A 57,671-nucleotide genomic window follows, 5' to 3' on the forward strand; every position below is an offset into this window, starting at 1 on the left:
GCCGCGCCCGCGGATCCGAGCCCGCCGTCGGCGACCCGGCGCCCGCCCGGCAGGGTGACGGCGTCGCCGCCGAGGCGGTCGGCGAGCCGCAGCGCCTCGGCGATGCGGTCGCGCTCGGCCTCGCTCAGGGCCGCCGCCCGCGCGCCCTCGATGGAAAGCGCCGTCCAGGGAGCGTGCAGGCGGTCGGCCAGGCGCTTGGCGTGGCGCACGAGGCCGGCGGAGCGGGGATCCTCGTTCACGCAGACCAGCACGCGTTCGCCCGCCGCCCAGGGACCGGCGATCGCGTTGGCCCGCATGTGGCCGAGCAGCTCGTCGTCGACCCGGTCGGCGGTGCGCCGGAGCGCCAGCTCGCGGAGCGCCGTCAGGTTGCCGCGGGAGAAGTAGTGCTTGAGCGCGCGCTCGGCGTGGGTCGGGACGTAGACCTTGCCGTCCTTCAGGCGCTGGATCAGGTCGTCGGGGTTGAGGTCCACCACCTCGATGTCGTCCGCCCGGTCGAGGACGCCGTCCGGCACCGTCTCGCGCACCCGGATGCGGGTAATCGACGCCACCACGTCGTTGAGGCTCTCGACGTGCTGGATGTTGAGCGTCGTCAGGACGTCGATGCCGGCGTCGAGCAGTTCCTCGACATCCTGGTAGCGCTTCGGGTGGCGCGAGCCCGGAGCGTTGGTGTGGGCGAGCTCGTCGACCAGCGCCAGCGCCGGCCGGCGGGCCAGCAGGGCGTCGAGATCCATCTCCTGCAGGACGGTGCCGTGATACGGCACCGACCGGCGTGGGATCGTCTCGAAGCCGTCGAGCAGGGCCTCGGTCTCGGCCCGGCCGTGGGTCTCGACGACGCCGACCACGACGTCGAGGCCCGCCTTCAGCCGCGCCCGCCCGACGGTCAGCATCTCGTAGGTCTTGCCGACCCCGGGGGCGGCGCCGAGGAACACCTTGAGCCGGCCGCGCGTCCGCTCCTCCCGGCGCGCCGCTTCGAGCAGGGCGTCGGGGGAGGGGCGGGTCGGGTCGCGGCCGGGCTCGGGCATGATCGCCATCTTAGCAAAACGCCGCGGACATCGCGGATTCGTCGCGTCATCGCGAGCGGAGCGAAGCAACCCAGGGCAGCGGGACGCCGGTGAGCGCGGCGCGGCTGGATCGCATCGCTCCGCTCGCGATGACGATGCGGGATCCGCAGCGCAGCTTCGGGGTCCGCCCCAGCTGTCGAACCCCCCGGCGTCGTGTCCGTCAGGCCGAACGACAGCGGCCCGGCCTGACGATGTGTCATCCCGTGCCGCTGTCGGGCGCGCCTCAGCGACGGGCGAGATCGTCGACCGCGAGGTTCAGCGCCAGCACGTTGACGCGCGGCTCGCCCAGGAGGCCGAGGGTGCGCGCCTCGATGCGGGACGACACCAGCGCGCGCAGCTTGTCCGCCGGGATGTTGCGGGCCTTGGCGACGCGGGCAACCTGGAAGTAGGCGGCCTCGGGCGAGATGTCCGGGTCGAGGCCCGAGCCGCTGGTCGTGACGAGGTCGACCGGGACGGGCGCATCCGGGTTCTCGGCCCTGAGCGCGTCGAGATCGCCCTTCACCCGCTCGGCGAGGGCGGCGCTGGTCGGGCCGAGATTCGAGCCCGAGGAGTTCGCCGCGTTGTAGGGCGCCGGCACCGTCTTCGAGGCGTCGGACGGGTCCGGCGCCGTCGTCGCCGAGGGCCGGCCGTGGAAGTAGCCGGCACCCGTGAAGTTCTGGCCGATCAGGCTGGAGCCGACGACCGTGCCGTCGCGCTCGATCAGGCTGCCGGCGGCCTTCGCGGGGAAGATGGCGCCGGCGAGGCCCGTCATCGCGAGGGGGTAGGCGAGGCCGGTGATCGCCGTCAGGGCGGTGAGCAGGACGAAGGCGGGGCGAAGCTGGGTGAGCATGTCAGGTCTCCGGGGACCGGTTCAGGCGAGGTGGAGGGCGCTGACGGCGAGGTCGATGGCCTTGATGCCGACGAAGGGCACGAGGACGCCGCCGAGGCCGTAGATCAGGAGGTTCCGGCGCAGCAGCGCGGCCGCGCCGACGGCCCGGTAGGTGACGCCGCGCAGGGCCAGCGGGATCAGCGCCACGATGATGAGCGCGTTGAAGATGATCGCCGACAGGATCGCGCTCTGCGGCGAGGCCAGATGCATGACGTTCAGCGCCTGGAGCTGCGGGTAGAGCGTGAGGAACATCGCCGGGATGATGGCGAAGTACTTGGCCACGTCGTTCGCGATCGAGAAGGTCGTCAGCGCGCCGCGGGTCATCAGCAGCTGCTTGCCGATGCCGACGATCTCGATGAGCTTCGTCGGGTCGCTGTCGAGGTCGACCATGTTGCCGGCCTCGCGGGCCGCGACGGTGCCGGTGTTCATGGCGACGCCGACATCGGCCTGGGCGAGGGCGGGAGCGTCGTTGGTGCCGTCACCGCACATGGCGACGAGCTTGCCGTCCGCCTGCTCCTTGCGGATCAGCGCGAGCTTGTCCTCCGGGGTGGCCTGGGCGAGGAAGTCGTCGACGCCGGCCTCGGCGGCGATCGCCGCCGCGGTCATCGGGTTGTCGCCGGTGATCATCACCGTGCGGATGCCCATCTGGCGCAGCTCGGCGAAGCGCTCGCGGATGCCGCCCTTCACGATGTCCTTGAGGTAGACCACGCCCAGCAGGCGGCCGTCCTTGGCCACGGCGAGCGGCGTGCCGCCGGCCTTGGCGATCTCCTCCGCGATGGCGCGGATCTCGGTCACGACGCCGGCCTCGGCCTCGGGGCGGACGGCCAGGGCGACGTTGGAACCGCGCGCGGCGATGGGCTGGCCCGACACCGAGCTGATGACGGCGTCGACCGCGCCCTTGCGGATCGACGTGCCCTGAAGGTCCACGCCCGACATCCGCGACTGCGCGGTGAACGGCACGAAGGTGGCGTTGAGGCCGCCCATGTCCCGCGCGCGGATGCCGTACTTCTCCTTGGCCAGCACCACGATCGAGCGGCCCTCCGGCGTCTCGTCGGCGAGCGAGGCGAGCTGCGCCGCGTCGGCGAGATCCGGCGCGGTGACGCCGCGGACGGGGCGGAACTCGGTCGCCTGACGGTTGCCGAGGGTGATCGTGCCGGTCTTGTCGAGGAGCAGCGTGTCGACGTCGCCCGCCGCCTCCACGGCGCGGCCCGACATGGCGAGCACGTTGAAGCGGACCAGCCGGTCCATGCCGGCGATGCCGATCGCCGAGAGCAGCGCGCCGATCGTCGTCGGGATCAGCGTGACGAACAGGGCGACCAGCACGATGACGGGGATCGACCCGCCCGCGTAGCTCGCGAAGCTGGGGATCGAGGCCACCGCGAAGACGAACACGATGGTCAGCCCCGCGAGCAGGATGTTCAGGGCGATCTCGTTCGGCGTCTTCTGGCGCGAGGCGCCCTCCACGAGGGCGATCATCCGGTCGACGAAGGTCGACCCGGCCGCGGCCGTGATGCGGACCTTGATCTCGTCCGAGAGGACCTGCGTGCCGCCGGTCACCGCCGAGCGGTCGCCGCCGGATTCGCGGATCACCGGGGCGGATTCGCCCGTGATGGCCGCCTCGTTCACGGAGGCGACGCCCTCGATCACCTCGCCGTCGGACGGGATCAGGTCTCCGGCCTCGACCAGGACGATGTCGCCAACCTTGAGCGAGGTGCCCGGCACGGTCTCGAAGGCCCGGCCCTGGCCGGTCAGGCGCTTGGCGGTCATCTCGGTGCGGGTGCGCCGCAGGCTGTCGGCCTGGGCCTTGCCGCGACCCTCCGCGAGGGCCTCGGCGAAGTTGGCGAAGATCAGGGTGAACCACAGCCAGAGGATGATCTGGCCCGAGAAGAGCAGGTCGCTGCCGCCGGTGACGAGGTCGCGGACGAACAGCACGGTGGTGAGGAGGGCCACGACCTCGACCACGAACATGACCGGGTTTCGGATCATGGCCCGCGGATCGAGTTTTCGTACCGAGCCGAGGAGGGCCGGCCCGATCAGGGCGGCGCTGAACAGGGATGATGTCTGACGCGACATGGGAGATGTCCGGAGGAGAGATTGAAGTGAGGCTGCCGTCCTTGCGAGCGGAGCGAAGCGACCCAGGGTCGCTCCGCTGTGCTCGCGAGGACGACGGAGGGGCTCAGCCCCCGGCGCCGAGGGTCAGCGCGTAGGCGGCCAGCAGGGCGAAGCCGCCGAGCATCACGACGCCGAGGAGCGCCAGGATGAGGTCGGAGGTCCGCGGGGGCTGAGCGCCGCCGCGGTCGTGCCGCAGAGGAGGGCGGTGCAGCGCGAGGTGGTGGCGCGGGACGCGCCGGGCGGGGAAGGCGCGCGGCATCTCAGCCCCCCGTCGCGAAGGTCTGGCCGGCGGCGCCCGCGAAGTGCTCCACGATGGGGCCGAGCGCGAGCGACGGGAAGAAGGTCAGGCCGCCCATGATGAGCACGACGCCGACCAGCAGCCCGACGAACAGGCCACCGTGGGTCGGGAACGTGCCCGCGGAGGCCGGGACCGTCTTCTTGGCCGCGAGCGAGCCCGCGATGGCGAGCACCGGGATCTTCACGAAGAACCGGCCGACCAACATGCCGACGGCGAGCGTGCTGTTGTAGAACAGCGTGTTGGCCGTGAGCCCGCCGAAGGCCGAGCCGTTGTTGGCCGCCGCCGACGTGTAGGCGTAGAGGATCTCCGAGAAGCCGTGCGGGCCGGCATTGGCCGGGCCGGCGAGGCCCGCCGGCACCACCGTCGCCAGGGCGGTGAAGCCCAGCATCATCAGCGGCAGGCAGAGGATGCCGAGCATGGCCATCTTCACCTCCTTCGCCTCGATCTTCTTGCCGAGGTATTCTGGGGTGCGGCCGACCATCAGGCCCGCCACGAAGATCGCCACGATGACGAAGATCAGCATGCCGTAGAGGCCGGCGCCGACGCCGCCGATGATGACCTCGCCGAGCTGCATGTTGAGCAGCGGAATCAGGCCGCCGAGCGCCGTGAACGAGTCGTGCATCGCGTTCACCGCGCCGCAGGAGGCCGCGGTGGTGATCACCGCGAACAGCGCCGAGGCGCTGATCCCGAAGCGGACCTCCTTGCCCTCCATGTTGCCGCCGGTGAGCCCGAGCTGGGACAGGACGCCGGTCGCGTTGGCTTCCGCCCAGTAGGTCACGGCGACGCCGGCCACGAAGAGCAGACCCATGGCCGCGAGGATCGCCCAGCCCTGGCGCTCGTCACCGACCATGCGGCCGAAGACGTTGGTCAGCGCGGCGCCGAACGCGAAGATCGAGACCATCTGGACGAAGTTCGAGAGGGCGGTGGGGTTCTCGAAGGGGTGCGCGGCGTTGGCGTTGAAGAAGCCGCCGCCGTTGGTGCCGAGCATCTTGATCGCCACCTGGCTCGCGACCGGGCCTAGCGCGATGGTCTGCTTGGCACCCTCCAGCGTCGTGGCGTCCGCGTAGGCGCTGAGGGTCTGCGGCATGCCCTGCCAGACCAGGAACAGCGTGTAGGGGACGCAGATCGGCAACAGCACGTAGAGGGTCGCGCGGGTCACATCGACCCAGAACGAGCCGATCGTGCCGCTGGAGGCGCGGGCGAACCCGCGGATCAGCGCCACCGCGACCGCGATGCCGGTCGCCGCCGACAGGAAGTTCTGGTGGGTCAGGCCCAGCATCTGGGACAGGTACGACAGCGTGGTCTCGCCGCCGTAGGACTGCCAGTTGGTGTTGGTGATGAAGCTGGTCGACGTGTTGAACGCGAGATCCGGCGCCACCGCGCTCTGATCGGCCGGGTTCAGCGGCAGAACCGCCTGCAGCCGCAGGATCGCGTAGAGCACCGCGAACCCCAGCACGTGGAACAGGATGACCGCGCCCGTATAGGCCAGCCAGTGCTGCTCCTGGCGGTCATCAATGCCGGACACTCGGTAGAGCCCGCGCTCGATCGGTCCGAGCACGGGCGAGAGGAGGGTGCGCTCACCGGTGAAGACGCGGGTCATGTACGACCCGAGGGGCTTCACGAGCGCCAGAACGACCGCGCAGTACAGCGCGATCTGGATCCAGCCGTTGAGGGTCATGGGGGGAGATCCGTCAGGGCCGCTCAGAACCGCTCGGGGCGGACGAGGGCGTAGGTGAGGTAGACGAGGAGGCCGGCGGTCACGCAGGCGCCGAGGGCGAGGTCGAGGGTCATGGCGGCCTCTCTCAGAGCCGGTCGCAGGCGGCCGCGTAGCCGGCCGCCGCGGCGAAGAAGGCGAGCCCCGCCGCGAGGAAGACGATGTCGAGCATGGTGGTCGGGTCCGGTTCGGCGGACCGGCCGCGGAGGCTCCGCGGCCGGCCTTGGCCGACCAGCAGTGTCGCCGGGAACCGCGTTAGGGTTCGAGCGAGGACCGGGCGGGAGTTTATAAGGGCCGCATTAGGATCCGGCGCCCTCGCCGAAGCTGGCCCGGAGACCCGCGCAGGCGGCCGGCACGGTCAGCCACGCCGCGCCCGGGCAGAGACGGCGCCACCTTGCGCGGTCGAGCCGGATCACCCCCGCCTCGCGGCCGAGGATGCCGCCGTAGGCGAGGCCGCAGACGCGGCAGCGGCCCGCCAGCGGCTGGATGAATAGCGCCGGGGGGGTCGCGCCGGACGGTGGCGCGGCGTCGCCGCGACAGGGTGGCGCGGCTCCGGCGCTCACTGGACACGCAGGGGTTCGAAGACGTTCAGCGCGAGCAGCGCGAGGGACACGGCAGACCACCCGCCGAGCGCGACGACCATCAGCGCGAAGACGCGGTCGGCCCTGCACTCGGCGAGGATGTAACGGACGGTCGGCATGCGGAGGCTCCATCCGGGCTGATGCCCGATGGCGCGACCACGTCCGCATCGGCCGTGAGGGACCAAGACGCGTGCGGGGCGTCCGGCATAGGGATGTCATCAGGATGGGGGCCGGCGCGTCCGTCAGCGCCAGAAAGCGCGGATCGCGCGTGCGGGACGCAGGGCCGTGAATCGCAGGCGCCGGATTCCGGGTCGGCGCGGCCCGTCGAGGCGGGACGGGCTCGGGCGCACGGAGGGGATCCGGTGGCACGACGCAGCCCCTCAGGGAGAGTCCGGTCCGAGGCCGGGCGACGCCCTAGACCGTCGCGACCTCGGGCTGCTCGGTCGAGTTGAACACGACCTCGCCGGTCCGCTCGCAGACCACGGTGACCGAGGTCGCCCCGTTCTCGCGCTGCTGCAGGGGGAGTTGCGCGAGCGCGTAGGCCGTCGCCGCCTCGAGGTCGCACGGCCACAGCTTGGTGAAGCTCTCGCGTTTTCCGCGGCGAAAAGTGATCTTGTAAGCCATCGTTTCCTCCGTTTTCACGGAAGATACACCTTCTCGGCGTGCCGCCACGCCGCGCCGAGACATGGCACCGATGCGTTCCGGACGGGATTGGACGCGCGAACCCGGCGGACGGGCGACGAACCGGGCAACGAACGGCGAGCCCGTGACTGGGGCGGGACAGCGATTCCCGTACAGCTTGATCCGCAAAATAGACCATGCGACGGTGCCGAATAATGAATTGCGCGCCCTCGGGCATCGCGCAGATCAGGCTTGGCAGGGCAAGGCGTCACCCCTGGCGCGTCGGTGTCGGAGTGGTTCGAGGTATGTCCCACGCGCCGGCCGGATCACCCAGCGAGACAGGTCGGGCCGCCGACGCCGGCCCTAGCCGGAGCGCCGGGCCTCTCGACGAGGCCGGGGTCGCCAAGCAGAAGCTCGTCGAGGCGATCGAGAGCAGCTCGGAGGGCTTCGCGCTGTTCGACCCGGACGATCGCCTCGTCCTGTGCAACGGGCACTTCCAGGATTTCCATCCCGGCCTGTCGGCCATCATCGTGCCCGGCGTGACCTTCGAGGCCATCGCCAACGCCGTCGCGGAGACCTGCGTCGTACGGCCGGACGGGATGAGCGTCGAGGCCTGGGTCGCCGAGCGGGTCGCCCATTACCGCGCGCCGCGCGGTCCGCTTCTCCAGCAGCGCGTCGACGGCCGCTGGGTCCAGGTCAACGAGCGCAAGACCAACGACGGCGGCGTCGTCGCGGTCTACACGGACGTGACCGAGATCAAGCGCGCCGAGCAGGTGCTCCAGGCGACGCAGGGGCGGCTGACCTACCTGCTCACCGCGTCCCCGTCGATGATCTGCAGCTTCGAGGTGGGGGGCCGCAACGCGCCGACCTTCATCAGCGAGAACGTGCGCGACCTCCTCGGCTACGAGCCCGGCGATTACCTGGCGGGCCCGGAATTCTGGCTGGAGCGGCTTCACCCCGACGACCGGGACCGGGTGCTCGCCGAGTTCCCGCACCTGCTCGCGGACGGGCACAACGTCATCGAGTACCGGTTCCTGCACGCGAACGGCACCTATCGCTGGGTCCGGGACGAGCAGCGCCTCCTGCGGGACGCGACGGGCCAGCCCGTCGAGGTGGTCGAGTCCTGGAGCGACATCACCGAGCGCAAGGAGGCCGAGCTGGCGCTGCAGAAGCAGACCGCCTTCGTCGAGCTCCTCCAGGCCGCCGCCGCGGCCGCCAACGAGGCCCCGACGGTCGAGGACGCCCTGCGCTTCTGCCTCGAGCGCGTCGCGCAGCACGCCGGCTGGCCCGTCGGTCACGCCCATATCCTGGCCCGGGACGGGACGCGGACGCTGCTCCCGACCGGCATCTGGCACTGCGACCCCGGCGCGGAGGTCGCGCGATTCCAGGCCGCCACGGCCGCCACGTCGCTGGCCGCCGGATCGGGCCTGGCCGGCCGCGTTCTCGTCTCGGGCGCGCCAGAATGGAGCGTCGGGGACCCGACGCTGGCCGCGGACCCGCGCGCGCCGGCGGCGGTCGAGCACGGCATCCGGGCCGGGTTCGGCTTTCCGGTGACGGTCGGGCGCGACGTCGTCGCGGTGCTGGAGTTCTTCGCCCGCGAGGCGTCCCCGCCGGACGCCTCGCTGCTCCGGGTCATGAGCAACATCGGCGCGCAACTCGGCCGCGTGATCGAGCGCAAGCAGGCCGAGGAGAGCCTGCGTCAGGCGAAGGAGGCGGCCGAGGAGGCGAGCCGCGCCAAGAGCAGCTTCCTCGCCAACATGAGCCACGAGCTGCGGACCCCGCTCAACGCGATCATCGGCTTCACCCGGCTGGTGATGCGGCGGGCGAAGGATGTCCTGCCGGTCAAGCAGTTCGAGAATCTCGAGAAGATCCTGGCGAGTTCCGAGCACCTGCTCTCGCTGATCAACAGCATCCTCGACCTCGCCAAGGTCGAGGCTGGGCGCATGGAGGTGAAGCCCTCGGACTTCGCCCTGGAGCCGGTCCTCGACCTGTGCCTCCGCACCGTCGAGCCCCTCGTCAAGAACGAGGGCGTGCGCCTCGTCCGGGACGTCCGGGACCCGCCCCCGATGCTGCGCACGGACGAGGAGAAGCTGCGGCAGATCCTGATCAACCTGCTCAGCAACGCCATCAAGTTCACCGAGGCCGGATCGGTCACGCTCCGCGTCCGCTCGGTCGATGAGGGCATCGAGTTCGCCGTGATGGATACCGGCATCGGCATCCCGGCGGGCGCCCTGAGCGCGATCTTCGAGGAGTTCCACCAGGTCGACAACAGCGCGACCCGGTCCCACAGCGGCACCGGGCTGGGGCTCGCGATCAGCCACCGGCTCGCGCGCCTGCTCGGCGGCCGGATCGGCGTCGAGAGCCGCGAGGGCGAGGGCTCGACCTTCACGCTCACCATCCCGCCGCGGATCGCCGGCGGCGCCGAGGTGCCGCCGCCCCCGAAGCCGGCGCCCGCCGCCGTCACCGCGCCGCGCTCGGGCGCCAAGGTCGTGCTCGCGATCGACGACGATCCCAACGTCGTCTACCTGCTGAAGGAGAACCTCGCCGATGCCGGCTACACGGTCGTCGGCGCGGCGAGCGGCCAGGAAGGGCTGATGAAGGCCCGGGAGCTGCAGCCGCGGGCCATCACGCTCGACATCATGATGCCCGGCACCGACGGCTGGCAGGTGCTGCACGCGCTGAAGACCGATTCCCTGACCCGGGACATCCCGGTCGTGCTGATCTCCATCGTCGACCAGAAGGAACTCGGCTTCCGGCTCGGCGCGACCGACTACATCGTGAAGCCGTTCGAGCGGGAGGCCCTGATCGGTGCTCTCGCGCGGATCGCCCCCGACAACGAGCGCGTCCTCGTGATCGACGACGATCCGAACGTGCCCGACCTCGTGCGCCAGCTGCTCGACTCGGAGCACTGCACCGTCGACTGGGTGGCCGACGGGGCGGCCGGCCTGGAGCGCATCGCGCAGGCCCGCCCGAGCGTCATCCTCCTCGACCTGCTCATGCCGCGGATGGACGGCCTCGCCTTCCTGGACGCCCTGCAGGCGGATCCCGCCGCCCGGTCGATCCCCGTCGTGGTCCTGACTGCCGCGTCCCTGGATCCCGCCGAGCGCGGCATGCTCCGGGAGCGGGTGCTCGGACTGATCGACAAGGGCGGGCTCGATCGCGCCGCCCTGGTCCGGGAGGTCCGCCGCGTGCTGCCGGTCCTGGAGACCGAGACCGCCGACGGTGACCGATGAGGTCGGCAACGGCCCGCCCGTGGCGGCCCGCAACGCCCGGGACCGGCCCATGAAGCGGATTCTCATCGTCGAGGACGTCGCGCTCAACCGCGATCTGCTGACCCAGTTGCTCGAGGACGAGTACGAGATCCTGATCGCCGTCGACGGGGCCGCCGGCGTGGACATGGCGATCGCGCACCGGCCGGATCTCATCCTCATGGACCTGTCGCTGCCGCTCGTCGACGGCTGGGAGGCGACGCGCCGCATCAAGGCCGACGCGACCACCGCCGCGATCCCCGTGATGGCGATCACCGCCAACGCGATGACCGGCGACGAGGACCGCGCCCGGGCCGCCGGCTGCGACGACTTCATGACCAAGCCCGTCGACGAGGACCTGCTCTTCGCCAAGCTGCAGCACTGGCTCGGCTGAGCGCGGCCGTCTCACGCCAGGAAGGGAGGACCCGTGGAGCCAGCCCGCATCCTCATCGTCGACGATGAGCCCTTCAACCTCGACTTGCTGGAGCAGGAGCTGGAGCTCCTCGGCCACGCCAGCGTGCGGGCGGCGAACGGGCGGGCGGCCCTCGATCGGCTGAGCGAGGAGCCCTTCGACCTCGTGCTCCTCGACGTGATGATGCCGGCGCTCGACGGCTACGCCGTGCTCGAGCGGATGAAGGCCCACGAGGCGTGGCGCCACACACCCGTCGTGATGATCTCCGCCCTCATGGAGATCGGCAGCATCGTCCGGTGCATCGAGCTCGGCGCCTTCGACTACCTGCCGAAGCCCTTCGAGCCCGTGATCCTGGAGGCGCGCGTCCGGTCCTGCCTGGAGCGGAAGCGGGCGCACGACCGCGAGGTGGCGCATCTGCGGACCATCGAGCGCGAGCGCAAGCGCGCCGACGAGCTCCTGCACGCCATCCTGCCGGTCTCGGCGGTGGCGGAGCTGATGGAGACCGGGCAGGTCAAGCCGCGGCTGTTCGGCGACGTCGCGGTCCTGTTCATCGACCTCGTCGGCTTCACCACGTGGTGCCACGACCAGAGCCCGGACGTCGTCGTCGCGGAGATCCAGCGCCTCGCGGAAGCCTTCGAGGTGGTCGCTCAGGCGCGCGGCCTGGAGAACATCAAGACGATCGGCGACGCCTTCATGGCCACGGCCAACCTGCTGCGGCCCCACGAGGATCCGGTCTCCGCCGCCATCCGCTGCGCCGCCGACATGATGGCGATCGCGGCCGAAGGCGAGCCGGGCTGGCGGATCCGCGGCGGCATCCACATCGGGCCGGTCGTCGGCGGCATCGTCGGCCGGACGAAGTTCACCTTCGACCTGTGGGGCGACACCGTGAACGTCGCCGCCCGGCTCGCGGGCCTCGGCGACGGGTGCGCGCTGCACCTGTCGCGCGAGGCCTTCGCGCGCCTGCCGGACCCGCGCGAGGTCCGGCCTATCGGCGCGGTGACGCTGAAGGGCAAGGGCGCGGTCGAGGTGTACTGCCACGCCCTAACGGCCGGCGACGCGACTCCGGCCTGAGACGCCCGCGGCGGCCGCGGAGCGTTCCGGATTGCGCAGCAAGAAGCGGGATGCGGCCGGCCGGGGCGGAGCTTAGGGCCCGTCCCGGAGGTGCACCATGAGCCGTTATCGCTGCGTTCCGATCCCGACGGAGACCGCCCTCCGCTTCCGCGCCACCGGCCTGGACGACCGGGGCAACCCGGTCCGTCGGGTCGTCGCGACGGCGGATGGCGGCTTTCCCTGCCGACACTGCCTGCAGCTCGGCCGGCCCGGCGAGACCATGCTGCTCGGATCCTACGATCTGCCCGAGCCGCGCGGGATCTACTGGACACCCAGTCCGATCTTCCTGCACGCGGACGCGTGTCCGCGCGCCGAGACGGTCGACGGCCTCGCGCCGATCGTCCGCGCGAACACGCTGGTCTCGGTCCGTGCCTACGACGCGGACCATCTCTGCCTCTACGATCTCGGACAGGTCTGTCCCGGGGGCGAGGTCGAGATTCCGCTCCGCCGCGCCCTCGACGATCCGCGCACCCGCTTCGTCAACATCCACACGGCGCGGCCCGGGTGCCTCCTGTCCCGCGTGGAGCGCGTCGCCGACTGAGCGCGAGCCGCCGAGCCGCCCAACGGGCCGTTGCGCGGCCCGCTCAGGCCGCGACGTGGATATGCTCCTGCGCGTTGATGAAGGCCGCCACGTCAGCGGCCGGGATCGGCCTGCTCAGCAGGTAGCCCTGGACCTCCGAGAACCCGCTCGCCCGCAGCCGGGCCAGCTGCTCCGGGGTCTCGACACCCTCGGCCGTCGTCGTGATCTTCAGGCTGCGGCCGAGTTCGGCGACGACGTGGACGATCGCCGCCGCCTCGTCCTTCTCCAGGAGGTTCCGGACGAAGGACTGGTCCAGCTTGATCTTGTCGAATCGGAAGGTGTTCAGGGAGGAGAGGGACGAGTAGCCGGTCCCGAAATCGTCCATCGAGAACCGCACGCCTAAGGAGCGCAGGCGGCTCAGCATCTCGAAGCTCGCCTGATCCTGGCTCAGAATGACCGACTCGGTGATCTCCAGCTCGAGACGGTGGCTCGGCAGCGCGGTCTTCAGCAGGACCTCCTCGACGAACCGGTCGAGATTGCCTTCGCGGAACTGGATCGGCGAGATGTTGACGGCGACCCGCAGGGAGCCAGGCCACGTCATGGCATCGGCGCAGGCCCGTTCGAGCACGTAGGCGCCGAGGGCGTCGATCAGCCCCGTCGCCTCGGCGACCGGGATGAATTCGCCGGGCGAGATCATCCCGCGTTCCGGGTGGTGCCACCGCGCGAGGGCCTCGAAGCTCGTCACCGCGTTCGTCGTCAGGTCGAACAGCGGCTGATAGTGCAGCTCGATCTGCGCGGTGCCGATCGCCAGCCGCAACTCGCGTTCCAGCCAGCGCCGCTGGTTCTGGCGCTCCTCCATCTCCTGCTCGAAGACGCGGACGCGCCGACCGCCGTCGGCCTTCGCGGCGTAGAGGGCGACGTCGGCGCGGCGCAGGAGATCGTCGCCGTCGGCATCCTCCGTGCCGGAGACGGCGATACCGAGACTCCCGTCGACGGACACGAACTGGCCGGCCAGGAAGAACGGCCGCCTGAGCTGGATCAGGATCTGCTCCGCCAGGGCGAGGACGCCGTCCGGCAGGTCTGCCTCGAAGAGTACCATCGCGAACTCGTCGCCGCCGAGGCGCGCCACCGTGCCGCCGGCCGGGCACAGTCCGGTGAGGCGGCGGCCGACCTGCCGGAGGAGCTCGTCGCCGGCCGGATGTCCGAGCGTGTCGTTGATGCCCTTGAAGTCGTCGAGGTCGAGACAGATGACGGTCACCGCCCGGCCGCCGACCGCATGGTCCGCGAAGGCGGCGGCCAGACGGTCGGCGAGGAGCGCCCGGTTCGAGAGGCCGGTCAGCGCGTCGTGGGTCGCGAGATGCGCGATCCGCGCCTGCGCGGTGACGCTCGCGGTTACGTCCTCGTGGGTCTCCACCCAGCCGCCGTCGGCCATCGGCTCGACCGCGATCTCGACGCAGCGGCCGTCGGCGAGCGTCCGGGTGAAGGTCCGGCGGATCGGCCCGGTCTCCGCGGCCGACCAGTCCGCGAGACCGGCGAGCCGGCGAACCTCGTCCTGTGTCGGTTCGAGATCCAGCGCGCCCGGCGCGACTCCGTAGATCCGGCAGAACTGGGAATTGTAGACCTTGAGCCGGCCGTGGACGCCGAACATGCACAGGCCCTGGGACATGTTGTTCAGGGCGGCGTCGAAGCGCTCGTTCTGCTCCTGCAACTGCCGCTCGCGCTCCGTCAGGACCGTGTTCTGCCGGAACACGTCGTCGCGCAGCTGATCGCGCTCCGAGAGGGAATGCTCGAGCACGACGACGGCCCGCGCGATATCACCGACCTCGTCGGCGCGGTCGATATCGGGCACGCTGACGTGCCAGTTGCCGCGCGCGACCTCGGAGACCGTCTGGGTGATGCGCACCAGGGGACGGGTGATCCGGCTCGACAGGAAGAGCATGACGACGGCGACGAGGCACAGGGTGAGGCCGGCGACGACGCTGAGCGTCCGCAGCAGCGCGCGCGAGCTCTCCTCGCCGATGCCCACGACCTTGCCGGTGAGTTGCTGCAGCTCCCGCAGCGGCGCCGCGACGCAGAGGCGGATGTCGGGCGGCTGCGGGATGCAGCGCGCGACCTTCTCGGCGCCGAGCACGGCGTGCAGCTCAGCGCCCGACGCGGGTCCGAGCTGGGCGTTGGAGACCTCCGAGCCCGCCGAGGAGAGGAGGGTCTGGTCGGCGAGGATCAGGACGTCGCGGTTGCTGAGGGACGCGAAGGCCGTCAGGGTCGGCTCGTGCGCGCGCAGGACCCGGTACCCGACGAGGCCGCCGATCACCTCGCCGAAATCGTCGAACAGCGGCTCGCCGAAGACGTCGGCGACCGTGCCGCTCTCGGTGGCGGCGAGCGCCCGCGCGAGCGCGTCGTCCCAGCGCAGCGACAGCACGAACCCTTCCGCGTGCTCCCGATCGTTGCGGGCGAGCACGGCCCGCAGGGACGCCGCGACGGGCGACGTCCGGAACGCCGCGTTGGCGGAGAGGAGGTCCGCCTCGACGCGGTCGGCGGTCAGGGCGCGGAGATTGAGGTCGAAGGCGATGGCGCCGTCGAGATCGGCGAGGGCGAGAGCCGGCCGCAGAAGCTCCGAGGCCGCCACCGTGTTTCCGGAGAAGACCGCCTTCGCGACGTCCCAGCGCTTGGACATGGTGGCGAAGCGCCGTTCGACGTCCTCGCGCCGCATCTGCAGCCGCGCCGCGGCAAGCTTGGCGTCGCTGAGCAGGCGGTCGGAGAGCTGGGCCTCGGACCAGGTCGAGACCTCCTGCGCCTGCTCGCGGAGCGTCTGGCCGGAGCGCAGAACCACCAGGAAAACCAACGCCGCCAGCGCGATCGCGGCCGTCGAGAGCGTGGCGCCGACGAGGCGCGCGCGCAGGGAACGCGAGAAGACGGTGCCCGTCACGGCCTGAGCGGGGCGCCGCCCCGCTCCGCCATGACCTGTCCCGCGCGGTCGGAGGTCGCGAAAGCGAGGAACGCCGACGCCGCGGCGTCGCGCGTGGCGGCCTTGTAGATCAGCGCGAGGGTCACGGCGCTCGGATAGGCCGGATCGCGCGGGGCCCGGCCGTCGATCGTCAGGACCGCGAGATCGCCCGCGAGCGCCGGCGAGTACGGACCGAAGCCGATCGCGCCGGGCGTCTCCCGCACCGTGGCGATCGCGTCCTGGGTCGTGGTCGCGGTCTTCGAGCGGCTGGTCAGGGCGAGGTCGCGCCAGCCCGGCATGGTGGCCCGCAGGACCGTGAGCGTGCTGTCCGTCTCCTCGCGCCGGACGACGCGGATCTTGAGATCGGGGCCGCCGAGGGCGCTCCAATTGTCGACCGTGCCGGCGAAGATCGCGGCGGTCTGCGCGCTGGTCAGGTTCGTGACGCCGACGCCCTGATGGACGAAGATCGCCGAGGGGATGCGGGCGAGCGGCACCTCCACGAGTCCCTGAGCCTTCTCGGCCTCGGTGAGCGGGCGCGCGACCCGCCCGAGCCTCTGGCGCTCGCCGCCCACGGCCGCGACGGCGCCGCCGGAACCGATGCTCGGCGGCACCGACACGCGCGCGTCGCCGCTCTCGGCGTTGTAGGCGGCCGCCACGGCCTGGAGCATCTCGATCCCGTCGCCCGTGCCGACGACCGCGAGGTCGTCCCCGCTCGCGGCGGCCGGCACGGCAAGGAGGATGATTCCACCCGCGATGATGCGCCGGAGAGACGTGAATAACAGTGCCATAACACGAGAATGCGCCTCGAGTGCTTAACCCGAGGTCACCGGATACCGTACACCGAAGGTGTGGTTGACGATCTGCTAGGCGACAGGCTCCGTTTTAGCGGTCCGATGACCAGCGACGCGCTGGAGGAAGCGCTGCAGGAAATTCGCATCGGGCGGCGGCCTCCCGTCGGCGCCGCGCGCGGCCGCGTAGAAGGGATCGGCGTAGCAGGTCGCCCCGGTCGTCGCGGCGAGGAACTGGACAGCCGCGACCATCTCGGGGGCGCCGGCCGCGAGGACGGTGTCGTCGCGCGTGAGCATCGGCATGTGGAGCGTCGGCCGCCCGGGCCGGGCATCCGGAGGCGGGTTGCCGCCGCTGCAGGTCAGGACCGTCGTCGCCCCCCGCGCGCGCAGCCAGTCCAGCGCCGGGCGCATGTAGAGGTTCTGCGGGTGCCGCGCGCCGGCCACGACGAGCATGTCGCGCTCCGGCTCGCGCATCCGGCTCGCGCGGGCGACCGCCCAGGCGGGCGCCCAGCCGACGCCCGATGAGACGATCACGAGACGGCCGCGCCCGAGCCGGTGGAAGGCGGTCCCGAACGGGCCCTCGACCTTCACCGCGGTTCCCGGGCCGATCCTGCCGCCAAGCAGCGGCGAGACCGCGCCGTCGGGCTGGCGGCGGATCTGGAAGATCAGTTCGTTCAGTTCGCCAGATCCGTCCGCGCGCAGGGTCGGGCTGTAGTCCCGCGCGGGCAACCCGGCGAAGGAGACCCGGACATACTGGCCCGGCAGGTAAGTCAGCCGCTTGCGCAGCGCGACCGTCACCTCGACGATCTCGGCGGTGAGATCGACGACGCGGTCCACGGTGCCGGCCCGCCGGACGGATTCCGGAACCTCGTCGAACTCGATGACCGCATCGGTGGTCAGGCGGGCCCGGCAAGCCTGCACGGTCTCGCCGATGCGCGTCCCCGCATCGTCGACCGCGCCCGCATGGATCCGGACGCGGCAGGTGTCGCACTGACCGGTGGCGCAGTCGTGCGGGATCGCCTGGCCGGCCGCCAGACCCGCGTCGAGCAGGGTCTGTCCGGCGCTGGCGCTGACCCGCCTTCCGTTGATGACGAGGGTGACGCGTTCGGCCATGGCGCGCTCCCGGCTCAGCGCAGAAGGACTTCGACCGGCCGCATGTGCCGCGTGTGGCGCGTCTGCGTGTGATCGAAGGCCGAGACGTACAGGTAGAACGTGTTTCCGGGCAGGAAATCGACGTCGTACTTGCTGCCGGTCGCGATCTTGCGCGCGGCGACCAGGGTCCAGTGGTCGTCGGCCCAGTCGGCGGCCGCCGAGATCCCGGCGCGGTCCCCCGTATAGCCGTCGGTCATGAGCACGCCGGGCATCACGGTGCCGACCGGGATCTCCGCGTCGGCGGCCGCCGAGTACGGCACCGTCTCGGTCTTCTCGACCATCCACCACGCCGAGCCCGGCGACGTGCTGGCATCGAAGTCGAGATCCACAGTGCCGAGCCTGGCCACCGTCGCCTGCCAGTCCTTGGGAAGCCGCAGCGGCTCGACCGCGCCCGCGTAGCCGCCCGGACCCTCGAACTTGAAATTGTAGCGGTACGCGCTGGTGCCGGGATCGCCCCAGTAACCGGCCTGGTAGCGGCCCTTCACGTCCCGCTCGGCGGCGGTGGGGTCTGTGGGCGGGCCGATATGCATGTCCTCGACGACGCCGAGCATGCCGCCGCGGGCCGCCTTCCACTGCCACATGTCGATGTAGCTGCCGTCGGTGGTGTAGTGGTAGCCGCGGCCGTTGAGCGGGGCGGGGGCGTCGGGCAGGGGCCGGGCGCCGAGATGGGTCGACCCGCCGCTGCCGAACGCGTCGGATCGCGAGAAGATCACCGCCAGCTTGTCCTCGTAGTAGGCGGTCACGTCCGCGCGCGCCGCGTCCGCGTCGAGGAGGTGCCAGCCGTCCGCCTTCTTGATCATCGGGACGCGCTTGAGCGAGCGCGACGGGTCCCACCAGCGGAAGGCGAAATACACGTTCGTCGCGTCGCGCACGGCGCGGATCTCGACGGTGGTCTCACCGGTCCCGCCGAAATTGGCCCCCTGCATCGTCCGGACCGAGACCGGGCGCGCGGTGCGCCAGACCGGGTCGTCGAGGAGCTTCGACAGGTCGGGCCCGGCCGACACCTTGTCGATCACCAGCGTGGAGCGGCCTCTCACATCCGCGAAGGCGAGGCCGCCGACGACGGGGAGGCCGATGATGGCGGCGGCCAGGAGCGGTCGCCGCCGCCGCGCCGCACCGTCCGCCAGGGCCGCCGGACGGAACAACCGAAGGAGCTGCCACAGGCCGCCGTACATGAAGTGCGCGAGGGTATGGACCGCGATGTAGGCCAGGGCGACCAGCGCGCAGGTGGCGTGCAGCCAGACCACCCAGCCGCCATAGCCGAGGTAGAGCGCGACCCCGGTACCCGTCAGGACGAGCGTGACGGCGTAGATCAGCCAGTGCAGCGCGACGTTGATGCCGCCCCACCGTGCCTTCCGGGCGGCCTTGCTTCGCCCGCTGACACGGAGGGCGCGGAGCCGCGACAGGCCGTTGCGATCCGTGAGACGCCCGCGCACGAGGTAGACCAGATAGGCGGTGATTCCGAAGAACAGGGTCAGGCCGGCCACGAAGTGGACGGTCCAGACTTCACCTTGCGGAAGCAGGGGCGCCAGGAACTTCGCGGTCCGCGCCACGGGTGCGTCGGCCGAGATGCGCAGGCCCGTGAGCAGGCTCGCCACCATGGCGATGGCGACCACCCAGTGGATCACGATGGTCCCGACATCGGAGCGCGGATGCCGGTCGACCTGCGCGGCGGCTGTACTACGCCACCCGGGGGCGGTCTCGGCTCCGCCGGGCGAAGGCGGCGCGAGGGTCAGCGGTTCCGACATTCGATCCTCCGCACCGTCGCCGCAAATTGGACACGCTACGTTAGAACTTTGTAAATCATGATGCCGGCCGCGCGATATAGCCGAGCATTGCAATCTATAACTCTTGATCGATATGCTTAACGGGGGTCTCGGCTCGGTCGGTCAGTCGGGAAGGCCGCTCCGCTCCGCCGCGGCGCAAACCGTTTCAGGTCGCGCGTCGATGGGAGGTGGACGCGGCCGACAGGGTACGGCCTCAGAGCGGCACCTCAGCCACCTGTCACGACAGAGCGCTCAGTCAGGAATGCTTGGAGACAGGGTCTCATAGCGCCGGCACGGGATCTGTCGCCGGATCTCGGGGAGCAGGCCTGATAGGGCGGCAGATGCCTCTTCATCCCTGCTAGCGACATCCACGGCGCAGAACTCGAGGTCTCGGTCGGCGGAGTCCACGCGATGGACCGCGCCATCAACCAGCCTCGCTGAGCCGACGCGGCCGCGATCCGCAGCTCGCCTCGCCCGCGCACTCCCAATTCCGTGATCAATTCAGATACAAAAACAAATTTCAGGAACCCAATTCCGGTTGAAAAACGCAATCGCAATTTATTTGTAAAATCAAATCTTGACAGATACGGTCAAGCTGCCGAGCGATAGAGCGGCCAATTCTCAAAAACTACTGCGAAGTCGCACCGTGTCGGAACCCGTACACGTGCGTGAACGCGGATCATTGGGTTGACGCTGGCAGTGGCACGACCACGGCGTCGGATGCGGGGATATGATGACCAGAATCAAGGCGCTGTTACTGGGCTCCTCGGCCCTGATGATCCCGATCGGCGGTGCGTACGCTGCCGATCTCCCGACGTTTAAGGCTGCGCCGGTCGAGTTCGTACGCGTTTGCAACGCCTACGGCGCCGGCTTCTTCTACATCCCCGGGACCGATACCTGCATTCGTCTGTCCGGACGGGCGCGGTATGACTTCCTGTATCAGACCAGCAAGGTTCGCACGGGCGGCGGCGGCGACCTCACCGGCTATCTCGGCCTGATGCGTCTGAACCTCGATTCGCGGACCCAGACCGATTACGGAACCCTGCGCGCCTTCCTGCGCATCGATGTCGCCAACCGCAGCGGCCCGTTCCTGACCTCGGGATCCCGGCAGCGCGAGAGCTTGGCCATCGCGGGCCTCGGCGCCGACGCCTTCGGGCGCACGCAGACCTACGTCAACGCCGATAAGGCCTTCATTCAGTTCGCCGGGCTCACTGCGGGCCGCGCGTCCTCCTTCTTCGATTTCTACGCGCACGACTTCGAGCTGATCGGCGGCACGGCCGGCTCCGATACGTTCAGCACGAACCTGCTCGCCTACTCGGCGATCCTCGGGAACGGCATCACGCTGACCGCCTCGATGGAAGATCCGACCTATCGGCGCTTCCCGATCTTCGGCACCGGCTCGGCCGTCGGGGCCTTTACAGTCGGCGGCGGATTCGCGGGCTACAGCAACGCCTTCAATCCGTTCACGCCCTCGACCTGGCTGGCGCCGATCGTCGTCGGTCCCGGCAACGTCGCCTTCGTCGACGTCACCCAGAAGAGCCGCATGCCGGACTTCGTCGGCGCGGCCCGCATCGACCAGGCCTGGGGCTCGGCGCAGCTCTCGGCCGCCGTCCACGAGATCAATGCCGGCGACGCCGGCAGCACTGTCGCGGGCATCACCACCGCCACGACCGGCCTGGGCATCTCGCCGACGGGACGCGCCTCGAACGCCTACGGCTGGGCAGTCCAGGGCGGCCTGAAGGTCAACCTGCCGTTCAACGCGACGGGCGACACGCTCTACCTCCAGGGCGCCTACGGGCAGGGTGCCATCGCCTATACGGGCATCTCCAACTACACGGCGCCGTACGACGCCCTCGGCGCGGCGCCGGTCGGCGGCGGCTCGTTCGCGCAATACTACGCGGACGCGGTGCTCAACCCCGCGACCGGCCGCCTCGAACTGTCGACCTCGTTCTCCGCTGTCGCCTCCCTGCTCCATTACTGGTCGCCGGCCTGGCGCTCGGCCTTCTTCGGCAGCTACGCGCAGATCGACTACAACTCCAAGGGGCGCAACGCGCTGGGTCTCCTCGGCTTCGGCTTCGCCCCGGCCGGCGCCAGCGCGTCGAATGCCCTGGCCTTCGCCACGAGTCCCATCCTCCGGGGCAACAACCAGATGATCACCGGCGCCAGCCTGATCTGGACCCCCGTGAAGGATCTCGATATCGGCGTCGAGGGCGAGTACATCCGCACGGCGCTCAACAGCGGCGTCACGCCGGACATCTCCAAGAACGCGCTCCGCTACGTCAATTCGCAGGATGCGGCCCAATTCCGGTTCCGCGTGCAGCGGGATTTCTGAGCCGATCCGGCGAGCCTTCGCGGACGCGAGTCCCAGTCTCGAGCCCGGCCGCACGGCCGGGCTTCTCTATTTGGAAGACGAAGTAAATGTTCTCGTAAATTGCGCCATATTCAACAAATAAAAGATCTTTTGCTTGCGATCGGCGCGGAATCATCTACAACAGAGTCAGCTCTTCAGCGGCTTGCTTCGCCGCCGAGCGAGCGGATGCTATGGTTTCAGAGTGGCTGGCCCGGGTACCAGGGCAGGGCCGGTCTGACCCAGAGCTTCAGACCCATACGACTTCGCCGACCGGGCAACCGGTCGGCTTTTTCGTGCTCGCTGCCGGCGCAAGCCGGGCAGGATTGTCCGTCAGGCCTGGGCGACACAAGCACCGATCCCGGTGACCGGGATGTAGCCGACCTGAGGCCATCCTCCACGAGAAATTCAAAAATCGTTTCAACATTGAAGCCCGTCCAAAGAGCGAAAGAATTATTCCGCAATAAAATATAGAGTTTAAATGGGTATTGCAGCATCTTACTACCACGTCGCCGGTGAGCGACAGCTTGTGTAACGGGAGATTATCATGAAGAACATTGTCCTGGCCTGCTCGATGGGCGCGATGCTGATCGCGGGACCTGCTCTCGCTCAGGACGGTGGCGCGACCATCGACCCTAGCCTCATCGTTCGGACCAACGGCAGCGGCCTCGACGCGTGGTCCGCCTCCGAGGGCAACGACAAGGCGGGCGGCATGTGGGAGGGGGCGACCGGCTACAGCGCCGCGATCCAGCGGCCCAGCGCGGTCGAGACCGTTCCGGCCAATCGCCAGTGGAGCCATCTCAACAGCCGCGAGCGCCGCCGCGGCCAGCCCGCCTACTGAGCGCTCACCCGGCACGGCCCAGCGCCCGGCACGTCCCGCGATGCGGGACCGGCCGGGCGCGACGGCGTGACGACGGCGTCAGAGGGGTGCGGCCGGCAGGAGGTCGATCGACGGGTGACCCGAGACGCTGTGCGTCCAGCTGAGGGTCACGCGGCAGCCGCTCCCGTCGGAGGCGATGGCGAAGGTGGCGCTGTGCAGCCGCGCGATGGAATCGACCAGGCTCAGGCCGATCCCGAACCCGCTCTTGTCGGTCTTCAGCGCGCCGCGGCGGTACCGGGCGCGCACGGCGCTCAGTTCCTCCGCCGGGATGCCGCAGCCCGTATCGGTGACCTGGATACCCGTCGGATTCCGGAGCAGCGCGACCGTCACCCGCCCGCCGGCCGGCGTGAACTTCAGGGCGTTGTCGATCAGGTTGCTCACCGCCTCGAAGATCAGGCTGCGGTCGCCCTCGATCGCGCACGGGCCGTCCGGCCGCTCCCAGAGAAGTCGGATGTCGCGCTCGATCGCCAGGGGCTCGTAGTACTCCACCGCATCCTCGAGCAGCCGGCCGAGATCGACCTGGGTGAAGCCCGATCGGCGCAGGCGGTCCTCCATCTCGGAGATGCGCAGCAGGGCCGAGAACCGGACGACGATGCTCTTGACCTCGGCCAGGACGTCCTCGTTGCAGGCGCGGAAGGCCACGACGCTGTCGGCCTTGCGCAGCGACCGCTCCAGCGTGCCGACCACCCGGGTCAGCGGGGTGCGCAGGTCGTGGGCGATGTTCTCGTTGACGCCCTTGATCTCCAGCATCAGCCGCTCGAGCTGGTCGAGCATGTCGTTGACGACGCGCGTGAGGTGAGCGAGGTCGGCCGAGACGCCGCGCGTCGGCAGGCGCTCGCTCAGGTCGCCGCGCATGATCCGCTCGACCGCCTTGGTGATCGCATCGTTCTGCCGCAGCGAGCCGGCGCCGAACACCACGGCACCGATCAGGCCGATCACGATGGTGGCGGCCATGCCCCAGACGAAGGTCTCGACCAGCGCCTTCTCGAGGGACTGAAGATCCTGGGCCGACCGGCTGACCAGGACGTACTCGCCGCTCGGAAGCTCGGTGAGCTGGCTGAAGAGCGTGCGGCTGCGGTGATCCAGCGGCTGCGCCAGGATGAACGGCTTCCCGATCGGCGCCTTGTCGGGGAAGGCGATCGGCGCGCCTGCCCGGCGGACGCGGTCGGGCCCGAACAGGACGAGCGGGCGGCCGCCCTCGGCGAAATCTTCGGAGGCGTCGATCCGCTCGCGCAGCGCGCGCGGCGACAGGCTCAGGAGGTGCTTCGATTCCCACTCGACCCACTCGAACGCGGCCTTGCGGCCGTAGCTGCGCGTGTCGACGTAGAGAAAGCCCGAGAGCGCGAGCGAGGCGGTCCCGAAGGTCGCGAAGAACAGGCACGCGACCCGGAAGCCGCTGGTGCGCCGGACCTCAAGAAGGCGCACGGAGGATGAAGCCCGTGTTGCGCACCGTGTGGATCCGCGGGTTCAGCCCGTCGGGATCGAGCTTCTTGCGGATCTTGCCGATGTGGACGTCGATGACGCTGGATTGGTGATTGAAGCTGTAGCCCCAGACGGATTCGAAGATCATCTTCCGGCTCACCAGCGTGCCGGCGTTCTGCATCAGGAACTCGATGATCGCGAACTCCTTGGGCAGGAGCTCGATCTCGCGGCCCCCGCAGTGGAGGACGCGCTCGATCAGGTCGAGGCGCAGGTCGCCGACCACGAGCTCGTTCACCGCCTCGGCCGCCATCTTGCGCCGCGCCAGCGCGTCGACGCGGGCGGTGAGCTCGATGAACTCGAACGGCTTGGCCAGGTAGTCGTCGCCGCCGGCGCGCAGCCCGTCGACGCGCTCGTTGACGGCCGACAGGGCGCTGAGGATCAGGACCGGCGTCGAGACCTTCGCGGCGCGCAGCTCGGTCAGCAGCGACAGGCCGTCGATCTCCGGGAGCATCCGGTCGAGCACGATCACGTCAAAGTTACCGTCCAGGGCCTTGCGTAATCCGATGCTGCCACTCGGCGCTTCGTCGACCTGAAATCCGTATTCCGCGAGGGCCGAACCGATCTCCGCGGCGACCCGCCGGTCGTCCTCGACTACCAATACGCTGGCCATTCGTTTTTCCTTCTTATTTTGTATTCGCCGGCCCTGTCTGGTCTCCTGCGGCTCGGAGGGAGGGGTGGAATTATCCTCTTCGGTCCCGGAGTCAAATGCGATCCGGTCGCGGCGGCCAATCTGCGTCATCGGCTCGGCGAAGCTTACAAGAGAGCGGGGGATCTGGACCATGCGCCTCACTCCGCGCTCGCCTGCTCGGAGAGCTTGGCTGTCGGGACCTGGGACGCGACGGAGCCCCGGGGGATGACGCGGGTGCCGTCCTGAAGTCCGGCGGGCGGGTTGAGAACCACGGTCTCGCCGCTGTCGAGGCCGCTGCGCAGCTCGAGGCGCGTGCCGAGATCGCGCGCGATCGTGATCGGCCGGAGCCGGACGGTGTCGTCCGCCCCGACCACGGCCACGCGCGTCCCGTCCGCGTCGAAGATGAGCGCCTCGGACGGCACGATCACCCGCGGATGCGTGCGCGGCACCGCGAAGGTCACGGCGACGTAGAGGCCCGGCCGCAGGATTCCGTCGGGATTGGCGACGTCGACCTCCGTGTCGAGCGTCCGCACCGAGGATTGGAGAGCCACCGAGCTGCGCGAGACCGTGCCGTCGAAGGTCCGGTCCGCGATCTGCGCGACCTGGACCCGCGCCTTCACCCCGTCGCGGATGCCCACGGCGGCCGATTGCGGCACCTGCACCGCGACGCGCAGGACATTGGTGCTGTCGACCGTGAAGAGCGGCGTCCCGGAGCCGGCATCGCCGTGGACGAGGTCGCCGACATCGACCTTGCGGGCGGTCACGATGCCGTCGAACGGCGCGACGACGTTCTCGAAGGTGGTCAGCGTGCGGAGCCGGTCGACGGTCGCCTGCTGGGCGGTAATGTTGGCTTCCGCGACCTTCACCTTCGCCTGCGCGGCAGCGAGGGTCGCGGTGGCGGTCAGCATCCCCGCCCGGGTCTGGTCGGCGTTCTGCTTCGAGGCCCAGCCTTGCCCGGCCAGCGTCGCGGTGCGGGCGTCGGTCACGTTGGCGAGCGTCACGCTGGCCTTGGCCTGCTCCACATCCGCCTGCGCCACGGCGAGTTGTGCCTTGAACTGGCCGAGCTGGGCCTCAGCCTGCCGGGCCTGCTGGTCGAGGTCCGGCGCGGCGATCCGGACGAGGAGATCGCCCTTCTTGACCCGCGAACCGATATCGACCCGGCGCTCGGCGATGTAGCCGGTGGCGCGGGCGAAGATGTCGGCATGGTCGAAGGCCTCGGTCTGGCCCGGCAGGGTCAGCGTCATCGGCCCGTCATCCACCCGCGCCGGTCCGGTGCGGACCGTGGGAACGAAGTTCACGGCCTCGGCCTGCGTCACCAGGGAGGCTTGGTAGGTTTCCCAATGGTGCCAGGCGCCGAGGCCGAGGGCGCTGCCGAGTGCCAGGAACGCCACGAGGAACGGGCGCTTGCGCGGCGGCGGCGGCACGGCGTGGACCAGGGCCTCGCCGGCTCCGTCCTGCCGCAGCGGGTCGGTCTCGGCCGCGTGCTGGTGCGCCCGCGCGGCGGCCTCGGCGCCGCTCCCGGGGGCGTCGTTGAAACGGGTCATCAATAATCCTCGAGGGGCTTGATCGGGTTGCGGCGGAGCAGGGTGTAGAAAAGGGGGACGAAAAGCAGGGTCGAGACGGTGCCCATCCCGATCCCGCCCATCACCGCGCGGGCGAGGGCGGCGTTCTGCTCGGCGCCTTCGCCGGCCCCAATCGCCATCGGGATCAGGCCCAGGAACATCGCGGAGGCGGTCATGAGCACCGGCCGGAGGCGGGTATGGCCGGCCATCAGGGCGGCCTCGCGGGCCGAGCAGCCCGTGGCCTCGCGGTGCTCCTTGGCGAAGGTGACGAGCAGGATCGAGTTCGCGCTCGCCACCCCGACCGACATGATCGCGCCGAACAGGGCGGGGATCGAGAACGCCGTGCTGGTGATGAACAGGCTCATCACGATGCCGCAGAAGGCGAGCGGCAGGGCGGCGATGACCACGAAGGGATCGACCCAGGTCTGGTAGTTCAGGACGAGGAGCAGGTAGACCGCCACCAGCGCGATCCCGAGCCCGAGCTCGATGCGCGAGAACGCGCTCTCCATGCTCTCGATCTGGCCGCGGACGAGGATCTTGTCCGGGGCCGGGAGCCGGACCTGCTCCTCGGCGACGATCCGGTCCACGGCGTTGCGGACGCTGCCGAGATCGGCGTTCTGGACGTTGGCGAGGATGTCGAAGGTCGGCTGCTGGTTGACGTGGTTGATCACGGTCTGCTCCGGCTGCCGCTGCATCGTGGCGATGTTCGACAGCAGGATCGGGATGCCGGGCCGGTCATGCGCGTCCGTGTGCACCGAGACCGGTGTGTTCATCAGCTGCGCGATGTCGGCGTTGCGCCACTCCGGCGTCTGGACCCAGAGCTGGTACGGCATGCCGGACTTGGGATCGGCCCAAAAGTTCGGGCTGACTTGGAAGGAGCCCGAGAGCGAGACGTTCAGGTTCTGCGCGATGGACTGCTCGCTGACGCCCATCTCGGACGCCAGCCTGCGGTCGACGTTCACGTACATCTGCGGGGCGTCGACGATCTGATGCAGGTGGACGTCGACGGCGCCGCGGACCGCCGCGATGCGGCGGACGAGGTCCTGCGCCACGGCGAGATCCTCGGCATCGTGCCGCCCGGAGACCTGCACGTCGATCTGCGCGACGGTCCCGAAATTCAGGATCTGCGTGATGATGTCGGACGGCTGGAAGTAGAAGGTGTCGTCGGGGAAGGCCTGGTGCAGGACCTGGCGCAGCCGCTTCTCGTAGAAGGAGATCGGCTTGTGCTCACCCTTCAGATTGATGAGCATCTGCCCGTCATTGTAGGCGACGAACGACGCATCCATGAAGGCGAAATTGTAGTTCGAGGCCGGGAGGCCGATGTTATCCAGGATGAGCCCGAGCTCGTCCTTCGGAACCACCTGCCGGACGACGTCCTCGACCTGCGCGAAGGTCTTCTCGGCCTGCTCGATCCGCTCGCCCGGCCGGGTGCGGATGTGTAGGGTCATCTGGCTGGATTCGATCTGCGGGAAGTAGTCCTGCCCCACGAAGGGGAAGATCGCGCCGGTCACCGCGAAGACGGCGAGCGCGCCGCACAGCGCGCGGGCCGGGTGGCCGAGCACGGCGGAGAGGAGGCCGACATAGCCCGCGTGGAAGCGCGCGAAGCCGCGCTCGAACGCGTTGCGGAAGGCGAGGGCGCCGCGCAGCGGATATCGGAGCAGCCAGGCGAGCGGCCGTGTCGGCGCGCGGAGGATCCGGGCGAGGATTGAGCGACGGCGGGGCGGCGACGCCCCATCGACCTCGGCGGCCGGGCCGTGATGCCGGGCGTATTCCGGGGCGACCAGGACGTCGATGAGGATCGCCACCAGAGTCCGCGACAGGAGGTAGGAGGTCAGCATCGCGAAGACCACCGCCTCGGCCTGCGGGACGAAGAGGTAGCGGGGCGCATCCGTGAGGAAGAAGACCGCCGAGAAGGCCGAGCAGATCGCCAGCGTGGAAATCAGGGCCGGCTTGGCGATGCCGGCCACACCCTCGACCACCGAGCGCCGGAAGGAGAAGCCCTCCTCGAACATCCGGTAGGTGTTCTCGATGGCGACCGTCGCGTCGTCCACGAGGATGCCGACGGCCAGGGCGAGGCCGCCCAAGGTCATCACGTTGATGGTCTGGCCCATGGCGACCAGGATCGACAGGGAGGTCAGGATGCAGAGCGGGATGGAGACCAGCACCACGATGGTCGAGCGCCAGGAGCCCAGGAACAGCAGGATGGCGAGCCCGGTGAGTCCCGCCGCGATCACCGCCTCGCGCACCACGTCGGAGATGGCGTCGGAGACGAAGACCGACTGATCGAACAGCGGCGTGATGGTCATGCCCTTCGGCGCGGCCGCGCGGATGTCCGGCAGGGCGGCCTTGACGGCGTTCACGACGTCCAGGGTCGAGGCCGCGCCGTTCTTGAGGACCTGCAGCAGGACGGAGTGGTGGCCGTCGGCGCGGACGATGTTGATCTGCGGGGGCGAGCCGTCCCGAACATAGGCGACGTCGCGCAGCAGGACCGGCTGATTGTTCTCGACCTTGATCGGAATGCGGTTGAGCTGATCGACCAGCTGCGGGCTCGAGTTCAGCCGCACCGTGTATTGCTGCGTCCCGATCTTCGCGAGGCCCGAGGGCACGACGAGGTTCTGCTTGAGGACCGCGTTCAGGACATCGAGCGGCGTCATGCCGACCGCGCGCAGCTTGGCGGGGTCGAGATCGACCATGACCTGACGCGGCGCCCCGCCGTAGGGGGAGGGCAGGGTAGAGCCCGGCACCTCGGCGAGCCGCCGGCGGGTCCGGTACTGCGCGTAGTCGAAGACCCTGGTGAGCGGCAGCTTCGAGGACGACAGCGCCATCTGGATGACGGGCACCGACGAGGCGGAGAAGCGCATGATGACGGGGGGCTGCACGCCCGGCGGCATGCGCGAGCGGATCGCGTTCATCGCCGAGTCGACCTGGGTCATCGCCAGATCGATGCTGACCGCGGAATCGAAGTAGATCCGCTCGGTCACCGTGCCCTGGATCGACGTCGACTCGATCCGGCGGATGTTGTTCACGTTACTCGACAGCGAAAACTCGCTGTAGTTCGTGATACGCTGGACCATGTCGGTCGCGTCGAGACCGTTATAGGTCCACACCACCACCACCACCGGGATATCGACGGCGGGCAGCACGTCCTTCGGCGCGACGGTGATCGAGCCGAGCCCCGCGAGGAACATGAGGACGGCAAGAACATAGAAGCTCTTGCGAAATTTCAGAGCGAACCGGACGAGTTCCATGTGATCAGTCGGGTGTCCCGCCGTGGCCCGGCTCCCATTCCCGCGGTGTGTCCGCGTGCAATGGGCGCCGATCAAGCCTCGCGTGCGAAGAGAAGGCAGGGCGAATGCCCGGCACGCCGAAGTTATAGTCCTGGCAAAGACACTCTTCGAATGAATTCGGCCTGACAAAATAAAGCGCGTTTAAGAAACTTAAAGCGGCAGCGGATCTCTAAAGTGCGTCGCGAATCCGATGCTTGCACTGTCTCCGTCCCAGGCCGCGGCCGGACGGGCGCGCATCGAATTTTAAAGAAAATTTCTCAAATCAATTCCGTTTTCACTGCTGAAAAGCCTATTTGATTGCAGTGCGCGCTCGGCTTGCGACATCTTCCGGATGTCGAGATGGGCTGACCCGCCAACGTCGCTGAAGGCAGCGCGTCGCGGCCACGCGGTGATCCCGTCGGGCGGCTGTTCCGAAGCGCGCACGCGTTGTGGCGGGCCTGCTCGCAGAGACCGGCCGCTGACGCCCGCGGCGGTCTCGTCGAACACATCCAGGACATCCGGAGCGCGGCGTCCGCGCTGCCGATCTCGTGCGCGCGAGGAGGCGCGGGCCTATGACCAGACGATGTCTGCTGATCCTGGTCTCGGTGCTCTCACTGGCGCTGCAGACCGGCGTGGCGCTGGCCGAGAGCGAAATGCCGGCAGGGGGCGCCTTCATGAGCAGTTACACGTCGGATCCCTACTTCGACCCGCGGTCACGGTACTCGCAGGCACACGCCACCGGAGACATCCGCGGACAGCCGATGCTCGTCGAACCGGGCGACGCCCGGCCGCCTTGCGAGCTCTTCGACACGGCCTGCGCGGCCGCCTTCGAGCGCTCACGCCCCCACGCATATCGCTAGGGCCGGCGCCGTAACCGCACCACCCTGCAGCCCGACACCGGTCCGACATCCCGGCACCGGCGGCTCGCGCCGGGGGGGCCGCAGTCGACGATACCTGTGAATTCTTGAACCAAGTTATATCGCAAGGCGTTTGCGCGCTCTATCCCGTTGGAAATTGCACGTTGACGGCGTGCGGGATGAGCAATGATTGAACAGGGCCCACGGATAGCGCGCGAATTCCATGTCGGCGTCGGCGGCGACCGGTGGGCCCTGATGCGCGACCTCCAGACCGGGCAGCCCTACGTCTCTCACTGCCCGGGCGATGACGCACCGGAAGTCCAATTGGATCTCGGTTCGTTCCTCGTGCTGTTCACCGGGGAGGAGCGGGAGAAGCTGCTCCGCCTGATCGGGTCGCTCCTGCCGGACGAGGACGCGCGTGCGGGCGCTGACGGCCGGCCCGGCACGTCGCGGCCGCTGACCTTCGTCTCCCGGTGGCTTCCCAACCGGTAGGTCGAAACGTCGGTATTAGCCACTTCGACGCGAACTTTAGGCGCAATTGAGTTCAGTTCGTAAACCGCTCCTTGATCGGTTGCCCCTTATGCTCCGGCGCTCTAGCGCGGAGTACTTATGGACAACCAGCGCAACGCCCGACGCGTCTCCGTCAACCTGAGCGGATGCATCTCGGTGGCCGGCCATCCCGCCATCCCCTGCGTGGTGCACGACATGTCGCGGTGGGGTGTTCGCCTCCGGCTCGTCGGGACCGAGCGGGTGCCTCCCGCGTTCACGCTGACGATCGACGCCACCGACACGGTGATCGGCTGCGAGACGGTCTGGAAGAACGCCGATGAGATCGGGGCCCTGACCGACCTGATGGAGTGACCGGCGGCCGGGTCTGGCCCTCGCTCCGGATCGGCCCCGGATCGCTCGGCGATCCGGCACGATCGAGGAGCCGCGGCCGCGCGGTCTCGGATCCCGAGCCGGCGTCCAGCGCGCCTCAACCGCGGGCGAGGGCCGCCTCGAATTCCTCGGCCGGGAGGTGCGCGCCGCCGGTCGTCCAGATCACGTGGGTGGCCGCGGCGCCGACCTCTGCGGGCAGCGTGGTGGCGAAGCGCCCGGCCGCCGCGAAGCCCGCCGCCGCCGAGGGCTCCAGGCGCAGCCCCGCCTCGGTCCACATCACCCTGAGCCAGCGGTACAGCGCGTCGTCGGGCACCGTGACCACGGCCGCGACCAGCTTCTCGAGCGTCCGGGCCACGAGCATCGACGCGGAGGCGCAGGCCAACCCGTCCGCCGCGGTGCGGTTGTCGAGGCCGACATCGTAGACGCTGACCGGGCGGTCGAGACCGGCCGCGAGCTGGACCAGCATGCACGGGGACGCGACCGGCTCGACGAAGACCGGGTGCACGGCGTCACCGAACAAGAGCTTCAAGCCGAAGGCGACGCCGCCCGGCGCGCCGCCCACGCCGCAGGGCAGGTAGACGAACAGGGGTTGCGCCGGCCCCACCGCGATCCCGGCCTCCGCGAGCTGGCGCTGAAGGTCGAGGGCCGCGGCCGCGTAGCCGAGGAACAGGTCGACGGAATCCTCGTCGTCGACGAAATGGGCGTCCGCGCGGCCGGCGAACGCGCCGCGGGCCGCCGCGACCGCCGCTCCGTAATCGCCGCGATGCTCGACGACGCGGGCGCCGAGTTCGCGCAGGCGCTGCTTCTTCCACGCCTTGGCGTCGTGGGACATGTGGACCTCGACCGCGAATCCGAGCGAGCGCCCCATCAGGCCGACGCTGAAGCCGAGATTGCCGGTGCTGCCGACCGCGATCACATGGCGGGCGAACAGGGCGCGGAATTCCGGGTCGGCGAAGGCCGCGTAGGATCGCCCCTCGGTGAGCAGCCCGGCCCGCGCGGCCAGGTCCTCGGCATAGGCCAGGACCTCGTAGACGCCGCCGCGCGCCTTGATGCAGCCGGTCACCGGCAGCGCGTGGTCGGCCTTCACCAGCACGCGCCCGTCGGCGCCGTCCAGGACGTCCCGGGACAAGCGCTCTTCCAGCGGGACGAGCGGCGAGTCGATCCGGCCGGCGCCCTCTTCGGGGAAGAGGCGTGCCAGGAGCGGCGCGAACCGCTGCCAGCGCGCCACGGCCGCGTCCACGTCGGCACGGCCGGTCGCGAGTCCGGGCAGGACGGACGCGGTGGCGTCCAGCGCCGGGTTCATCCAGACCGTGGGGCTGGCGCGCCTGACCGCCTCCGGGATCCGGTCGCCCGGCGGTTGAGTCTGCATCCCGTCGACGGCTGCCATGGCGCTCCCGATCCTTCCCGGTTCATCCGCACCGACCCTGCGCGAGAGACGCCCACGCCGCCAATTATATTCTCTGGCGCGGTCTATTAGGCCAGCTTATGATCTTGCATGCCCCTGAGGCTCGACGCGCGCCTAGCCGGCGACCTGTTCTTCTTCCGCGCCCTGGTCGAGGCGGGCGGCTTCGCCCGCGCGGGCGATCGCCTCGCCGTCACGCAGAGCGCCGTCACGCAGCGGATCCAGCGGCTGGAGCGGCGCCTCGGCTACCCGCTGCTCGAACGGGGCGCCCGCGAGATCCGGCTGACCGCCGCGGGTCACGACCTGTTCGCCGCGGCGCGGAGCGGCTTCGACGGGATGGGCGAGGCCCTGCTCCGGGCGGAACGGCGCGAGGGCCGGGAGACGCTGCGGATCAGCTGCATCCCCTCCCTGGCCTCGGAGTGGCTCGCCCCCCGCCTGAGGGCCTTCAGCGACACGCATCCCGATATCGACGTCGCCGTCTTCGGGGAGACCCACGACCTGGATCCCGGACGCATGGCGCAGTCCGGTATCGACGTCGCGATCCGCTACGGCCCGGCGCCGCCTCCCGGTGCGACGGTCGTCTTCGACCATCCCGAGCCGGTCTACCCGGTCTGCGCCCCGGCCTACCGGGATGCGGCCGCGGAGCCCGGCGGGGCCGTCGTCCTGCTCCACGACGCGACGCCGTGGGAGGCGGCCACGAGCGTCTCGGAGGAGTGGGATCGCTGGATACGCGTCCACGGGGCGCCCTGGGGCGGCCGCATCCAGAATCTCTACTTCAACCTCGCGCAACTGGCGCTGCGCGCCTCGCTCGGCGGCTCGGGCATCGCCCTGGGGCGATCGCTGATCGTCGCGCCCTACCGCGCCGACGGGCGACTCGTGCCCGCCTGCGACGCGGCTGTCATGAGCGGGCTCCGGTACTTCGCTCTCGTGCGTGCCCTGCCACCCGCGGGGCCGGCGGCGGCCTTCGTGGACTGGCTCGGCCGGACGATGGCGGGTCCGCCGGGCTCGCCCGAGGCGCCGCGTCGGGACGGTACGGCGGATCGCGGATAGGGCACCGTCCCGCGCGCGCCGCGCTCGGCGCCGCTCGGCTCGAACGCTCGACCTACCGGCGGGCGGGTCGATCCGTCGACAGCGCGGCTGCCAGATGGGCGAGGAAGGCGTTCACCTTGGGACTGACCAAGCGCCGGGACGTGTGGAGCGCCCAAAGCTCCGTCGGCGGCCCCTCCAGCCATCCCCAGCAGGCGAGGCGTCCGGCCGCCACGTCGCCCCCGACCAGCGAGCGCGGGAGCAGCGCCGCGCCGGCGCCCGCCACCACGGCGTCGCGCAGCATCGGCAGCGAGGACAGGCGCAGGACCGGCACGGGCGCGTAGAACCGGCGCGTCCGGCCGTCATGGACCTGCCACGTCTCGTCCTGACGCGGCGTCCAGCGCACAGCCGCCGGCACGGTCGCCGCGTCGGTCCCGGCCGACGGTTCGGGACGCGGGACCTCGGGCGGCGCCACCAGCCAGAGCTCGTCCCGCAGGACGCAGCGCCCGACGAGGCGCTCATCCGGCTTCGGATTGACCCGGATGATCACGTCGAAACCCTCCTCGATCGGGTCGACGAACCGGTCCTCGGCGCAGATCTCCAACTCGACCTCGGGATGGGCGCGGGCGAAGTCCGCGGCGACGCGGCCGAGTTGCGTGTCGGACAGGAGCAGCGGCGCGCTCACCCGGAGCCGCCCGCGGGGCCGGTCGAGGCCGCCGCCGACGACGGCGCCGGCCTCCGCGATCTCGCTGAGTAGCGGCCCCGTCCGGGCATGGAGGAGCGCCCCCGCCTCGGTCAGGCGCAGGCTGCGCTCGCCCCGCTCGATCAGCCGCGTCCCGAGGCTCGCCTCGAGCTCGGCGACGCGCCGTGACAGCGTCGCCTTCGGCCGCCCGCTCGCCCGGGCGGCGCGGCCGAAGCCGCCGTGGCCGGCGACGAGATTGAAGTCGGCGAGCGCCGCGAGGTCCATGTGCTGTTTCAGATCCGGGACACCCAGTCCCGATCTTGCCGACTATGGCTCAGAAAAGGAACGGCGCATCTTCGGGTCATCGGCGGCCCGCTCGGGGCCGCCCCGCATCCAGGAGATCCGCCATGACCATCCTCGTCACCGGTTCCACGGGCCGCATCGGCTCCGCCGTCATCGATCATCTCGTCGCCGAGGGGGCCGCCGTGCGCGCTCTGACCCGCTCGCCCGAGAAGGCGCGATTCCCATCCGGCGTCGAGGCCGTCCGCGGCGATCCCGCCGACATCGACGCGATGCGCGCGGCGCTGGTCGGGGTCGACACCCTGTTCCTGCTGGTCGCCAACGCACCGGACGAGCTGACCCAGGCGATCACGACGCTCAGCCTCGCCCGGGACGCCGGCGTGCGCGGCATCGTCTACCTCTCGGTCTTCAAGAGCGAGGCCTTCGTCGATGCCCCGCACTTCACCGGCAAGCAGGCCGTCGAGCGGATGATCGCGGCCCTCGACCTGCCCGCCACGGTGCTGCGGCCCTCCTACTTCATGCAGAACGACCTCGCCCAGAAGGAGCCGCTCCTCGGGGCCGGCCTGTATGCCGTGCCCCTCGGGCAGGCCGGCGTCTCGATGGTCGACGTGCGCGATATCGCCGAGGCGGCGGCCAACGCGCTGCTGCGCCGCGAGCGCGCGGCCGACCGTCTTCCGGCCGAGACCTACGACGTCGTCGGCCCGGACGCCCTGACGGGCGACGCCCTGGCGGAGATCTGGTCTGAGGCCCTCGGGCGCGCGGTCCGGTACGGAGGCGACGATCTCGACGCGCTGGAGCAGCGGCTCCGGGGCTTCGCTCCCGCCTGGCTCGCCTATGACCTGCGGGTGATGATGCGCCGCTACCAGGAGGACGGCGCCGTCGCGACCGAGGCCGAGGTTGCGGGCTTCGCGAGGCTTCTCGGCCGCAGGCCGCGCAGCTACCGCGACTTCGCGGCCGAGGTCGCCCGCGACTGGCGGGGCGCCTGAGCGGCGAGGCCCCGCGGGTACGGTCTCGCAGGCACTGTCACGCGGGCACGCTCTCACGGGCGGGGAGGCGACGGCGCCTCCCGCCACCGCAGCGCGTCGATCAGGCTGCGCAGGGCGGGCGTGACCTGCCGGTCGGGGTAGTAGAGGTGGCAGCCGGGAAACGACGGACACCACGCGTCCAGCACCTGGACGAGACGGCCCGCGGCCAGGTCGTCCGCCGCCTCGTCCTCCAGCATGTAGCCGAGACCGGCGCCGGCCCGGATCGCGGCGGCCGCGAGCCGACCGTCGTTCACGACGAGCTGGCCGGCCGCGCGCACCCGGATCTCGCGGCCGTCGCGGGCGAACTCCCACGGCAGCAACCCGCCGCCGCCGACGAGCCGGTAGTTCACGCAGCGATGCGCTTCCAGGTCGGCCGGGCTCTCCGGGCGCGGGTGGCGGGCGAAGTAGTCCGGGGTCGCGACGACCACCGTGCGCAGGTCGGGTCCCACCCGGACCGCCACCATGTCGCGCTCGACCGTCTCGCCGAAGCGGATCCCGGCGTCGAAGCCGGCCGCGACGATGTCGGTCAGGGGGTCGTCCACGATCACCTCCACCGAGACGGCCGGGTGATCGATCAGGAAGGCGGGCAGCCGGGGTTCGAGGATCGCCCGCGCGGCGTACGCGAAGGTCGTCAGCCGCAGCCGCCCCGATGGCGCACCGCGCCACTCGGCCAGCGCGTCGAGCCCGCGCGCGACGTCCTCGAGCGCGGGGCCGACCGACCGCAGCAGTCGCTCGCCGGCCGGCGTGAGCGCGACGCTGCGGGTGGTGCGGGCCAGCAGGCGCACGCCGTGACGCGCCTCCAGAGCCCGCATCGTGTGGCTGAGCGCGGAGGGCGACAGCCCCATCTCGGCGGCCGCCCGCGTGAAGCTGCGATGGCGCGCAACCGCCGCGAAGGCCGCCAGATCGTCGAGGGTGCCGCGCCGCATTCCTGAACCCTGCTCACAGGCGCATGCGGAATACCATGGCTAATCCCGATCCGGACGCCGGACTACGTCCAGGCCCTCAACAGTGAGGTGCGGCGATGGATCTGAGGCACTATCGAACCCTGGGACGCTCGGGTCTGGCCGTGAGCCCGCTGGCGCTCGGGACCATGACCTTCGGCGCCGCCCGCTGGGGCAGCGACGCGACGGTCTCGGCGGCCATCTTCGACCGCTACGTCGAGGCGGGCGGCAACTTCCTCGATACGGCCGACGTCTACGCGGGCGGCGCGAGCGAGACGATGCTCGGCGACCTGATCGCGGCGCGCGGTCTGCGCGACCGCCTGGTCGTCGCGACGAAGTCCGGCTTCCCGCGCGCCCAGGGCACGCCGCTCGCCGGAGGCAACAGCGCGCGGAACATCCGCTCTGGTCTCGAGAGCTCCCTGCGCCGTCTCAGGACCGGCTGGATCGACCTGTACTGGACCCATGTCTGGGACCGGACCACGCCGCCGGAGGAGGTCCTCCGGGCGCTGACCGACGCCGTCGCGCGCGGCGACATCCTGTACTACGGATTCTCGAACGCGCCCGCCTGGTACGCGGCGCAGATCGCCACCTTGGCCCGCGCCCACGGCCTCCCGGAACCCATCGGCCTGCAATACGCCTACTCGCTGCTCGACCGGGGCGTGGAACTCGACGTGCTGCCCGCGGGCCGGGCCCTCGGGCTCGGGCTGGTGCCCTGGAGCCCGCTGGCGGCGGGCCTGCTGACCGGCAAGTACGGCCGCGAGAAGCTCGCTCAGGCCGGGCCGGCAGGCTCGCTCCCGGACCGGGCCGGCGACGCGGCCGAGGGCGGCAGCGACGGCCGGCTCAACGGCGACAATCCCTTCGGCGGCATGCTGTTCACCGAGGCGAACTTCGCGGTCGTGGACGTACTGCGGGCGGTCGCCGCGGACGTCGGTCGCCCGATGGCGCAGGTGGCGCTAGCCTGGGTCGCGCGGCGCCCCGGCGTCGCCTCGGTCCTGGTCGGGGCCAGCCGCCCGGAGCAGCTGGCGCAGAACATCGCCGCCCTCGAGGTCGTCCTGACGCCCGAGCAGCAGGCCTGCCTGGACGAGGCCGCGGCTCCGCCGCAGCTCAATCCCTACTTCATCTTCGAGCTGCCGACGTCGCGCATCTTCGGCGGTCAACGGGTCGAGGCGTGGTAGGTCCGCGTCCGGGATCGGCTCGTGGGATCGAGACCGGGCTCGCCGGTGATCCCCGTCACTCCGAACGCGCCACCTGGGTGCGGAACAGCGTCGCGAGGGTCCGCAACGTCCTGTTGTGCGGCTCGGCCAGGGACACCGTGTAGGCGCCCGGATCGATGTTGGGGACGGAGGCAGTGATGCGCACCGTCCGCTCGTCGATCTTGAGGACGGGCGCCCGCCACGTCTGACCGTTGGTGCCGCGGAACACCGCCAGCGTGTCCTTGCCGAGCCGGGGCGCGGTCCCGGAGAACGCGACTTCCGCGGCCCAGAGCTGCCCCGGCGACACGCGGAGCGCGTCGCCGGCATCCGGCAGGCTGTGGTGCAGATCCGGGACGTGCGGCGGGCCGCTGACGAGGTGACGCGGCTCCGGAACGAAGCGCACCGGCGGCTCGGTGTCGGGGGCGATGAAGATCGAGGCGACGTCTTCGAGGATGCGCAGGCTACCGTCGGCGATCTGGACGATCGCGAGCGCGTAGCGTCCGAAGGACATCCCCGCGACGTCGATCTGGCCGGTGAAGCCGGACGTCGCGGCCGCGGGTTCTCCGTACCACTTGGCCACGTCCGGACGGAGATCGCTCTGCAGGGCGACCCACGATGTCCCGGTGCGACCCGTCAGCCGCAGGTAGATCGCTCTCGGCGCCGGCCCCGAGACGTGCAGCCAGCCGCGCAGGAACATGGAGGCCCGCGCGACCACCGACGAGAGATCCAGGCTCCGGTTCAGGCGCTCGTCCGTCCGCAGCACGTCGAGGCTCCAGCCGCACTCGCTGCGCCGGACCGGCCTCAGCGTCAGACGCCGGAACGCGTCGGGCAGCTCCGGAACCGGGCGGGCGCGCGCCGCCGCCATCGCGGTGGGCGAGGCTTCCGGCGCGCGGGCCGCCTCGTCCCACGCGATCGCCGCGCTGGTCCAGGAGGCGGCGTTCGTCCGGTATCCCAGGGTCTCGAGCCGCAGGTCGAAACCGTGCCGCAGGTGGCTGGGGACCCGTCCGTGGCGGAGGGGCCGCGCCCCGATCAAGCGCTCGTAGAGGGCGCGGACCGACCCGAGGTGGCCCTCGGTGTCGGGGAAGGATTTCCGGCCGATGGAGGCCTGCATCCCGGCGAGGCGGGCGCGATCGTAGTGCAGCGCGATGAGGCGCGCGCGGACGGCGCCGGCATCGTCCGGCGGGACCTTGAACCCGTCGACCCCGTCCTCGACGCGCTCGGCCAGGGCCCCGATATCGGCGACGATCGGGACAAGGCCCGACTGCCACGCCTCCGTCAGCGCGATGACGAACGTCTCGGGCCAGGTCGAGAGGTGCAGCGAGACATCGCAGCCGGCCAGCAGGCCGCCGATCGCGTGCTGCTCGTAGGCGCCCGTGACGGTGACCTGATCCGGTCCGAAGCCCGCGACCGCCTCGCGGTACGGGTCGTCGATGCGGCCGATCACCTTGAAATGGATGGGATAGGCCTCGCAGCTCCGGATCAGGTTGATCGCCTGCTGGCCGCCCTTGTGGGCCGTGAGGTTGCCCAGGATCGCCACGGTCAGCCGATCGGCGTCGCGCCTGCGCTTCGACACCGACCGCGCCCCGGTCGGCGCGGTGTTCGGCGCCACCATCGGGATCTCGACGATCCGGTCGGCGGGGATGCCGGGGAAGTAGCGCCGGAGGTATCCCGCCGTCGCGGGCGTGCTCGTGACGAAGGCGTCGATCGCGTCGGTCACCAGGGTCATCATGCCGTCGCGGCGCGCCTTGGAGCCGGGCGGATACTGGCTTCCCGAGACCAGGCAGGCGTCGCACTGGTCCGCCCCGCGATTGACGACGTCGCAGAACCGGCCGGTGTGATCGAGCAGCAACCAGCGCTCGCAGATCAGGAAATGGTCGTGCAGGTGGTAGACGGTGGGTATGCCGCAGGCCCGCGCGATCAGCGGCAGCGACAGCGGGACGTGCATCAGGTGATGAATGTGGACGAGGTCGACCTGATGCTCGAACAGCAGCCTCTGGAAGATCCCCTCCACGAACGGGTCCGTCGAGAGCGGCGGCGCGACGGGACCGCAGGCGAAGCTCTCCGCGATCCCGGGGCCCTCGAGCCGGAGCGACCAGCGCCCGTCGCCGAAGACCGGGAAGAGGAACAGGACGCGGTACGGCTCGCCGAGCTCGGTCAGCAGTTCCTGATAGACCTCGACCCCGCCACCGGGACGATGCCCCATCCGGTTGTGGGTGAGCATCAGGACCGTGCGGGGCGCTGAAGGAACGAGGTCCGGCCGGCGCGTCCGCGTCCGGCGCCGGTCGATCACCGCGTCCAGGATCGTCGCCACGCGATGGTCGTAGAGGTGTTCGGCGCGGGTCCGCGCTTGCGCGGCGCGCGCGCGCGCGATGCGGGCCTCCGGGTCGGTCAGGGCCGTCAGGATCGCCTCGACCGCACCGGCCTCGTCGTCGCAGAGGGCGATCTCGGCGTCCGGCGTGTAGTAGGCGGCCGTCTCCGGCTCGGGCGACACGACGACCTGGTAGCCGCCCGCGAGCGCGGTCTCGAACAGCCGCGGCGGCGGCGTCGAACCGGTCGCCTGATCGGCGCGCGCCGCCGAGAAGATCCGGGGCAGGGTGAGCACGACGCGACTGCGGTTCGCCAGGAGGGCGAAGTCTCGGTTCCCGCAGCGCCAGTCCGTGACGAGCGCCTCGTCCTCCAGCTCCGGCGGACCGATATGCGCGTTCCACGGCAGCGCCAGCTTGAACTTCACGTCCCGCGGCAGCTTGGCCGAGAGCGCGTTCAGGGTCGCGACCCTGTTCGGCCACGCCGTCCCGATGAAGAGGAGATCGTAGCGGTAGCGCGCGTCGTCCTCGAGCACCGGGAGATCGTGGAAGAGCGACGAGGCGCCGAGGGCGAGGTGGTGCGCCCGGCCCCCGTAGGCCGGGACCGTGGCGAGGTCGTTCGTGAAGACCAGATCGAAGGCCCCCGACCCGCGCACGTTCGCCTCGCGCTCGTACGGATCCTCCGTGGTCCAGAGCACGCTGGTCCGGGCGAGCCCCGCGAGCCGACCGACCAGGGGGGCGTGCGCCCGCGCGCCGCCGAAAGCGATCAGCGTGTCGAGACCCTGCTCGACGAAGGTGGCCAGGGCATCGCCGTGCCCGCCGACATGGACCCGGCCGACCGCGGGATGCCGGCGCAGCGCGTCCGCGATGGCGAGCACGAGGTAGCGGTTGTGGGTCTGCGGCTCGGTGTCGAGCAGCAGGATCGACAGGTCGGACATGCGCGGTCTCGTCCGTCTCAGCGGCGGCGTGATCAGGCCGGGACCGTCAGGCGGCTCAGATCGAGCAGGCGCGCCGCGCGATGCCGGTAGGTGTGCTCGCGGAGCGCCCGCGCCTGCGCCCGGCGCGCGATCGCCTCGATCGCGGCGGGCTCGTCGAGCGACCGCTCGATGGCGCGCGCGATATCGGCCGCGCCGTCCACCAGCAGGATCTCCGTGTCCGGCTCGAAATGCGCGCAGATTTCCAGGCCGGTGACGAAGAACAGCTGCGCCGAGCCCGACAGGGCGACCTCGAAGGTGCGCGGTCCGGGCGTCGCCTGCGGGAGCGACAGCCGGCGATTGGCCACGTCGAGGTCGCGGCCGATGTTGAGCGTCAGCCGCGCCGCCGCGGCGTAGTCGGCCATCTGCGCCGGCGTGAGGCGGCGGTTCACCGCGCATCGGAGCGTGTCCGGCCACTCGGCGCCCAGGATCTCCACGACGTGCCGGCACAGGAGATCGTCGATCCGGCGCATCAGGGCGACGCGGTTCGGGTAGGCGACGCCGCAGAAGAACAGGACTGTCTCCCGCTCCGCCACCGGGGCGATCGGCCGGAAATGCCGGTCGGGCGCCGCGGCCAGCGGCAGGTGGTGGACGTCGGGGTGCCGGTAGTGCTGCGCCGCCCAGGAATCGTTGCTCACGACGATGTCGGCGTAGAGTTCCGCCTTGAAGGCATAGTCGAACTCGTACGGGTCGTCCGTCAGCCAGAAGATCAGGACGGCACCCACGGCGTCCGCGGCCCGCCGAAGCGCGCGCAGATCCGCCAGGTCAGGCACGAGACTTCCGACCGCGATCACGACGTCCGGCCGGGTCGCCCGGACCGCCGCGACCGCCAGTTCCAGAGGGGTGTGTCTGACGCGCTCGGCGCCGATGAGTTCGGCGAAGCCCTCGGCGAGATCGCTCCGGATCCCGGGGTTCCTGTTGAGCGCATCGGGGAAGGTGCTCGTGACCAGGACGTGCGGCCCGGCCAACGAGATCGCGCTGACGAAATTCATCCCTCGTGACCTCGGCGAGACGGGCCAGTTTTAATTGCAGGTTAATGCCAATTGTAAGTAGACACGCAACTGTCGCATGTCCATTTCGTCGATTAATTTCCCCCAACCACTTGGCGATCGGGTAATTTCGGGCAATTCAATGTTGGCAATCAGGAAGTATGGCACGGGATGAAGTGGCAATAGGCGCGCCGCACCCGCCGTGCGAGCCCTGCGCCGAGGTGTTGCGCCCCTTCCTGCCGTGGTTGGCCGGCACGATCCTGCTCTTGGGCCCGAAGCCCGACGCGGGGAGCCGGGCGCGCTGGGCTCCCGACACCACCCTCGTCGCCGCGGCGGACGGCGCCGACCTGCCGGCTTCCACGCTCTTCGACGGCGTCGTGCTGACGGGGCTTCTGTCCCGTCGCGACGACGGGGGCGAGGACGCGCTCGACGCGACGATCGCCTGGGCCCAGGAACGGCTGCGGCCCGGCGGGCGGCTTATCCTCGTCATCGACAACGCCCTCTCGCTCCACGGACTCGCTGCGGGCTCCGAGACGGTGGGGCAGCGCGGCTTCCCGAGCCTCGAGGGACGCCTGAGGTCGGACGGCCTCCGGCTGCCCACGCGGGCAGGCCTGAAACGGTCGCTGCAGGCCCGCGGCCTGGCCTATCAGGACTGGTGGTTCCCGTTCCCGGGGCGGGAGGAGCCCGTGAGCTTCATCGCCGAGCGGGGCCTCGCACGGCCGGGCGGGTTCGATCCGGGAACGCTCGCCACCGGCGCGGCCGGGCCGGATCCGGCAGCCCGCGCGGGCGCGCTGTTCTCGCCGCGGCGCGCCTGGGCGACGGTGGCGGAGCAGGGGCTCATCGGCGATCTGGCGCCCGCCTTCGTGATCGCGGCATCGGCGGAGCCGCTGCCGCCGGACGACCGGCTGGCGATCCACGCGGGTTTGCGCCGCCGCGCGGAATTCGAGCGGCTGGTGACCTTCGCGGAGGCCGGGTCGCAGATCGCGGTGCGCCGCGCGCGCGCGTATCCCGACCTTCCCGCCGCGGTTCGAGGCGTCACGAACCTGTTGCCGTCGGAAACCTACGTGCCGGGCTCCCTCTGGTCTGAAGTCCTCGAGGCGCGGTTGGCGCGGGAAGGCTGGTGCCCGGACGCGGTCGCCGCCTGGGCCGGGACGTGGCTTCAGGCCGTCTCGCGCCGCTTCGCGGCGGGAGCGCCGCTCAAGACCGAGACGGTCCTCCCGGGACGGGCCCTCGACGCCATCCCGAAGAATCTCGTCTCGGGCGCCGAGGCCAGGTTCATAGACCTGGAATGGGAGCTCGGGGGCCCTCTGGACGCTGGCCACCTCGCCGTGCGGGGCCTCGTCAACGCGCTGACCGATGCGCGAGACTGGCGTCCCGGCGAGCCGTTCACGCTGACCCTTCTGGACGCCCTGCGCGCCCTGCTGCCGCGGCTCGGGCTGGCTCTGGACGATGCGCAGCTCGCCGACCGGCTGGCCCGGGAGAGCCGTTTCCAGACGATCGTCAGCGACCGGGTGACGGAGCGCGGCCTGGACTGGGCGGCGGCGACGCGCCTGCCGGTCGGCCTGGAGACCCGGATCGACGCGGATCCGCGCGCGGCGCTCGCGGAGGCCTCCGCGGAGATCGCGCGGCTGCTCGAGGAGAACGCGGCCCTGCGCGCCGCGCGCGCCGTCGACGCCGCCGCGCACGAGGCCGCCGCGCGCGAGAGCGTCCGCCGCACCGACCGCGTGATCGCCTACGCGGCCGAGATGCACCGCGCGCGCGACCACCTCCAGGACACCCTCGACGGCCGCCGCGCTTCGGTCGGCGACGGAAGCCGCCTGTCCCTTCGCCTCCTGCGTCTCATCAGAGGAACCCCGTGATGCGGCTGCTCGTCGCCTGTGACCACCTGGCGCTGACGGGCGGCCTGCTCCGGTTCGAGCGGGTCGGACGGGTGCTCGCGCGTCGCGGTCACGCGTTCGCGTACCTGACCCTGGGCACCGGCGAGGACGGGTTCGAGACGCGGCTGCCCGTCCTGCACCGCGAGGAAGCCGCGCGCGAGAGCTGGGACGCCGTCATGGTGCCCGGCGGCGGATTCCCGGATGCCACGATCGAGGGATTCGCGGACCTCCGGGCCCCGAACTTCGGCGCCCGGATCCAGCACTTCCTCAACGCGCCGGCGCGGCGCGACGCCTACGCGCGCGTCACGCGGACCTTCGCGCCCGACCTCGTCGTGGCGAACAACGACCACTGGGACGACGCCGCCCTCCACGCCCTCGGCCTGCCGTGGCGGCGCCTCGTCGGTGCGGTCGATACCGGGCTGTTCGCGCCGCCCGTCTCGCCGCCCGCGCGCGGCGCGCGGCGTCGGCTCGGCGGCATCGCCAACAAGCGCCCCGCCGCGCAGCTCGCGGCGCTCGACAGGCTCGGCGACGCGTGGGCCCTGCACTGGTTCGGACGGCCGGACTGGGGGCTGGTGGGCGCGCACGCCGATCTGGTGGCTTCGGGCCGCCTCGTCGTGCACGGGCCGCTGCCCGAGTCCGACCTGCCCGCGTGGTATCACGGGCTCGACGCGTTCTGCAGCGCGGAGGCGCATGCCGGCTGGTGCAACCCGGCCGCGGAAGCGATGGCCTGCGGCACGCCGCTCGTCGCGACCGTGCACGGCACGCTGGCTTTCGCCGAGGACGGCGTCACTGCCCTGGTGGTGCCGGACGGTCCGGACGCGGCGCTGGGCGCGGCCATCGCGGAGGCCGTGGACAGGATCGCGACCGATCCGGCCGGCGCCGCGTCCCGGGCCGAGGCGGGACGGGCGCGGATCCGAGCGCTCGACTGGGACACCTACGCGGACGGGCTGCTCGCCGTCGTCGCGGAGGCGATCGCGCTGCGGGCGGGCCGGACCGCGGCGGCGCGCCCGTCCGACCCGCCGCGCGAGACCGCGCTGCGCCTGGCCGACCTCGCGAGCCGGGACGGGCCCCTGCCGGAGGATTTCGACGCCCTCGGCTATATCCGGCTGCATCCCGACCTCGCGGCGCTGTTCGAGCATGCGTGGCAGGGGCAGCTGCACTACCTCGAGCACGGCCGACGCGAGGGCCGCATCTACCCCTCGAACCTGACGCGGGCCCAGCAGAAGGCCGCCCAGGCCTCGCGGATCGCGCTCGCGGTCGACGGGCTCGACGGCTCCGGCAAGTCGAGTATCGCGCGTCACGTTGCCGAGGCGCTCGGCGCGACGGTGCTCAACCCGTTCAGCGGTCAGGTCGGCGCCGTCCTGGTCCACCTCGCCCGGACGGGGCAGCACGCGTTGGCCGACGACGTGGCGCACGCCGCCGTGGCGGCGGCGATCGCCAACGCCCCGCCGGGACCGGTCGTGTTCGACCGGCACTGGTTCACCGCCTCGCAGCTCCTCTCGCCGGCCTTCCGTCCGGGTTGGGAGCCGCGCCCGTTCACCGTCATGTGCTGGGCCGACCGTCCCACCACCATCGCCCGCATGGTCGCGCGCGGCGTCCCGAACCCGTCGGAGCACATGACCGAAGCCCGGATCGCCAGCTATCGGACGCTCGCGGCGGAGTTGCGGGTGCCGCTCCTCGACACGTCCCGCATCGCGCCGGAGGAGGGGGCGGCGCAGGTGCTGGCGATGCTGGGCGAGAGCGGCGACACGGCGCGGCGCGCGTGATCGCCGCCGCGCGGCGCGGCCTGTATGGTCGCGTCTCGGAATCGGGTGGCCACACCGGCCATCGGCGTCGCGGGAGGGCGGTGCGTTCGTGTTGAAACTCGCGCGCGGTGACCGGGCCCGGAACTTCCTGCTGCTCGGCATCAGCCTCCTCTTCGTCGCCGCCGGCCTCGGGATGATCGCCACCGGCGCGGATGGCGGCGTCACGGCCACGGTGTTCTTCGGCGTGTGCGCGGCCGTCGCCGTGTGGCAGCTGCGGCCGGACCTGCTCGAATCCGAGAGCCGGTCGGCGGGGTCCCTGGCGGCGCAGTTCCCCGGCCCCGTGATCCTGCGCGCCTCGGTGCGGAAACTCCTGTTCCTGGCCCTGATGGCCGCCGGCTTCGGCGGCGTGACGCTCTGGATGGTGCTGCACGAGGCGCCCTCCACGGCGATGCAGCTGCTGCTCTGGCCGGGCGTCGCGCTCTTCCTCGGAGGCGTCCCCTTCCTCGTCCTCACGGCGATCCGCGGCTCGGCGCTGCACCTCGACGAGACGGGTTTCACCGTCGTGCAGCTGGGCCGCGCGCGGCGCGTCCGGTGGCGCGACGTGAGCGTGTTCGAGCCGGTCTCCATGCCAGGTTCGGGACAACGCCTCGTCGCGTTCGACGACGCGAGCGCCGGCGCGACGCGCCTCGGGGCGATGAACCGGCACCTGATCGGGCGCAGCGCGGGTCTGCCGGACAGCTACGGGCTGGATCCCGACGCGCTCGCCAGCCTGCTCACGGCCTGGCGCAAGCGGGCCCTTCAGCGGGCGGACGATCGCGTCTGAGGCGCCGCGGCCGCCGCGGCGGCGCTTGGCCGGCGGCGCCCGGACGAGGGGCCGGGAGACCCTGGAGGCAGCCCGTCCCGGTCCCGTCGGCGCCCGTTCGGCCCCGGACGGAGGCGCGCACGCGCGCCTTGACCATCGTCGCGGTGGCGTGGCCTGATCGGCGTCATGGAACCACTGGCCGATCCGATCGCGCGCGCTCGCTCTCCCGGGACGGGTCAGCGTCCGGAGGGCGGGTTCTCGGCCCTGACCCCTGAATTGAGCGTCCGGGACCTCGATGTCAGCCTGCGCTTCTGGTGCGATCTGCTCGGCTTCGCGGTCGCCTACGATCGACCGGCCGCGCGCTTCGCTTATCTCACCCGGGGCGACGCGCAGATCATGCTGTGCCAGCACAATGGGCGCTGGAGCACCGGCCCGCTGGATCCGCCCTATGGCCGCGGAGTCAATTTCCAGATCATGGTCGATCGGCTGGATCCGATCCTGGCGGCGCTCGCGGACGCGGGGTGGCCGCTGTTCGAGGAGCCGCGCGACGCTTGGTACAGGACGGGTCCGATCGAGGGCGGCCAGCGGGAATGTCTCGTTCAGGATCCCGACGGCTACCTCGTGCGCCTCGCCGAGAATCTCGGGCAGCGGCAACCCGCGTAGCCTCAGCGCGTGACGATGCCGGGCTCCTGCCGACCGGGACGGGGCTGCACCACGAGGAGCCCCGCCGAGTAGATCAGCGAGACGAGGAGCGCGACCGTCAGCGCGAGCGCGGCACCGAACGGCTGGATCATCAGGTGGAGCGTCAGCAGGGTCAGGCCGAAGCCGAACACCCCGCGGATCGCGACGCTCGCCAGCCGCGCCATCGCCGCCCCGCCGATGCGGCGATGGAGAATGACGAACGCGCTCGTCATCGTGACCGGGAAGGCGGCGATAACCCCGGTCCTGGCGGGGCCCAGCGCCGTACTCAGCGCCAGGAGAGCGGCGACGAACAGCGCGACGGCACTCGCGCGGATCAGCAGGTCCAGCGGGCGCGGCCGCGCGACGACGGTGCTCCTGACGAGGGTCGCGCGCACGACGTGCCGGGTCGAGAGCGCGCCGGCCCCGTACACCAGGGCGTTGAGCAGGAACGCCGTCGTCGGCGTCCAGGTGAGAGCCGAGACCGGCAGGGCCGCCGCGAGCCACGCGAGGATCGCCGGCCCGAGGGTGGCGGTCATGTCCCGGCCGGCCGCCCGGTGGGCGTAGACGATCAGGAACAGACCCGTCGCGGCGTTCGCCGCGAAGCCGTTCAGGGCCGCCCCGGCCACGAAGGCGGCGTCGTGCTCCATGGCCATGAACACGTAGGCCGGCCCGGCGGAGACCGGCAGGCTAACGACGAGCGCGCCCCAGACCGGTCCCAGCCACTCGGCCAGGACGGAGGCGAGCACCACCACGGTCCCGGAGGTCAGCGCCCGGATCAGGGCCGTCAGCCAAATCGCCGCCAAGGTCGTTTCCCGCGCGTCGCGCCGCCGACCCGGGCCGGCATCGGAGCCGCGCCCTCGCTATCATGGGCGGCCTGTCCGGGCCAAAGCGGCCGGCCGGCGAATCCGCCCGTCTGAAACCGGTGTCGGCGACCCGCGAGGCCGGTGCGCCCCCGGAACCGGGGCGGGCGACCTCAGCCGACGGCGCGCGCGGCTTCCCGGACCTGGCGGGTGGCCGCGTCAACCTGCGCGTTCGCCTGCGCGATCGCCGCCATGCCGCCCGCGATGGTCCCGACCCCGCGGGAGGCCGTGTGCATGCTGCCGGAGATCTCCTGGGTCACCGCGGACTGCTCCTCGACGGCGGCCGCGATCGCCGCCGAGATCTCGTCGAGCGCCCGGATCGTGCCCTGGATCGAGCCGATCGCCGCCACGGCCTCGCGCGTGGTGGCCTGCGTCGTGGCGATCTGGTCGCGGATCTGATCCGTGGCCTTGGCGGTCTGCTCGGCGAGCGCTTTCACCTCCGACGCCACGACCGCGAAGCCCTTGCCGGCGAGGCCCGCCCGGGCCGCCTCGATCGTGGCGTTGAGCGCGAGCAGGTTGGTCTGCGCCGCGATGCCCTGGATCATGGTCACGACGTCGCCGATCTGCGCCGCCTGCCCGCTCAGGCCCTCGACGATGGTGCTGGTGTGCCGGGCCTGCGCGACCGCCTCGCCGGCCATCCGCGCCGCGTGGCTGACCTGCTGGCTGATCTCGCCCACCGAGGCCGACAGCTCCTCGGCGCCGGAGGCCACGCTCTGGATGTCGCCCGAGATCCGCCCGGCGAGCTCGACGGCCTCCGCGGTCCGGCGGCCGGCGCCCTCGACCGCCGTGCCGATCGCGTCGAGGTCGGCGCCGATCGCCCGCTGCGCCGCGGCGCGCCGGTGGCGCTCCTGGACCTGCGCGGTGATGTCGGCGGCGAACTTGACCACCTTCAGGACGCAGCCGCTGGCGTCGAGGATGGGGTTGTAGGTCGCCTGGATCCAGACGTCGCGGCCGTCCTTGGCGACGCGGCGGTACTCGCCGCCCGCGAACTCGCCCCGGCCGAGGCGCTCCCAGAACGCGCGGTAGCCGGCACTCGACCGCTCGGCCGGGTCCACGAACACGCCGTGGTGCTGGCCCCGGATCTCCTCCAGGCGATACCCCATCGTCTCGAGGAAGTTGCCGTTGGCCTCCAGGATCGTGCCGTCCGGCGCGAACGCGATCACCGCCTGCGAGCGGTGCAGCGCCGCGATTTGTCCGGCGTAGTCGAGCATCAGCAGCTTCTGCGCCGTGATGTCCGAGGCGAACTTGACGACCTTCACGACGCGCCCCGCGCGGTCGAGCACCGGGTTGTAGCTCGCCTGCACCCAGACGTGGCGGCCGCCCTGGGCGATCCGCTTGAACTCGGCCACCTGGCAGGTGCCCTGCCGCAGGGCGTCCCAGAAGGCGCGATACGCCGGGCTGTCCCGGTGCGCCGCCTCCACGAACAGGGCGTGGCGCTGTCCCCGGATGTCGGCCAGCGCGTAGCCCATCATCGTGAGGAATTTGGCGTTGGCCGTGATGATGGTGCCGTCCGGCTCGAACTCGATGACGGCCTGGGAGCGGTCGAGGGCGTCGAATTTCGCCGCCAGACCTTCACGAACGCGCAGGGCGCCGAACATGATCCCATCCCTTCTTGTCGTTGACCGCGATCCCGAGTGCCAACACACGGTTTTGCTTGGGATCGACCGCCGATTTATTGTCACGGCGGGGCTGTGTCGCATAAGGATTGCGCACAATCGTGAAGGATGATTTAAATCTGAACGGCACAGGTTTTCGAAGTTGCGAAGGCCCTGGAGAGTGAAGATTCACCGGGGCCGTGCACGCTTACGCAATCTTCGATTTCAATGACCGAGGTATATGCAATTTAGATTACGGGTCCCGTCGCGGAGAGACGGCGCCATCGTGCCCTAAGGTTGCGCGCGGGCTCCAAGTCTTACGTAGAATAGGATCCCGGATCTTCGCGGACGGATCGGCGCAGTAGCCGCGCGATGCGAATTGGACGCGGCGCTCCGGAAAAATTCGACCGCCCGCGGGCCTGCGGACGCGAACACACGCTCGGATCCGTCAGATGTAGGTCGAGGCCAGCGCCGGCGAGCCCTCCAGGGCGTGGGCCAGCCTCTCCAGCCCGTGGGCGATCTGCTGCCGGGTCGAGGGGCCGCCGAGGCAGAGGCGGACGGCCTCGGGCGGCGTCCCCGCGACGCAGAAGGGATCGCTGCCGACCACCCCGAGACCCGCCGCGCGGCCCTGGCTGGCGAAGGCCGAGCGCGTCCATCCCGCCGGCAGGGTGATCCAGACATGGAAGGCGTGCGGATCCGCGACGTAGGCCTCGGTGGGCAGCAGCGCGGCCGCGAGGCTCTGGCGCGCGGCCGACTCGGCGCGGACGAAATCGACGATGGCGTCCGCCGTCCCGTCCGTGATCCAGCGCGTCGTCAGCGCGGTCGAGATCGGCGACGCCATCACGGTCGCGGCGCGCAGGGCGTCGCCGAGGGGCAGGGCGGCCCGCGCGTTCGGGGCGACCAGGAAGGCGAGGCGAAGGCCGGCGCCCAGGCACTTCGCGACGCCCGCCACGTAGTAGGTGATCTCGGGCGCCAGTTCAGCGAAGCTCGGCGGCGGTGTCGGGCAGATGCGCGCGTAGGCGTCGTCCTCGATGATGGTGACCGCGTAGCGGCGGGCCGTCGCGATGACGGCTTCACGCCGGGCGCGGGACAGGGTCGCGGTGGTCGGGTTCTGCAGCAGGGGATTGAGGTAGAGGGCCTTCGGCGCCCCCCGCGTGCAGGCGGCCGCGAAGGCGTCGGGGTCGAGCCCGTGACGGTCCATCGGCAGGCCGACGAGGCGCAGGCCCCGGTGCGCCGCTAGGGTCCGGATGCCCGGATAGGTGATGCGCTCGGCGCAGATCGTGTCGCCCGCCTGCGCGACCTGTCCCAGGATGCCGGACAGGGCGCTGTGCGCGCCGGGGCAGATCAGCAGGCGCTCGCGCGCCGCCGCGATCCCGCGGCCCGCGAGCCAGCGCAGCGCGGCCTCCTTGTCCGCCTCCGTCCCGCCGAAGCCCTGGTAGCGCAGGAGGTCGGGGAGGTTGCCGGACAGCTCCGCGAAGGACGACCGCATGCGGGCTTGCAGGCCGGGCAGGTCGGGTTCGGGGGGCAGGTTCATGGTGAAGTCGACCGGTCCCGGCCGCCGGGGAAGGGCCGGCCCAGCGGTGCGGGCGGCGTCCGCCGGGTCGACCACGAAGGTGCCCCGGCCGACCCGGCCCTCGATCAGACCGCGCCTGTGGGCCTCGACGTAGCCGCGGGACACGGTCGTGAAGTTGAGGTCGAGCGTGGCGGCGAGGGCGCGCTGGGTCGGCAGGCGCGTGCCCGGAAGCAGGTGGCCGGTCCGGATGTCGTCCGCCAGCGCGTCCGCGATGGCCAGGTAATGGGGCTTGCCCCAGCGCCTGAGGTCCGGCGTCCAGATACCGGCCGCGTCGCCCCGGTCGACCGACCGTCCTCCCCGCCCGCCAGCCTTCATCCGTCCAGCACCCGCGACCTGAAAAGCGATCAATGATCGATTGTATGGCTTGCAAGCGCCGTACCGGGCGCGGGACGGCCTATCACGGCGCGACTGATGCGTGCAATGCGTACAATATTCGTCGCCGAAGCGCGCGCCATCTGGTGACGATGTGCGCAGATTTTGATGATGAATTGAGCGGCATCGAGTAGAGCCGAGTGGATCGACTTCGCCCTATTGATCGCAGCATTGTATGCATCGCAGGGCGCGAAATTGAACGCATTCCTGACGGTTCCGATCTGGCACATGGCTTGCCATTCGACTGGCTGAACGTGCGCAGCACCCCCTGCCGCGGGTCAGACCATCGAGGAGCGTGAGCAATGCCTGCCGTGAACCGCGAGCCGCACAAGAAGGGCGACGTCCTGGTCGACTACGAGGAGAAGGTCTTCGAGGACGTGAAGGCCGAACCGGGCCAGAAGGCGCTCGTCACCTTCCACACCGTCGCGTTCGAGGGCTCGATCGGCCTCGTCAACCTGCTCCAGGCCATCCGCCTGCAGCGCAAGGGCTTCGAGACCTCGATCCTGCTCTACGGCCCGGGCATCACCCTCGGGGTCCAGCGCGGTTTCCCGCGGCTCGGCGACGAGGCCTTCCCGGGCCATCTCAACTTCAACAACCAGCTCGAGAAGTTCATGGCCGAGGGCGGCAAGGTCTACGCCTGCCGCTTCTCGACACAGGCCCTGTACGGGCACAGCGAGGCGGCCTTCATCGAGGGTATTCGCATGATCAACCCCCTCGACGTGCTCGACTGCATCCTCCTGCACAAGCGCGACAACGCGGTGATCATCGACACCTGGACCGTCTGACGACCGCGCCAACGTCCCGGCGGCCGCGCGCCACGCGCGCAGCCGCTGGCTCAGCCGGAGGACCACCCATGTCAGAGCCCCGGATCGTGCGGGCTGCCGCGATCCAGATCGCGCCGGACCTCGACCGCCCGGACGGCACCCTGGAGCGCGTGCTCAACGCCGTCGACGAGGCCGCCGCCAAGGGCGCGCGCTTCATGGTCTTTCCCGAGACCTTCGTGCCCTACTATCCCTACTTCTCGTTCGTTCTCCCGCCCGCGCTCCAGGGGACCGAGCACCTGCGCCTCTACGAGCGCGCGGTCGCCGTGCCGGGTCCGGTGACGCAGGCGGTCTCGGCGGCCGCACGGCGCCACGGGGCCGTGATCGTGCTCGGGGTCAACGAGCGCGACCACGGATCGCTCTACAACGCACAGCTGATCTTCGACGCGGACGGCGCCCTGAAGCTCAAGCGCCGGAAGATCACGCCCACCTACCACGAGCGCATGATCTGGGGGCAGGGCGACGGCGCCGGCCTCGCCGTGGTGGAGACGGCCGTCGGCCGCGTGGGGGCGCTCGCCTGCTGGGAGCACTACAACCCGCTCGCCCGCTACGCCCTCATGGCGCGCCACGAGGAGATCCACGCCGCGCAGTTCCCGGGCTCCCTCGTCGGCCAGATCTTCGCCGACCAGATGGAGGTGACGATCCGCCACCACGCCCTGGAGGCGGCCTGCTTCGTAGTCAACGCCACCGGCTGGCTCACCGACGCGCAGGTCGCGCAGGTCTGCCCGGACGAGCGCCTGCGCGGCGCCTGCCGCGGCGGGAACTGCACCGCCATCGTGTCGCCCGAGGGCAAGCACCTCGCCGATCCCCTGGGATCGGGCGAGGGCATCCTGATCGCCGACATGGATCTCGCGCTGGTGACCAAGCGCAAGCGGATGATGGACTCGGTCGGCCACTACGCGCGGCCGGAGCTCCTCAGCCTGCTCCACGACGACCGCCCGGCCGCCTTCGTGCAGCGGCCGGCCCGTTCGCAGACCGCCCCCCGGAGCCTGGACCATGAGCAGCAGCCCGCTTCCGACGCGCCGTCCCACATTGCCTCCAGCCCCGACGGGCCTGATCGGGATGCCGACGGAGCGCCTGATCAACGCGTTGCAATCCTGCGGCGTTAGGCTCGCCGACAGCCGCGCCGGAGCGCCGAGCCGCCGCGGCGGCGCCGGCCCCTCGGACCACAAGGCGATGACCATCGCGGGCCGCACCGTGATGGTGCCGGTCCACACCGAGGCCGCCTTCGACTCGCCCTTCCTCGTGCGCCCGCCGGACGCGGACGGGATCGCGGTGATCGAGCACGCGGGCGTCGTGGTCGGCCACGTCACCTTCCCGGGCCGCCCGCGTTTCTACGCCCTCTCCACCTTCGACGGCGTGCCCTACGCGAAGATTGCCGTCCTGCACGGGCGCGACGTGCTGGCCACCACGGTGCTGCAGACCTGCATCCGCTACCAGAGCCGCGCGAAGACCTGCCAGTTCTGCTCGATCGGCCAGTCGCTGGCGGCCGGCCGCACGGTGGCCCGCAAGACGCCCGAGCAGCTCGCCGAGGTCGCCCGCGCCGCCGTGCTGCTCGACGGCGTGAAGCACATGGTCATGACCACCGGCACGCCGAACGCCACCGACCGCGGCGCCGCGATCCTGTGCGAGAGCGCCTTCGCGGTGAAGGCGGCCGTCGACCTGCCGATCCAGGCCCAATGCGAGCCGCCCGACGACGACCGCTGGTTCGAGCGGATGAAGGCCTCAGGCATCGACGCGCTGGGCCTGCATCTCGAGGCCGTCACGCCCGAGGTGCGGGCGCGGATCATGCCCGGCAAGGCGAGCGTGCCGCTGGAGCGGTACTACGACGCCTTCGCGGCCGCCGTCCCGGTCTTCGGGCGCGGCCAGGTCTCCACCTACATCCTCGCCGGCCTCGGCGACGCGCCGGAGGCGATCCTCGCGATGGCCGACCGACTGATCGGGATGGGCGTCTACCCGTTCGTGGTGCCCTTCGTGCCGATCTCCGGCACGCCTCTGGAGAGCCATCCGGCCCCCGGGCCCGACTTCATGCACGCCGTCCTGAAGCCGCTCGCGGAGATGCTGGGGCGGGCCAACCTGCGCTCCACCGACATCAAGGCCGGCTGCGGCCGGTGCGGCGCCTGCTCGGCGCTCTCCACCTACGAGCGCGCCGGGGAGGCGGCCTGATGTTCGACCCCGTTCCGCCGTACCGGCCCAGCCACTTCCGGGTGAAGGTCGCGGTCGCGCCGTGGGAGCGGCGCGCCTGCGCCGCCCTGCGGCGGCAGGTCTTCTGCGCTGAGCAGGGGATCTTCAGGGCGGACGATCGCGACGCGATCGACGCGCACGCCGTCCCGATCTGCGCGCTCTCGACGCTCGGCGGCGACGCCGACGCCGTCGTCGGCACCGTGCGGATCCACGAAGACGGCGCGCGCCCGGGAACGTGGTGGGGCTCGCGCCTCGCCGTCGCCAAGCCTTTCCGCAGCGCCGCCGCCCTCGGCACCGGCCTCATCCGGGTCGCGGTGTCCTCGGCCCACGCGCGGGGCTGCACCCGCTTCCTCGCGCATGTCCAAGAGGGCAACGTCGCGCTGTTCGAGGCCCTGCACTGGGAGAGCCTCGACGCGCTGGACCTGCACGGGCGGCCCCACCGCCTGATGGAGGCGGACCTCGCGGCCTACCCGCCGATGCACGATCCCGAGCACGGCCTCCTCACCTTCCGCAGGGCCGCGTGACCGCCGGGATCGACGTCCGGGCGCTGGCCCGCCAGATCCGCGAGGCCCGCGGGGTCGGCCACAAGCGCGACATCGACGCGGTGGTGCGGCGGCTCGGGCTCGGGAGCCGGCACGCGGCCGTTCCGGTCGGCGACGATTGCGCGGCGATCCCCGACGGCGAGGGGCACCTGCTGCTGGCCATCGAGGGCTTCCTCGACAGCTTCGTGGCCGACGACCCGTACTTCGCGGGCTATTGCGGGATCATGGTCAACCTGAGCGACGTCGCCGCCATGGGCGGGCGCCCGCTCGCCGTCGTCGACGCCCTCTGGGCCCGGGAGGCCGGGGCCGCCGACCCGATCCTGGCCGGCCTGTCCGACGCCGCCGCGCTCTACGGCGTCCCGGTGGTCGGCGGCCACACCAACACCCGCGCGGCCGCCGGCAACCTCGCGGTCGCGGTGCTCGGCCGGGCGGGGCAGCGCCTCCTGACGAGCTTCGACGCCGCGCCCGGCGACGACCTCGTCGCCGCCATCGACCTGCGCGGGCGCTTCCGCGACCCGCACCCCTACTGGGACGCCTCCACCGGCGCGCCGGGCGCGCGGCTGCGCGGCGACCTCGCCCTGCTGCCGGGCCTCGCCGAGGACGGCCTGGCCGGCGCCGCCAAGGACATCAGCATGGCGGGCGTCGTCGGCACGGCCCTGATGCTGCTCGAATGCTCCGGCGTCGGCGGCGTCGTCGACCTCGACGCGATCCCGCGGCCCGACCACGTCCCGCTCGCGCGCTGGCTGACGGCGTTCCCGAGCTTCGGCTACCTCGTGAGCGTCCGCCCCGACCGCACGCCGGCCGTCACCGCGCGCTTCGCCGAGCGCGGCATCGCCGCGGCCCGGATCGGGGGCCTCGACGCTGGCCGGGTCGTCCGGGTGCGGGACGGGGCGGGCGCCGAGGCCGTCGTCTGGGACTTCGCCGCGGGCCCGCTGATCGGCTGCGGCAGGAACGGTCCGGGGGCGACGCCGTGAGGCCGCTGCGCGTCGCCCTCCTGACCCACTCCACCAACCCGCGCGGCGGCGTCGCCCACTGCCTCGCCCTCGCCGAGGCCCTGTGCGAACTCGGTCACGAGGCGGTGGTCCACGCGCCCGACCCGTCCGGCCGCGGGTTCTTCCGGGACGCGTCCTGCGCGACCGTGGCGGTCGCCGCCGAGCCGGTCGCGGGCGCGACGGTCGACCTCGTGCGGGCCCGCATTTACGACTACCTGCGCCACTTCGCGAGCCCGGCGGCCCGCGACTTCGACGTGTTCCACGCCCATGACGGCATCGGCGGCAACGCCCTCGCGACGCTGAAGCACCGGCGCCTGATCCCGGGCTTCGTCCGGACCGTCCATCACGTCGACAGCTTCGCCGACCCCGTCCTCGCGGGCTGGCAGGACCGCGCGATCCGCGAGGCCGGCCGGCTGCTCTGCGTCAGCCGCCTGTGGGCCGACTGGATCCGGGACGCGATCGGCACCGAGGCCGGGATCGTCGGCAACGGGGTCGACCTGTCGGTCTATCGCGCCGCGGCCGCGGAGGGCGACGCGGCTCTGCGGGCGCGCTGGGGGCTCGGCGCCGGGCCGATCGTCCTCAGCGTCGGCGGCCTCGAGGAGCGCAAGAACAGCCTCGGCATCATCGCGGGATTCGCGCGCCTGCGGGCGCGCCACCCCCGCGCGCAGCTCGTCGTCGCGGGCGGCGCCTCGCTCCTCGACCACGCAGGCTACCGCGAACGCTGCCGCGCGGCCCTCGTCGCCGCCGGTCTGGACGTGGGCCGCGGCGCGGCCGTCATCGAGACCGGGCCCGTCCCGCAGGCCGCCATGCCGGCGCTCTACCGGGCCGCGGACCTGCTGGCCTTCCCGTCCTGGACCGAGGGGTTCGGCCTCTGCGTGCTGGAGGCCATGGCCTGCGGCACGCCCGTCCTCGTCTCCCGCCGGCCGCCCTTCACCGAGTACCTGACGCCGACCGACGCGCTGTTCGTCGATCCCGCCGACCCCGACAGCATCGCCGTCGCCATGGCGGCGGCGCTGGAACCGCGGACCCGCGCCCGCCTGCGCGCGGCGGGGCTGGCGCGCGCGGCCGCCCATTCCTGGCGCGCCTGCGCGACGCGCCACCGCGACGCCTACGCCGCCTGCGCCCGCGGCGCGTCAGCCTTCACGGAGTTGCAGCCATGACGACAACGACCCGTCACGTCCCCGTCGCCGTGGTCGGCGGCGGCCAGGCCGGCCTCTCGGTCAGCTACCACCTGAAGCAGCGCGGCATCGCGCACCTCGTCTTCGAGAAGCACACGGCCGCGCACACCTGGGCGACGCAGCGCTGGGACACGTTCTGCCTCGTCACGCCGAACTGGCAGTGCGACCTGCCGGGCCACCGCTACGACGGGCCGGATCCCGACGGGTTCATGAGGAAGGACGAGATCGTCGCCTACCTGAAGGCCTTCGTCGCCAAGGTGGGGCCGCCGCTCCGCGAGGGCGTGGCGGTCACGCGCGTGGCGCGGCGCGATGACGGCGTGTTCGCGGTCCGGACCTCGGAGGGCGACTACACCGCGGACGAGATCGTGGTGGCCTCCGGCGGCTACCACACGCCGATCGTCCCGCGCATGGCCGAGAAGCTGCCGTCCGCGATCACCCAGATCCACTCGAACCAGTACCGGAACCCGGCGCAGCTGCCCGAGGGCGCGGTCCTGGTCGTCGGCTCGGGGCAGTCCGGC

At 71.2% G+C, this 57,671-nt stretch carries 47 protein-coding genes and 1 pseudogene (1 of these 48 running past the window's edge); 23 read left to right on the top strand and 25 right to left on the bottom strand.

Translation table 11 applies throughout. The features are described 5' to 3' along the window. The 9 genes and pseudogenes from ACLBYE_RS04360 to ACLBYE_RS04400 all read right to left on the bottom strand — a co-directional run. Positions 1-1,022 (bottom strand): annotated as a pseudogene (locus tag ACLBYE_RS04360) (two-component sensor histidine kinase); the annotation flags it as partial. Between the two features lie 262 nt (positions 1,023-1,284). Continuing rightward, a complete protein-coding gene (locus ACLBYE_RS04365) occupies positions 1,285-1,890 on the bottom strand; it encodes a K(+)-transporting ATPase subunit C (RefSeq protein ID WP_447693190.1) in 606 nt (201 codons plus the stop codon). Between the two features lie 21 nt (positions 1,891-1,911). After that, positions 1,912-4,002 (bottom strand): potassium-transporting ATPase subunit KdpB, encoded by a 2,091-nt coding sequence (gene kdpB / locus ACLBYE_RS04370; protein WP_447693191.1) that lies wholly within the window; start codon positions 4,000-4,002, stop codon positions 1,912-1,914. A 103-nt stretch (positions 4,003-4,105) separates the two neighbouring features. Further along, complete coding sequence (locus ACLBYE_RS04375) at positions 4,106-4,300, bottom strand: hypothetical protein (protein ID WP_447693192.1); 195 nt, start codon at positions 4,298-4,300, stop codon at positions 4,106-4,108. A gap of 1 nt (position 4,301) precedes the next feature. Next, positions 4,302-6,017, bottom strand: a complete 1,716-nt coding sequence (gene kdpA / locus ACLBYE_RS04380) for a potassium-transporting ATPase subunit KdpA (protein WP_447693193.1) — start codon at positions 6,015-6,017, stop codon at positions 4,302-4,304. 23 nt (positions 6,018-6,040) lie between these two features. Next, entirely contained in the window at positions 6,041-6,130 is a 90-nt protein-coding gene (locus ACLBYE_RS04385) for a K(+)-transporting ATPase subunit F (RefSeq protein WP_020091582.1), read from the bottom strand. Between the two features lie 222 nt (positions 6,131-6,352). After that, entirely contained in the window at positions 6,353-6,616 is a 264-nt protein-coding gene (locus ACLBYE_RS04390; protein ID WP_447693194.1) for a hypothetical protein, read from the bottom strand. Then, on the bottom strand, positions 6,613-6,753 hold the full coding sequence (locus ACLBYE_RS04395; RefSeq protein ID WP_447693195.1) for a hypothetical protein: 141 nt from the start codon (positions 6,751-6,753) through the stop codon (positions 6,613-6,615). Before ACLBYE_RS04395 ends, ACLBYE_RS04390 begins: the two co-directional genes overlap by 4 nt. A 295-nt stretch (positions 6,754-7,048) precedes the next feature. Then, positions 7,049-7,258, bottom strand: coding sequence for a hypothetical protein (locus ACLBYE_RS04400; protein ID WP_447693196.1), 210 nt, complete (start codon positions 7,256-7,258; stop codon positions 7,049-7,051). Positions 7,259-7,560: 302 nt separating this feature from the next. On the opposite strand from ACLBYE_RS04400, the gene ACLBYE_RS04405 reads away from it, so the two are divergent. The 4 genes from ACLBYE_RS04405 to ACLBYE_RS04420 all read left to right on the top strand — a co-directional run bounded on the left by ACLBYE_RS04405 (position 7,561) and on the right by ACLBYE_RS04420 (position 12,566). Next, a complete protein-coding gene (locus tag ACLBYE_RS04405; RefSeq protein ID WP_447693197.1) occupies positions 7,561-10,488 on the top strand; it encodes a response regulator in 2,928 nt (975 codons plus the stop codon). A gap of 49 nt (positions 10,489-10,537) precedes the next feature. Beyond that, complete coding sequence (locus ACLBYE_RS04410) at positions 10,538-10,897, top strand: response regulator (protein WP_026604690.1); 360 nt, start codon at positions 10,538-10,540, stop codon at positions 10,895-10,897. Between the two features lie 33 nt (positions 10,898-10,930). Continuing rightward, on the top strand, positions 10,931-11,986 hold the full coding sequence (locus ACLBYE_RS04415; protein ID WP_447693198.1) for an adenylate/guanylate cyclase domain-containing protein: 1,056 nt from the start codon (positions 10,931-10,933) through the stop codon (positions 11,984-11,986). A 97-nt stretch (positions 11,987-12,083) separates the two neighbouring features. Further along, positions 12,084-12,566, top strand: a complete 483-nt coding sequence (locus ACLBYE_RS04420; RefSeq protein WP_447693199.1) for a DUF1203 domain-containing protein — start codon at positions 12,084-12,086, stop codon at positions 12,564-12,566. A gap of 43 nt (positions 12,567-12,609) precedes the next feature. Here ACLBYE_RS04420 and ACLBYE_RS04425 read toward each other — a convergent pair whose 3' ends face one another. From ACLBYE_RS04425 to ACLBYE_RS04440, 4 genes are all read right to left on the bottom strand, one after another. Next, positions 12,610-15,471, bottom strand: a complete 2,862-nt coding sequence (locus ACLBYE_RS04425) for a putative bifunctional diguanylate cyclase/phosphodiesterase (protein ID WP_447693200.1) — start codon at positions 15,469-15,471, stop codon at positions 12,610-12,612. Next, positions 15,468-16,277, bottom strand: coding sequence for a PstS family phosphate ABC transporter substrate-binding protein (locus ACLBYE_RS04430; protein ID WP_447693201.1), 810 nt, complete (start codon positions 16,275-16,277; stop codon positions 15,468-15,470). Before ACLBYE_RS04430 ends, ACLBYE_RS04425 begins: the two co-directional genes overlap by 4 nt. 75 nt (positions 16,278-16,352) lie before the next feature. Beyond that, positions 16,353-17,390 (bottom strand): 2Fe-2S iron-sulfur cluster-binding protein, encoded by a 1,038-nt coding sequence (locus ACLBYE_RS04435; protein WP_447693202.1) that lies wholly within the window; start codon positions 17,388-17,390, stop codon positions 16,353-16,355. A 14-nt stretch (positions 17,391-17,404) separates the two neighbouring features. Further along, complete coding sequence (locus ACLBYE_RS04440; protein ID WP_447693203.1) at positions 17,405-19,177, bottom strand: ethylbenzene dehydrogenase-related protein; 1,773 nt, start codon at positions 19,175-19,177, stop codon at positions 17,405-17,407. A gap of 751 nt (positions 19,178-19,928) precedes the next feature. Between ACLBYE_RS04440 and ACLBYE_RS04445 the strand changes: the two genes are divergently transcribed. Next, positions 19,929-21,527, top strand: coding sequence for a porin (locus ACLBYE_RS04445; protein ID WP_447693246.1), 1,599 nt, complete (start codon positions 19,929-19,931; stop codon positions 21,525-21,527). 562 nt (positions 21,528-22,089) lie between these two features. Continuing rightward, complete coding sequence (locus ACLBYE_RS04450; RefSeq protein WP_020091594.1) at positions 22,090-22,383, top strand: hypothetical protein; 294 nt, start codon at positions 22,090-22,092, stop codon at positions 22,381-22,383. A gap of 78 nt (positions 22,384-22,461) precedes the next feature. Here ACLBYE_RS04450 and ACLBYE_RS04455 read toward each other — a convergent pair whose 3' ends face one another. From ACLBYE_RS04455 to ACLBYE_RS04470, 4 genes are all read right to left on the bottom strand, one after another. Then, positions 22,462-23,847, bottom strand: a complete 1,386-nt coding sequence (locus tag ACLBYE_RS04455) for a sensor histidine kinase (protein ID WP_447693204.1) — start codon at positions 23,845-23,847, stop codon at positions 22,462-22,464. Continuing rightward, complete coding sequence (locus ACLBYE_RS04460) at positions 23,834-24,514, bottom strand: response regulator transcription factor (RefSeq protein ID WP_447693247.1); 681 nt, start codon at positions 24,512-24,514, stop codon at positions 23,834-23,836. The genes ACLBYE_RS04455 and ACLBYE_RS04460 overlap by 14 nt, the downstream gene beginning before the upstream one ends. Before the next feature lie 176 nt (positions 24,515-24,690). After that, entirely contained in the window at positions 24,691-26,076 is a 1,386-nt protein-coding gene (locus tag ACLBYE_RS04465) for an efflux RND transporter periplasmic adaptor subunit (protein WP_447693205.1), read from the bottom strand. Beyond that, a complete protein-coding gene (locus ACLBYE_RS04470; RefSeq protein WP_447693206.1) occupies positions 26,076-29,342 on the bottom strand; it encodes an efflux RND transporter permease subunit in 3,267 nt (1,088 codons plus the stop codon). The genes ACLBYE_RS04465 and ACLBYE_RS04470 overlap by 1 nt, the downstream gene beginning before the upstream one ends. A gap of 590 nt (positions 29,343-29,932) precedes the next feature. On the opposite strand from ACLBYE_RS04470, the gene ACLBYE_RS04475 reads away from it, so the two are divergent. The 3 genes from ACLBYE_RS04475 (at position 29,933) to ACLBYE_RS04485 (ending at position 31,078) form a co-directional block, all read left to right on the top strand. Next, complete coding sequence (locus ACLBYE_RS04475) at positions 29,933-30,220, top strand: hypothetical protein (RefSeq protein WP_447693207.1); 288 nt, start codon at positions 29,933-29,935, stop codon at positions 30,218-30,220. 183 nt (positions 30,221-30,403) lie between these two features. Next, positions 30,404-30,709 carry a hypothetical protein gene (locus tag ACLBYE_RS04480; protein ID WP_447693208.1) on the top strand — a complete coding sequence of 102 codons (306 nt, stop codon included), beginning with the start codon at positions 30,404-30,406 and terminating at the stop codon, positions 30,707-30,709. A gap of 117 nt (positions 30,710-30,826) precedes the next feature. After that, entirely contained in the window at positions 30,827-31,078 is a 252-nt protein-coding gene (locus tag ACLBYE_RS04485) for a PilZ domain-containing protein (protein ID WP_020091601.1), read from the top strand. 115 nt (positions 31,079-31,193) lie between these two features. On the opposite strand, the gene ACLBYE_RS04490 is transcribed toward ACLBYE_RS04485, so the two are convergent. Continuing rightward, positions 31,194-32,483: a D-serine ammonia-lyase gene (locus ACLBYE_RS04490; protein WP_447693209.1), complete on the bottom strand. Its 1,290-nt coding sequence runs from the start codon at positions 32,481-32,483 to the stop codon at positions 31,194-31,196. A gap of 108 nt (positions 32,484-32,591) precedes the next feature. Between ACLBYE_RS04490 and ACLBYE_RS04495 the strand changes: the two genes are divergently transcribed. Further along, positions 32,592-33,548, top strand: coding sequence for a LysR substrate-binding domain-containing protein (locus tag ACLBYE_RS04495; RefSeq protein WP_447693210.1), 957 nt, complete (start codon positions 32,592-32,594; stop codon positions 33,546-33,548). A 52-nt stretch (positions 33,549-33,600) separates the two neighbouring features. On the opposite strand, the gene ACLBYE_RS04500 is transcribed toward ACLBYE_RS04495, so the two are convergent. Further along, the gene (locus ACLBYE_RS04500; protein ID WP_447693211.1) at positions 33,601-34,491 is read right to left on the bottom strand and encodes a LysR family transcriptional regulator; all 891 of its coding nucleotides are present in this window, start codon (positions 34,489-34,491) and stop codon (positions 33,601-33,603) included. A gap of 122 nt (positions 34,492-34,613) precedes the next feature. Here ACLBYE_RS04500 and ACLBYE_RS04505 point away from each other — a divergent pair, with 122 nt between their 5' ends. Further along, positions 34,614-35,492, top strand: coding sequence for an SDR family oxidoreductase (locus ACLBYE_RS04505; protein ID WP_447693212.1), 879 nt, complete (start codon positions 34,614-34,616; stop codon positions 35,490-35,492). Positions 35,493-35,545: 53 nt separating this feature from the next. Here the strand turns inward: ACLBYE_RS04505 and ACLBYE_RS04510 are convergent, their stop codons facing one another. Further along, positions 35,546-36,457 carry a LysR family transcriptional regulator gene (locus ACLBYE_RS04510; protein WP_447693213.1) on the bottom strand — a complete coding sequence of 304 codons (912 nt, stop codon included), beginning with the start codon at positions 36,455-36,457 and terminating at the stop codon, positions 35,546-35,548. 95 nt (positions 36,458-36,552) lie between these two features. Between ACLBYE_RS04510 and ACLBYE_RS04515 the strand changes: the two genes are divergently transcribed. Next, entirely contained in the window at positions 36,553-37,647 is a 1,095-nt protein-coding gene (locus tag ACLBYE_RS04515; protein ID WP_447693214.1) for an aldo/keto reductase, read from the top strand. Positions 37,648-37,702: 55 nt separating this feature from the next. On the opposite strand, the gene ACLBYE_RS04520 is transcribed toward ACLBYE_RS04515, so the two are convergent. Continuing rightward, complete coding sequence (locus tag ACLBYE_RS04520) at positions 37,703-40,906, bottom strand: glycosyltransferase family protein (protein ID WP_447693215.1); 3,204 nt, start codon at positions 40,904-40,906, stop codon at positions 37,703-37,705. A gap of 32 nt (positions 40,907-40,938) precedes the next feature. Next, on the bottom strand, positions 40,939-41,934 hold the full coding sequence (locus ACLBYE_RS04525) for a glycosyltransferase family protein (protein ID WP_447693216.1): 996 nt from the start codon (positions 41,932-41,934) through the stop codon (positions 40,939-40,941). 218 nt (positions 41,935-42,152) lie between these two features. On the opposite strand from ACLBYE_RS04525, the gene ACLBYE_RS04530 reads away from it, so the two are divergent. The 4 genes from ACLBYE_RS04530 (at position 42,153) to ACLBYE_RS04545 (ending at position 47,018) form a co-directional block, all read left to right on the top strand. Further along, complete coding sequence (locus ACLBYE_RS04530; protein ID WP_447693217.1) at positions 42,153-43,790, top strand: hypothetical protein; 1,638 nt, start codon at positions 42,153-42,155, stop codon at positions 43,788-43,790. Continuing rightward, positions 43,790-45,574, top strand: a complete 1,785-nt coding sequence (locus ACLBYE_RS04535; protein WP_447693218.1) for a glycosyltransferase — start codon at positions 43,790-43,792, stop codon at positions 45,572-45,574. Before ACLBYE_RS04530 ends, ACLBYE_RS04535 begins: the two co-directional genes overlap by 1 nt. Before the next feature lie 88 nt (positions 45,575-45,662). Further along, positions 45,663-46,376 carry a hypothetical protein gene (locus ACLBYE_RS04540; protein WP_447693219.1) on the top strand — a complete coding sequence of 238 codons (714 nt, stop codon included), beginning with the start codon at positions 45,663-45,665 and terminating at the stop codon, positions 46,374-46,376. Positions 46,377-46,541: 165 nt separating this feature from the next. Beyond that, positions 46,542-47,018 (top strand): bleomycin resistance protein, encoded by a 477-nt coding sequence (locus ACLBYE_RS04545; RefSeq protein WP_447693220.1) that lies wholly within the window; start codon positions 46,542-46,544, stop codon positions 47,016-47,018. Positions 47,019-47,020: 2 nt separating this feature from the next. Here the strand turns inward: ACLBYE_RS04545 and ACLBYE_RS04550 are convergent, their stop codons facing one another. The 3 genes from ACLBYE_RS04550 to ACLBYE_RS04560 all read right to left on the bottom strand — a co-directional run bounded on the left by ACLBYE_RS04550 (position 47,021) and on the right by ACLBYE_RS04560 (position 51,379). Continuing rightward, a complete protein-coding gene (locus ACLBYE_RS04550) occupies positions 47,021-47,839 on the bottom strand; it encodes a hypothetical protein (RefSeq protein WP_447693221.1) in 819 nt (272 codons plus the stop codon). A 170-nt stretch (positions 47,840-48,009) separates the two neighbouring features. After that, on the bottom strand, positions 48,010-49,494 hold the full coding sequence (locus ACLBYE_RS04555) for a methyl-accepting chemotaxis protein (RefSeq protein WP_447693222.1): 1,485 nt from the start codon (positions 49,492-49,494) through the stop codon (positions 48,010-48,012). 445 nt (positions 49,495-49,939) lie between these two features. Beyond that, positions 49,940-51,379, bottom strand: coding sequence for an aminotransferase-like domain-containing protein (locus tag ACLBYE_RS04560; protein ID WP_447693223.1), 1,440 nt, complete (start codon positions 51,377-51,379; stop codon positions 49,940-49,942). A gap of 359 nt (positions 51,380-51,738) precedes the next feature. Here ACLBYE_RS04560 and ACLBYE_RS04565 point away from each other — a divergent pair, with 359 nt between their 5' ends. From ACLBYE_RS04565 to ACLBYE_RS04595, 7 genes are all read left to right on the top strand, one after another. Further along, complete coding sequence (locus ACLBYE_RS04565; RefSeq protein WP_447693224.1) at positions 51,739-52,221, top strand: MSMEG_0572/Sll0783 family nitrogen starvation response protein; 483 nt, start codon at positions 51,739-51,741, stop codon at positions 52,219-52,221. Between the two features lie 68 nt (positions 52,222-52,289). Further along, positions 52,290-53,366, top strand: coding sequence for a Nit6803 family nitrilase (locus ACLBYE_RS04570; RefSeq protein ID WP_447693225.1), 1,077 nt, complete (start codon positions 52,290-52,292; stop codon positions 53,364-53,366). Then, the gene (locus ACLBYE_RS04575) at positions 53,320-54,423 is read left to right on the top strand and encodes an MSMEG_0568 family radical SAM protein (protein WP_447693226.1); all 1,104 of its coding nucleotides are present in this window, start codon (positions 53,320-53,322) and stop codon (positions 54,421-54,423) included. The genes ACLBYE_RS04570 and ACLBYE_RS04575 overlap by 47 nt, the downstream gene beginning before the upstream one ends. Next, positions 54,423-54,965, top strand: a complete 543-nt coding sequence (locus tag ACLBYE_RS04580) for an MSMEG_0567/Sll0786 family nitrogen starvation N-acetyltransferase (protein ID WP_419545514.1) — start codon at positions 54,423-54,425, stop codon at positions 54,963-54,965. Before ACLBYE_RS04575 ends, ACLBYE_RS04580 begins: the two co-directional genes overlap by 1 nt. Beyond that, on the top strand, positions 54,962-55,957 hold the full coding sequence (locus tag ACLBYE_RS04585) for a sll0787 family AIR synthase-like protein (RefSeq protein ID WP_447693227.1): 996 nt from the start codon (positions 54,962-54,964) through the stop codon (positions 55,955-55,957). Before ACLBYE_RS04580 ends, ACLBYE_RS04585 begins: the two co-directional genes overlap by 4 nt. Continuing rightward, positions 55,954-57,135, top strand: coding sequence for an MSMEG_0565 family glycosyltransferase (locus ACLBYE_RS04590; RefSeq protein WP_447693228.1), 1,182 nt, complete (start codon positions 55,954-55,956; stop codon positions 57,133-57,135). The genes ACLBYE_RS04585 and ACLBYE_RS04590 overlap by 4 nt, the downstream gene beginning before the upstream one ends. Beyond that, positions 57,132-57,671, top strand: partial view of an MSMEG_0569 family flavin-dependent oxidoreductase gene (locus tag ACLBYE_RS04595; protein WP_447693229.1) — the beginning only. It continues 729 nt past the right edge of the window; 540 of the gene's 1,269 nt are visible here — the first part of the coding sequence; its start codon is at positions 57,132-57,134; its stop codon lies beyond the right edge, outside the window. Before ACLBYE_RS04590 ends, ACLBYE_RS04595 begins: the two co-directional genes overlap by 4 nt.

Source organism: Methylobacterium sp. A52T (genome assembly GCF_053346095.1).

Bases quoted from the DNA above. Each gene is read 5' to 3' on its own strand.
- ACLBYE_RS04475 (WP_447693207.1), top strand. From the start codon at position 29,933: ATGACCAGACGATGTCTGCTGATCCTGGTCTCGGTGCTCTCACTGGCG.
- ACLBYE_RS04485 (WP_020091601.1), top strand. From the start codon at position 30,827: ATGGACAACCAGCGCAACGCCCGACGCGTCTCCGTCAACCTGAGCGGA.
- ACLBYE_RS04395 (WP_447693195.1), bottom strand. From the start codon at position 6,753: ATGCCGACCGTCCGTTACATCCTCGCCGAGTGCAGGGCCGACCGCGTC.
- ACLBYE_RS04365 (WP_447693190.1), bottom strand. From the start codon at position 1,890: ATGCTCACCCAGCTTCGCCCCGCCTTCGTCCTGCTCACCGCCCTGACG.
- ACLBYE_RS04400 (WP_447693196.1), bottom strand. From the start codon at position 7,258: ATGGCTTACAAGATCACTTTTCGCCGCGGAAAACGCGAGAGCTTCACC.
- ACLBYE_RS04555 (WP_447693222.1), bottom strand. From the start codon at position 49,494: ATGTTCGGCGCCCTGCGCGTTCGTGAAGGTCTGGCGGCGAAATTCGAC.
- ACLBYE_RS04460 (WP_447693247.1), bottom strand. From the start codon at position 24,514: ATGGCCAGCGTATTGGTAGTCGAGGACGACCGGCGGGTCGCCGCGGAG.
- kdpB (WP_447693191.1), bottom strand. From the start codon at position 4,002: ATGTCGCGTCAGACATCATCCCTGTTCAGCGCCGCCCTGATCGGGCCG.
- ACLBYE_RS04470 (WP_447693206.1), bottom strand. From the start codon at position 29,342: ATGGAACTCGTCCGGTTCGCTCTGAAATTTCGCAAGAGCTTCTATGTT.
- ACLBYE_RS04430 (WP_447693201.1), bottom strand. From the start codon at position 16,277: ATGGCACTGTTATTCACGTCTCTCCGGCGCATCATCGCGGGTGGAATC.
- ACLBYE_RS04490 (WP_447693209.1), bottom strand. From the start codon at position 32,483: ATGGCAGCCGTCGACGGGATGCAGACTCAACCGCCGGGCGACCGGATC.
- ACLBYE_RS04510 (WP_447693213.1), bottom strand. From the start codon at position 36,457: ATGCGGCGCGGCACCCTCGACGATCTGGCGGCCTTCGCGGCGGTTGCG.
- ACLBYE_RS04580 (WP_419545514.1), top strand. From the start codon at position 54,423: ATGTTCGACCCCGTTCCGCCGTACCGGCCCAGCCACTTCCGGGTGAAG.
- ACLBYE_RS04520 (WP_447693215.1), bottom strand. From the start codon at position 40,906: ATGTCCGACCTGTCGATCCTGCTGCTCGACACCGAGCCGCAGACCCAC.
- ACLBYE_RS04375 (WP_447693192.1), bottom strand. From the start codon at position 4,300: ATGCCGCGCGCCTTCCCCGCCCGGCGCGTCCCGCGCCACCACCTCGCG.
- ACLBYE_RS04385 (WP_020091582.1), bottom strand. From the start codon at position 6,130: ATGACCCTCGACCTCGCCCTCGGCGCCTGCGTGACCGCCGGCCTCCTC.
- ACLBYE_RS04410 (WP_026604690.1), top strand. From the start codon at position 10,538: ATGAAGCGGATTCTCATCGTCGAGGACGTCGCGCTCAACCGCGATCTG.
- ACLBYE_RS04465 (WP_447693205.1), bottom strand. From the start codon at position 26,076: ATGACCCGTTTCAACGACGCCCCCGGGAGCGGCGCCGAGGCCGCCGCG.
- ACLBYE_RS04505 (WP_447693212.1), top strand. From the start codon at position 34,614: ATGACCATCCTCGTCACCGGTTCCACGGGCCGCATCGGCTCCGCCGTC.
- ACLBYE_RS04545 (WP_447693220.1), top strand. From the start codon at position 46,542: ATGGAACCACTGGCCGATCCGATCGCGCGCGCTCGCTCTCCCGGGACG.
- ACLBYE_RS04495 (WP_447693210.1), top strand. From the start codon at position 32,592: ATGCCCCTGAGGCTCGACGCGCGCCTAGCCGGCGACCTGTTCTTCTTC.
- ACLBYE_RS04405 (WP_447693197.1), top strand. From the start codon at position 7,561: ATGTCCCACGCGCCGGCCGGATCACCCAGCGAGACAGGTCGGGCCGCC.
- ACLBYE_RS04500 (WP_447693211.1), bottom strand. From the start codon at position 34,491: ATGGACCTCGCGGCGCTCGCCGACTTCAATCTCGTCGCCGGCCACGGC.
- ACLBYE_RS04535 (WP_447693218.1), top strand. From the start codon at position 43,790: ATGCGGCTGCTCGTCGCCTGTGACCACCTGGCGCTGACGGGCGGCCTG.
- ACLBYE_RS04440 (WP_447693203.1), bottom strand. From the start codon at position 19,177: ATGTCGGAACCGCTGACCCTCGCGCCGCCTTCGCCCGGCGGAGCCGAG.
- ACLBYE_RS04525 (WP_447693216.1), bottom strand. From the start codon at position 41,934: ATGAATTTCGTCAGCGCGATCTCGTTGGCCGGGCCGCACGTCCTGGTC.
- ACLBYE_RS04420 (WP_447693199.1), top strand. From the start codon at position 12,084: ATGAGCCGTTATCGCTGCGTTCCGATCCCGACGGAGACCGCCCTCCGC.
- ACLBYE_RS04445 (WP_447693246.1), top strand. From the start codon at position 19,929: ATGACCAGAATCAAGGCGCTGTTACTGGGCTCCTCGGCCCTGATGATC.
- ACLBYE_RS04480 (WP_447693208.1), top strand. From the start codon at position 30,404: ATGATTGAACAGGGCCCACGGATAGCGCGCGAATTCCATGTCGGCGTC.
- ACLBYE_RS04435 (WP_447693202.1), bottom strand. From the start codon at position 17,390: ATGGCCGAACGCGTCACCCTCGTCATCAACGGAAGGCGGGTCAGCGCC.
- ACLBYE_RS04575 (WP_447693226.1), top strand. From the start codon at position 53,320: ATGCCGACGGAGCGCCTGATCAACGCGTTGCAATCCTGCGGCGTTAGG.
- kdpA (WP_447693193.1), bottom strand. From the start codon at position 6,017: ATGACCCTCAACGGCTGGATCCAGATCGCGCTGTACTGCGCGGTCGTT.
- ACLBYE_RS04515 (WP_447693214.1), top strand. From the start codon at position 36,553: ATGGATCTGAGGCACTATCGAACCCTGGGACGCTCGGGTCTGGCCGTG.
- ACLBYE_RS04450 (WP_020091594.1), top strand. From the start codon at position 22,090: ATGAAGAACATTGTCCTGGCCTGCTCGATGGGCGCGATGCTGATCGCG.
- ACLBYE_RS04560 (WP_447693223.1), bottom strand. From the start codon at position 51,379: ATGAAGGCTGGCGGGCGGGGAGGACGGTCGGTCGACCGGGGCGACGCG.
- ACLBYE_RS04570 (WP_447693225.1), top strand. From the start codon at position 52,290: ATGTCAGAGCCCCGGATCGTGCGGGCTGCCGCGATCCAGATCGCGCCG.
- ACLBYE_RS04565 (WP_447693224.1), top strand. From the start codon at position 51,739: ATGCCTGCCGTGAACCGCGAGCCGCACAAGAAGGGCGACGTCCTGGTC.